The organism is Acinetobacter sp. T_3_1, assembly GCF_025377055.1.
Taxonomy (GTDB): Bacteria; Pseudomonadota; Gammaproteobacteria; order Pseudomonadales; family Moraxellaceae; genus Acinetobacter; species Acinetobacter kookii.
In genome coordinates this window covers 438957-496627 of sequence record NZ_JACHVD010000001.1, presented here as the reverse complement: position 1 = coordinate 496627, position 57671 = coordinate 438957, and the positions used below count along the sequence as shown (strand labels likewise).

At 44.3% G+C, this 57671-nt stretch carries 54 protein-coding genes (2 of these 54 cut by a window edge); 22 read left to right on the top strand and 32 right to left on the bottom strand.

Annotated features, from left to right (window positions below; all coding sequences use genetic code 11):
* A protein-coding gene (locus tag H4I94_RS02210; RefSeq protein WP_261181248.1) for a hypothetical protein crosses the window boundary here: on the bottom strand, positions 1-710 show its 5' portion. Its footprint begins 301 nt before the window's first position; 710 of the gene's 1011 nt are visible here — the first part of the coding sequence; its start codon is at positions 708-710; its stop codon lies off the left edge, out of view.
* 227 nt (positions 711-937) lie between these two features.
* On the bottom strand, positions 938-1183 hold the full coding sequence (locus H4I94_RS02205) for a SlyX family protein (RefSeq protein ID WP_092819062.1): 246 nt from the start codon (positions 1181-1183) through the stop codon (positions 938-940).
* 33 nt (positions 1184-1216) lie between these two features.
* On the opposite strand from H4I94_RS02205, the gene H4I94_RS02200 reads away from it, so the two are divergent.
* The 3 genes from H4I94_RS02200 (at position 1217) to H4I94_RS02190 (ending at position 5494) form a co-directional block, all read left to right on the top strand.
* A complete protein-coding gene (locus tag H4I94_RS02200; protein ID WP_261181247.1) occupies positions 1217-3127 on the top strand; it encodes an ATP-binding cassette domain-containing protein in 1911 nt (636 codons plus the stop codon).
* Positions 3128-3233: 106 nt separating this feature from the next.
* Positions 3234-4169, top strand: coding sequence for a lauroyl acyltransferase (locus H4I94_RS02195; protein WP_261181246.1), 936 nt, complete (start codon positions 3234-3236; stop codon positions 4167-4169).
* A gap of 224 nt (positions 4170-4393) precedes the next feature.
* Complete coding sequence (locus H4I94_RS02190) at positions 4394-5494, top strand: glycosyltransferase family 4 protein (protein WP_261181245.1); 1101 nt, start codon at positions 4394-4396, stop codon at positions 5492-5494.
* Positions 5495-5637: 143 nt separating this feature from the next.
* Here H4I94_RS02190 and H4I94_RS02185 read toward each other — a convergent pair whose 3' ends face one another.
* Positions 5638-6030 carry a hypothetical protein gene (locus H4I94_RS02185; RefSeq protein ID WP_261181244.1) on the bottom strand — a complete coding sequence of 131 codons (393 nt, stop codon included), beginning with the start codon at positions 6028-6030 and terminating at the stop codon, positions 5638-5640.
* Positions 6031-6250: 220 nt separating this feature from the next.
* A complete protein-coding gene (locus H4I94_RS02180; protein ID WP_261181243.1) occupies positions 6251-7381 on the bottom strand; it encodes an endonuclease/exonuclease/phosphatase family protein in 1131 nt (376 codons plus the stop codon).
* Between the two features lie 190 nt (positions 7382-7571).
* Between H4I94_RS02180 and asd the strand changes: the two genes are divergently transcribed.
* The 5 genes from asd (at position 7572) to truA (ending at position 13597) form a co-directional block, all read left to right on the top strand.
* A complete protein-coding gene (gene asd, locus H4I94_RS02175) occupies positions 7572-8690 on the top strand; it encodes an aspartate-semialdehyde dehydrogenase (RefSeq protein ID WP_261181241.1) in 1119 nt (372 codons plus the stop codon).
* Positions 8691-8829: 139 nt separating this feature from the next.
* A complete protein-coding gene (locus H4I94_RS02170) occupies positions 8830-10275 on the top strand; it encodes a hypothetical protein (protein WP_261181240.1) in 1446 nt (481 codons plus the stop codon).
* A 71-nt stretch (positions 10276-10346) separates the two neighbouring features.
* Entirely contained in the window at positions 10347-11771 is a 1425-nt protein-coding gene (locus H4I94_RS02165; protein WP_261181239.1) for a hypothetical protein, read from the top strand.
* A gap of 47 nt (positions 11772-11818) precedes the next feature.
* On the top strand, positions 11819-12787 hold the full coding sequence (locus H4I94_RS02160) for an asparaginase (protein WP_131272864.1): 969 nt from the start codon (positions 11819-11821) through the stop codon (positions 12785-12787).
* A 12-nt stretch (positions 12788-12799) separates the two neighbouring features.
* On the top strand, positions 12800-13597 hold the full coding sequence (gene truA / locus H4I94_RS02155; RefSeq protein ID WP_261181238.1) for a tRNA pseudouridine(38-40) synthase TruA: 798 nt from the start codon (positions 12800-12802) through the stop codon (positions 13595-13597).
* Between the two features lie 153 nt (positions 13598-13750).
* Here truA and H4I94_RS02150 read toward each other — a convergent pair whose 3' ends face one another.
* Complete coding sequence (locus H4I94_RS02150) at positions 13751-14758, bottom strand: AraC family transcriptional regulator (protein WP_086195313.1); 1008 nt, start codon at positions 14756-14758, stop codon at positions 13751-13753.
* A gap of 231 nt (positions 14759-14989) precedes the next feature.
* On the opposite strand from H4I94_RS02150, the gene infA reads away from it, so the two are divergent.
* Both infA and H4I94_RS02140 read left to right on the top strand, forming a co-directional pair.
* Positions 14990-15211 carry a translation initiation factor IF-1 gene (gene infA / locus H4I94_RS02145; RefSeq protein ID WP_001284370.1) on the top strand — a complete coding sequence of 74 codons (222 nt, stop codon included), beginning with the start codon at positions 14990-14992 and terminating at the stop codon, positions 15209-15211.
* A 138-nt stretch (positions 15212-15349) separates the two neighbouring features.
* Entirely contained in the window at positions 15350-15763 is a 414-nt protein-coding gene (locus H4I94_RS02140; protein ID WP_261181236.1) for a hypothetical protein, read from the top strand.
* A gap of 62 nt (positions 15764-15825) precedes the next feature.
* On the opposite strand, the gene leuB is transcribed toward H4I94_RS02140, so the two are convergent.
* The 5 genes from leuB to H4I94_RS02115 all read right to left on the bottom strand — a co-directional run bounded on the left by leuB (position 15826) and on the right by H4I94_RS02115 (position 20257).
* Positions 15826-16905: a 3-isopropylmalate dehydrogenase gene (gene leuB / locus H4I94_RS02135; protein WP_261181235.1), complete on the bottom strand. Its 1080-nt coding sequence runs from the start codon at positions 16903-16905 to the stop codon at positions 15826-15828.
* Positions 16906-16949: 44 nt separating this feature from the next.
* A complete protein-coding gene (locus tag H4I94_RS02130) occupies positions 16950-17513 on the bottom strand; it encodes a hypothetical protein (protein ID WP_131272867.1) in 564 nt (187 codons plus the stop codon).
* 105 nt (positions 17514-17618) lie between these two features.
* Positions 17619-18269: a 3-isopropylmalate dehydratase small subunit gene (gene leuD, locus H4I94_RS02125; RefSeq protein WP_092819075.1), complete on the bottom strand. Its 651-nt coding sequence runs from the start codon at positions 18267-18269 to the stop codon at positions 17619-17621.
* A gap of 114 nt (positions 18270-18383) precedes the next feature.
* Positions 18384-19817: a 3-isopropylmalate dehydratase large subunit gene (leuC, locus tag H4I94_RS02120; RefSeq protein WP_261181234.1), complete on the bottom strand. Its 1434-nt coding sequence runs from the start codon at positions 19815-19817 to the stop codon at positions 18384-18386.
* A gap of 248 nt (positions 19818-20065) precedes the next feature.
* Positions 20066-20257 (bottom strand): hypothetical protein, encoded by a 192-nt coding sequence (locus H4I94_RS02115; protein WP_261181233.1) that lies wholly within the window; start codon positions 20255-20257, stop codon positions 20066-20068.
* 201 nt (positions 20258-20458) lie between these two features.
* On the opposite strand from H4I94_RS02115, the gene H4I94_RS02110 reads away from it, so the two are divergent.
* From H4I94_RS02110 to ovoA, 3 genes are all read left to right on the top strand, one after another.
* On the top strand, positions 20459-20701 hold the full coding sequence (locus H4I94_RS02110) for a DUF2061 domain-containing protein (RefSeq protein ID WP_261181232.1): 243 nt from the start codon (positions 20459-20461) through the stop codon (positions 20699-20701).
* Between the two features lie 202 nt (positions 20702-20903).
* Positions 20904-21776 (top strand): LysR family transcriptional regulator, encoded by an 873-nt coding sequence (locus H4I94_RS02105; RefSeq protein ID WP_261181231.1) that lies wholly within the window; start codon positions 20904-20906, stop codon positions 21774-21776.
* 147 nt (positions 21777-21923) lie between these two features.
* On the top strand, positions 21924-24140 hold the full coding sequence (gene ovoA / locus H4I94_RS02100; RefSeq protein WP_261181230.1) for a 5-histidylcysteine sulfoxide synthase: 2217 nt from the start codon (positions 21924-21926) through the stop codon (positions 24138-24140).
* Positions 24141-24194: 54 nt separating this feature from the next.
* Here ovoA and H4I94_RS02095 read toward each other — a convergent pair whose 3' ends face one another.
* The gene (locus H4I94_RS02095; protein WP_092819081.1) at positions 24195-24440 is read right to left on the bottom strand and encodes a DUF2789 family protein; all 246 of its coding nucleotides are present in this window, start codon (positions 24438-24440) and stop codon (positions 24195-24197) included.
* Between the two features lie 271 nt (positions 24441-24711).
* Positions 24712-25362 (bottom strand): HAD family hydrolase, encoded by a 651-nt coding sequence (locus H4I94_RS02090; RefSeq protein ID WP_261181229.1) that lies wholly within the window; start codon positions 25360-25362, stop codon positions 24712-24714.
* 182 nt (positions 25363-25544) lie between these two features.
* Here H4I94_RS02090 and H4I94_RS02085 point away from each other — a divergent pair, with 182 nt between their 5' ends.
* Both H4I94_RS02085 and ptsP read left to right on the top strand, forming a co-directional pair.
* On the top strand, positions 25545-26021 hold the full coding sequence (locus H4I94_RS02085) for an RNA pyrophosphohydrolase (RefSeq protein WP_086195300.1): 477 nt from the start codon (positions 25545-25547) through the stop codon (positions 26019-26021).
* 88 nt (positions 26022-26109) lie between these two features.
* Complete coding sequence (ptsP, locus tag H4I94_RS02080; protein WP_131272871.1) at positions 26110-28407, top strand: phosphoenolpyruvate--protein phosphotransferase; 2298 nt, start codon at positions 26110-26112, stop codon at positions 28405-28407.
* Between the two features lie 7 nt (positions 28408-28414).
* On the opposite strand, the gene H4I94_RS02075 is transcribed toward ptsP, so the two are convergent.
* The 3 genes from H4I94_RS02075 to H4I94_RS02065 form a co-directional block, all read right to left on the bottom strand.
* The gene (locus tag H4I94_RS02075) at positions 28415-28606 is read right to left on the bottom strand and encodes a hypothetical protein (protein WP_261181228.1); all 192 of its coding nucleotides are present in this window, start codon (positions 28604-28606) and stop codon (positions 28415-28417) included.
* Between the two features lie 162 nt (positions 28607-28768).
* Positions 28769-29149 (bottom strand): YkvA family protein, encoded by a 381-nt coding sequence (locus H4I94_RS02070; RefSeq protein WP_261181227.1) that lies wholly within the window; start codon positions 29147-29149, stop codon positions 28769-28771.
* A 308-nt stretch (positions 29150-29457) separates the two neighbouring features.
* On the bottom strand, positions 29458-31125 hold the full coding sequence (locus H4I94_RS02065) for an acyl-CoA dehydrogenase family protein (RefSeq protein ID WP_261181226.1): 1668 nt from the start codon (positions 31123-31125) through the stop codon (positions 29458-29460).
* A 94-nt stretch (positions 31126-31219) separates the two neighbouring features.
* On the opposite strand from H4I94_RS02065, the gene H4I94_RS02060 reads away from it, so the two are divergent.
* Positions 31220-31822, top strand: a complete 603-nt coding sequence (locus tag H4I94_RS02060; protein WP_131272875.1) for a TetR/AcrR family transcriptional regulator — start codon at positions 31220-31222, stop codon at positions 31820-31822.
* 110 nt (positions 31823-31932) lie between these two features.
* Positions 31933-33510: a hypothetical protein gene (locus tag H4I94_RS02055; protein ID WP_261181225.1), complete on the top strand. Its 1578-nt coding sequence runs from the start codon at positions 31933-31935 to the stop codon at positions 33508-33510.
* Positions 33511-33647: 137 nt separating this feature from the next.
* Here H4I94_RS02055 and katG read toward each other — a convergent pair whose 3' ends face one another.
* Entirely contained in the window at positions 33648-35840 is a 2193-nt protein-coding gene (katG, locus tag H4I94_RS02050) for a catalase/peroxidase HPI (RefSeq protein ID WP_261181224.1), read from the bottom strand.
* A gap of 369 nt (positions 35841-36209) precedes the next feature.
* Here katG and H4I94_RS02045 point away from each other — a divergent pair, with 369 nt between their 5' ends.
* A complete protein-coding gene (locus tag H4I94_RS02045) occupies positions 36210-36611 on the top strand; it encodes a DoxX-like family protein (protein WP_261181223.1) in 402 nt (133 codons plus the stop codon).
* 6 nt (positions 36612-36617) lie between these two features.
* On the opposite strand, the gene H4I94_RS02040 is transcribed toward H4I94_RS02045, so the two are convergent.
* From H4I94_RS02040 to hcaE, 9 genes are all read right to left on the bottom strand, one after another.
* Positions 36618-37673 (bottom strand): MBL fold metallo-hydrolase, encoded by a 1056-nt coding sequence (locus H4I94_RS02040; protein ID WP_261181222.1) that lies wholly within the window; start codon positions 37671-37673, stop codon positions 36618-36620.
* A 75-nt stretch (positions 37674-37748) separates the two neighbouring features.
* Positions 37749-38687 carry a cation diffusion facilitator family transporter gene (locus H4I94_RS02035; protein ID WP_261181221.1) on the bottom strand — a complete coding sequence of 313 codons (939 nt, stop codon included), beginning with the start codon at positions 38685-38687 and terminating at the stop codon, positions 37749-37751.
* A 773-nt stretch (positions 38688-39460) separates the two neighbouring features.
* Complete coding sequence (locus H4I94_RS02030; RefSeq protein ID WP_261181220.1) at positions 39461-40372, bottom strand: DMT family transporter; 912 nt, start codon at positions 40370-40372, stop codon at positions 39461-39463.
* 325 nt (positions 40373-40697) lie between these two features.
* The gene (gene hcaD, locus H4I94_RS02025) at positions 40698-41930 is read right to left on the bottom strand and encodes a 3-phenylpropionate/cinnamic acid dioxygenase ferredoxin--NAD(+) reductase subunit (RefSeq protein WP_131272882.1); all 1233 of its coding nucleotides are present in this window, start codon (positions 41928-41930) and stop codon (positions 40698-40700) included.
* An 11-nt stretch (positions 41931-41941) separates the two neighbouring features.
* Positions 41942-42904: a 3-carboxyethylcatechol 2,3-dioxygenase gene (locus H4I94_RS02020; RefSeq protein WP_261181219.1), complete on the bottom strand. Its 963-nt coding sequence runs from the start codon at positions 42902-42904 to the stop codon at positions 41942-41944.
* 70 nt (positions 42905-42974) lie between these two features.
* Entirely contained in the window at positions 42975-43790 is an 816-nt protein-coding gene (gene hcaB / locus H4I94_RS02015) for a 3-phenylpropionate-dihydrodiol/cinnamic acid-dihydrodiol dehydrogenase (protein WP_076752999.1), read from the bottom strand.
* A gap of 2 nt (positions 43791-43792) precedes the next feature.
* Positions 43793-44119, bottom strand: a complete 327-nt coding sequence (hcaC, locus tag H4I94_RS02010) for a 3-phenylpropionate/cinnamic acid dioxygenase ferredoxin subunit (RefSeq protein WP_076752998.1) — start codon at positions 44117-44119, stop codon at positions 43793-43795.
* Entirely contained in the window at positions 44119-44637 is a 519-nt protein-coding gene (hcaF, locus tag H4I94_RS02005) for a 3-phenylpropionate/cinnamic acid dioxygenase subunit beta (protein ID WP_076752997.1), read from the bottom strand. The genes hcaC and hcaF overlap by 1 nt, the downstream gene beginning before the upstream one ends.
* Positions 44634-46001 carry a 3-phenylpropionate/cinnamic acid dioxygenase subunit alpha gene (gene hcaE / locus H4I94_RS02000; protein ID WP_261181218.1) on the bottom strand — a complete coding sequence of 456 codons (1368 nt, stop codon included), beginning with the start codon at positions 45999-46001 and terminating at the stop codon, positions 44634-44636. The genes hcaF and hcaE overlap by 4 nt, the downstream gene beginning before the upstream one ends.
* A 282-nt stretch (positions 46002-46283) precedes the next feature.
* On the opposite strand from hcaE, the gene hcaR reads away from it, so the two are divergent.
* A complete protein-coding gene (gene hcaR / locus H4I94_RS01995; protein ID WP_131272885.1) occupies positions 46284-47183 on the top strand; it encodes a DNA-binding transcriptional regulator HcaR in 900 nt (299 codons plus the stop codon).
* A gap of 286 nt (positions 47184-47469) precedes the next feature.
* On the top strand, positions 47470-48141 hold the full coding sequence (locus H4I94_RS01990) for a DUF1345 domain-containing protein (RefSeq protein WP_409976731.1): 672 nt from the start codon (positions 47470-47472) through the stop codon (positions 48139-48141).
* 57 nt (positions 48142-48198) lie between these two features.
* Here H4I94_RS01990 and H4I94_RS01985 read toward each other — a convergent pair whose 3' ends face one another.
* The 5 genes from H4I94_RS01985 to H4I94_RS01965 form a co-directional block, all read right to left on the bottom strand.
* A complete protein-coding gene (locus H4I94_RS01985; RefSeq protein ID WP_092819100.1) occupies positions 48199-49056 on the bottom strand; it encodes an alpha/beta fold hydrolase in 858 nt (285 codons plus the stop codon).
* Between the two features lie 295 nt (positions 49057-49351).
* Positions 49352-50641, bottom strand: coding sequence for an OprD family porin (locus tag H4I94_RS01980; protein ID WP_261181217.1), 1290 nt, complete (start codon positions 50639-50641; stop codon positions 49352-49354).
* A gap of 430 nt (positions 50642-51071) precedes the next feature.
* On the bottom strand, positions 51072-52091 hold the full coding sequence (gene dmpG, locus H4I94_RS01975; RefSeq protein WP_092819102.1) for a 4-hydroxy-2-oxovalerate aldolase: 1020 nt from the start codon (positions 52089-52091) through the stop codon (positions 51072-51074).
* Between the two features lie 11 nt (positions 52092-52102).
* Positions 52103-52999 (bottom strand): acetaldehyde dehydrogenase (acetylating), encoded by an 897-nt coding sequence (locus H4I94_RS01970; protein WP_261181216.1) that lies wholly within the window; start codon positions 52997-52999, stop codon positions 52103-52105.
* 38 nt (positions 53000-53037) lie between these two features.
* On the bottom strand, positions 53038-53835 hold the full coding sequence (locus H4I94_RS01965) for a fumarylacetoacetate hydrolase family protein (RefSeq protein WP_261181215.1): 798 nt from the start codon (positions 53833-53835) through the stop codon (positions 53038-53040).
* Positions 53836-54266: 431 nt separating this feature from the next.
* Here H4I94_RS01965 and H4I94_RS01960 point away from each other — a divergent pair, with 431 nt between their 5' ends.
* A complete protein-coding gene (locus tag H4I94_RS01960) occupies positions 54267-54662 on the top strand; it encodes a hypothetical protein (protein WP_261181214.1) in 396 nt (131 codons plus the stop codon).
* Between the two features lie 48 nt (positions 54663-54710).
* On the opposite strand, the gene H4I94_RS01955 is transcribed toward H4I94_RS01960, so the two are convergent.
* Together H4I94_RS01955 and H4I94_RS01950 are read right to left on the bottom strand one after the other, a co-directional pair.
* A complete protein-coding gene (locus tag H4I94_RS01955; protein WP_261181213.1) occupies positions 54711-55379 on the bottom strand; it encodes an HAD-IA family hydrolase in 669 nt (222 codons plus the stop codon).
* A gap of 277 nt (positions 55380-55656) precedes the next feature.
* Positions 55657-56595, bottom strand: a complete 939-nt coding sequence (locus tag H4I94_RS01950; protein WP_261181212.1) for an RluA family pseudouridine synthase — start codon at positions 56593-56595, stop codon at positions 55657-55659.
* A 760-nt stretch (positions 56596-57355) separates the two neighbouring features.
* On the opposite strand from H4I94_RS01950, the gene H4I94_RS01945 reads away from it, so the two are divergent.
* Positions 57356-57671 carry the 5' end (the start) of an Rne/Rng family ribonuclease gene (locus H4I94_RS01945; protein ID WP_261181211.1) on the top strand. 3035 nt of this gene lie beyond the right edge of the window, so 316 of the gene's 3351 nt are visible here — the first part of the coding sequence; it begins with the start codon at positions 57356-57358; its stop codon lies beyond the right edge, outside the window.

Here is a 57671-nt window from a genome sequence, read left to right as displayed (position 1 = left end):
GTAGATAACTCCGCAAAAGCAGCGGAAATATTTTGAGCTTTTTCTACCGATATTTTCTGCTCAAAGTCCAGTTGCATCCATTGCTTAATGACTTTTTTACGGAAACTGATTTGCTGGTCAAAACGTTTTACAATTTTCAGATTAATCAATAAGCCAGTGAGATGCTGAAGCTGATCATTTTCGACTTGCAAAATATTTGCCAGCGAGTTCTTCAGTTTCTCCAGCGTATTCGGTTTGCCCTTCATTTTCCCCAAAGCATCACAATACTTTTTGACTAACAGCAAATCAGGTTTTTGCAGAATGGTCTCGACACTGGGAATTTTGTATTTTGAATTTAAAGCCGGTTCTTCAGCCTGAACCTGAATCAGGCTACAGTTCAGGTTGGAAGACTGCAGCATTTCTAGCAGCGTTTCACTGCTTGGCATGGCAGATATGAGTTCAATAGAGGTATCGGCATCTAGCAGCGCAAGCAGTTGTCCAACCACAACTGCGTATTCAAACTCTTTATGCTCGACTTCTGCCGTTTCCAGAATGACCACTTGCCCGCTGCTGACCCAACTTGAAAATTCTGTTAAATCTTCCAGAGAATATTCAAATTTTCCCTGGCAATTAAACAGGTAAATTGCCGCGTAATGCGGAATGATGTTACGTAACAATTGCGCAGTCGGCATATTATTTTCAAGATCAAGAAGAACGACTTTATGACTCATATCTTCGAATAGACAGTTCGGCTAGGCAGATGCGGTGCATTAGAACGGGAACCATGGCAAAGGTCAAATATTTTATGCTTGAGGTTTTCTATTCTGCGCCATAACTTAACCGGAATGCCCTGCGTTTAGAAGGTTATTCAATGGCGCAGAAAAGGATAAGTTAAGTTCTTTTTCAAATAAAAAAGCCCTGATCAATACCAAGGCTTTAATACACGGACGGGTCCGGCTCAATAATGCGGTGGGCGGTTGGTCATCGGGTCAAATGCAGCAATGCCTTCCGATAAATCGGCCGATTCCACACGCTGATAAAGCAGCTGCATTTGCTTCTTTAAATCCATAATTTCAATATGTTGGCGTGTCACCTGTTCATTGAGTTGTTCAACTAAATCATCTAAAAATGTAATTCGGACTTGCAAATCTTCCAAGTGTGCGGAAAATGACGCCTGATCATTAAGATTTTTTTGTTTAGTCATTTTAAGTCCTCATTGGGGATTTCAGGAAACAGTATGGCCTATATTACTTTAAGGGATGTCCAACTTGCGTTTGGCGGACCGTCCCTGCTCGACGGCGCGAACTTTAATCTGGAACGCGGTGAACGGGTCTGTTTGATTGGCCGTAATGGTGAAGGTAAGTCTACCTTACTTAAACTCATCGAAGGAAGTTTACTGCCTGATAGCGGTGAAGTTTCGTTGCAAAATGGCATTACCATCTCCATGCTGGCTCAGGATGTCCCGATGGATTCCGGCAAAGTCGCTGATATTGTTGCCGAGGGTGCAGGTGAAGCTGCCGAAGTATTAAAAGCATATCATGAAGCCAGTGATGCCTGTGTACTGGGAGATATGGAAGCCTGCGACCGTATGGGTCATTTGCAACATAAAATGGATCAGCTGGATGGCTGGGCTTTAGAGACCAAAGTCAATTCCATTTTAAGCAAGATGGGGCTAGATCCTGAGGCAGATCTGGCTGATTTGTCCGGTGGTCGTAAACGTCGTGTACTGCTCGCCCGTGCTTTGTTGATGCAACCCGATGTGTTGCTGCTGGATGAACCGACCAACCATCTGGACGTTGAAAGTATTGAATGGTTGGAAAAATTCCTGCTCGATCAAAATAACCTGACTCTGTTATTTATTTCGCATGACCGTTCATTTGTCGACAACATTGCCACCCGTATTGTAGAGCTGGATCGCGGCATTTTACGCAGCTATGAAGGTAACTATTCACGTTATCTCGACTTAAAAGCGCAGCAAATGGAAGCCGAAGAAAAGCAGAATGCGCTGTTTGATAAAAAACTGGCCGAAGAAGAAGCCTGGATTCGCCAAGGCATTAAAGCACGCCGTACCCGTAACGAAGGCCGTGTCCGTGCCTTAAAAGCCTTACGTGAAGAATCCAAGGCACGTCGCTTCCAGCAAGGCAAAGTCAGCATGGCGACTCAGGAAGCCAACCGTTCAGGCAAAATGGTGTTCGAAATTGAGCATCTACGTGTGGCATTTGACAATCAGGAACCCATTATCAAGGATTTCTCAGCGCTGGTCTTACGTGGCGACCGCATTGGTTTAGTCGGTGATAACGGTGTCGGCAAAACCACCCTGATTAAAGCCATTTTAGGTGAAATTGAACATGGCGGTTCGGTGAAAACCGGTACCCAGCTTGAGGTTGCCTACTTTGACCAGCTGCGTAATGCACTGGATCTGGAAAAATCCGTGGCGGCAAACGTCTCTGAAGGTTCGGACTTTGTTGATGTCAACGGTGGGCGTCGTCATATCTATAGCTATTTACAGGACTTCCTGTTCTCGCCTGAACGTGCGCGTACCCCGGTCAAAGCTCTTTCCGGTGGTGAACGTAACCGTATTCTGCTTGCCAAACTGTTGCTCAAACCATCCAACCTGATTGTGATGGACGAACCCACCAACGACCTGGATATGGTAACGCTTGAACTGCTGGAAGAAATGCTCGGCGATTATAAAGGTACCCTGTTGCTGATTTCGCATGACCGTGCCTTTATGGACAACGTGGTTACGTCGACCTGGGTATTTGACGGTAAAGGCAATATCGATGAATACATCGGCGGCTATCAGGATTACTTGCAACAACGTCCTGATCAGACCGTGGTGGATCAGAAAAGTGATGTCAAAAAAGCCGTGGCCAAAGCAGAAGCCAAAGCCGCTGAACCTGCTCCAGCAAAGAAAGTGAAACTCAGCTATAAAGATCAGCGTGCTTTAGAGCAACTGCCTGCTGAAATGGAAGCGCTGGAAAAAGAGCAAGCTGAAATTAACGCTCAACTTGCCGATGGTTCCCTGTTTGTGAGCGATGCAGACAAAGCCATGAAACTTTCCAACCGCCTGACTGAAATTGATGACCTGTTACTGGAAAAATTAGAGCGTTGGGAAGAATTGGAAAATCTTGTTAACGGCAATTGATCTGGTTCATCATGCGGGCACCTGTAATTGACTTTACAGGTGCTTTTTTATTTAAAAAATAACTTCATGTTACACTTGCAAAAAACTTTTGTTCAAAATGGTCACTATGAGTAAAAAGCCAGATTACACTCCCGGAGAATTCCAATGGTCTTTCCTGCTGCCTCAATATTGGGGCATCTGGATTGGGATTGTATTTCTGATGATTTTGGCGATTTTACCCTGGGCATTTCAGTACCGTCTGGCCACTTTTCTGGGCAATCTGGCGTTCAACAAGCTGAAATCTCGGCGTAAAACCACAGTCCGTAATCTGGAAGTCTGTTTTCCTGAATGGACGCCTGAACAGGTACAGGAACATGCGCGTCAGGTTTTTATCGACCAGATGATTGGGATCTTTGAAACCTTGAATGCCTGGTATTGCCCGCACTGGTTTAAAGGCCGCGTCACGATTGAAGGTCTGGAACATATTCAAAATGCCCAAGCCGCAGGAAAAGGGGTTTTATTGCTCGGAACGCATTCCACCTTGCTGGATGCCGGTGGCTACCTGTGTGCCCAGTATTTCGAACCGGATGTGGTCTATCGTCCGCAGAACAATCCCCTGCTCGACATGCTGATTTACCGCTGTCGTGCCACCATTTATGCCCATCAGATTGACCATGACGACATGCGTGGCCTGATCCGCAATCTGAAAGAGGGACACGCGATCTGGTATAGCCCGGATCAGGATTTTGGTTTAAAACAAGGCGTGATGGCACCGTTTTTCGGTATGCCTGCCGCTACAGTAACAGCACATCGTCGCTTACTGAAAATCTCCAAAGCCGTACCCATTCCTTTATATTTTTATCGCACTGGTGATTTAAAAGATCCGCGTTATCACGTGCTGATTGAACCTGTAGTGGATAATCTGCCAAGTGAAGATGAAGTCGATGATGCCACCCGGGTCAACCAGATTATTGAACGTCAGCTGCGTATCGCCCCGACCCAATATATGTGGTTCCATCGTCGCTTTAAAACCCGTCCGGAAGGCTTTGAGGAAATCTATTAATAAGATAAATATTAATTAAGATAACCAAGAAACCTCGCACAGAATCCACTATCGTGTGAAGGCGACAAGGATGTCGCCCGTTGGACTGCGATATCATGGATGTATCGTCAGTCCAACAAATGGTTTTGTTACTTTTGCCGAAACAAAAGTAAGAAATAAACTCTAAATACTGGACAAATAAACGGTCAAACTCCGCTTTGCGACAACCCTAAAGGCAAAAAACCATGAAAGTGATGCAACTTCTTCCTGAACTGAATAGCGGTGGCGTAGAACGCGGTACTTTAGAAATCGCCCGCGCCCTGGTTGCAGAGGGTCATGAATCTTTGGTGGTGTCGAATGGTGGGCGGCTGGTGGCCCAGCTTGAAGCCGAAGGCTCAAAGCATCTGACCTTGGCCATTCATAAAAAAGCCCTGTCGAGCTTATGGCAAATTCGTCCACTGCGTCAGCTGATCGAGCAGCACCAGCCCGACATCGTGCATGTGCGTTCCCGCGTGCCTGCATGGCTGACCCATTTTGCCTTAAAAGGCATTCCAGCCGCGCGTCAGCCACATTTAATCAGTACCGTGCATGGCTTCTATTCGATTAACCGTTATAGCCAAATTATGACCCGGGCTGAAAAAGTCATTGCCGTATCTGACAGTGTGGTCAAATACATCACTGACAATTACAAAAACTGCCCAGCGCAGGATATTGTGCGGATTTACCGTGGCATAGACCCTGTTGCTTTCCCGCATGGTTATCAGCCGTCAGTACAATGGCTGCATCAAACCTTTAAAGATTTTCCCGAGCTGGAAAACAAGTTTCTGCTTTGCCTTCCAGGACGGATTACCCGTTTAAAAGGCCATGAAACCCTGATTGAATTGGTCGAAAAATTACAGCAGCACTACCCGAATTTGCATGCAGTGGTGGTGGGCGGCGCTGACCCGAAAAAAGCCGCTTATTTGAAAGAAATGCAGGACACCATTCAAAGCAAGGGCTTGAGTGACAAAATCACTTTTGTGGGGCATCGCTCAGATATTCGTGAATGGCTGGCATTTAGCGATGTGGTACTCTCCCTTTCCAATCAGGCAGAAACTTTCGGTCGTACCGCTTTAGAAGCACTATCGGTAGGCACTCCAGTGATTGGCTGGAACCGTGGTGGCGTGGCAGAAATTTTATCGCAGGTCTATCCACAAGGTTTAATTGCCGTGGATGATCACGCTGCACTGTTCAATGCGGTCAAGCAGCATCTGGATGAACCGCAACAAGTGAAGCCGGTCACAATGTTTAGCCTGAAAGAGATGTGTGATCAAACGCTTCACTTATATAAGCAAGTCTTGAAATAGACTGCATTGATGGGGCATTTTTCAAGGGCGACACGCGGTGAGCAATACCGAAACTAAAAACACATTTTAGTCAATATTGGATATAGGAGGATGGCAGGCATTGATATTGCAAAAGTCATCATAGAATTAACCCCTCGATACGCTTAACCCTTCCACACCCGAAATCTAGCCATGAGCCAAATGAGCAGCGGCCAGAAAATGGTGTTGATGATATCGTGCAGACTGGCACCAATGCGCCACAGCCCATGATTGATTAAATCATCACGGGCATCAAACAGCTCTGCAGCAATTGCAACAATGAGTACAGTCCAAATCGCCCACTTCGACTTCAACTGACGATGGTGGAAAAACGCCACGATAAAGAATAGCGTCAGCCCGGCATAAATATGTAAAGCATCACGTGATAGTTCCGTAAAATTTACGATATAAATTTTAAGTTCTTGAAATTTTGATAAATACATGACTGAAATTTTATTTTTAGGATGTTCTATAAAACCATAAACCCGAGTTCTGCGTCCTGCAAAACTCGGGTACATGAGGTTGTGCTTCCAAGTGTTATTTTTATTTTGTTATTGCTGTCCATTGCTGCATCATATCCATGATGACTTTCTCTCAGCCACCTGTTTCGTCTTCCATAATGGGATATTCCTTTCCCGGCTCCTTGGCTGATGAGTTTAGATTAAATGAGTTTCGAAAAAAGAACCATTCGCAATTGACCTAAAACAATGTAAGCCATTTCGTACACTTTTCTATTATTTAATCAACTTGCTTGATCCCATTTTTATAGGCCTGGGCAATTTCATCAGTGACTATTTTTTCCTCTTTTTCAGCCTTTTCAATGCCTTCTTGTATTGTCTCTTGTGCTTCCTGTTCATCGGCATCGGTTTGCTCCAACTCCTCTTGCACCTGTTCAAAAATCCGTCCTGTCTGTAAAACCACATATACCGGAAAATGGTCTGAACCGATATAGGGCAACCTTTTCATGCGCACCAAGGCAAAATCGGTACTGTGAAAAATATGATCCAGTGACCAACGCAATAAGGGATAATCGGCATGGAAGGTGTTCACAAAGTGCCGCCCCACCCGTGGATCGAGCAGGCCACTTATCCGCTGAAACAGTCGGGTTGTTCTCGACCAGGCCACGTCATTCAAATCTCCCATCACAATGCAGCTTTCATCCAGATCCTTGATCTGGTCACCCACAATTAATAGTTCCGCATCCCGTAAGGTTGAATCTTTCGCTTCAGTGGGGCTGGGCGGTTTGGGATGCAGGCAATAAAGCTGTACCGGCTGGCCTGAACGTAAAATGACTGTGGTATGAATGGAAGGGATCTCATCACTTAAGATGAACTTGACTTCGGTATCTTTCAGCTCTAAACGGCTATACAGATGCATACCGTATAAATTATCCAGAGGTACAGGCACCCGGTAGGGATAATCTTTTTCAATCACGGAAAGCGCTTTTTGCCAGACCCGGTCTGATTCCAAAGTTAATACCAAATCAGGTTGGTATTTTTGAATCTGCTCAAGCAGCAACTGGTATTTATTGTTTGTCGTCAGGACATTGGAAATAATCAGGGAAATTTGTCTGTCCGGATTCAGCTGATGTTTGCGAACATGCTTGACCTGCTTTTTCCAGATAAAGGTATAAGGCAGCACCATTTTGAGCTGGTACGCCAGTGCCGCCATCAGACCGATAAAAATAATTTTCCGTGTTAAATTCCAAGGCTGATCCCAGACCAGCAGTAGAATAAAAGCAATCACTCCTAGAAACAGAATTTGCAAACGTGGAAAATCAGCACCTCGAATCCACCATTCATTCCGTGGAATCAGTGACCAGAATGTCAGCCATATCACCAGAACTGCAATTATTTCCACCCAAATCATCAGCTTTACTCTTTTTATCTTGGTAATTTGATCTGCAGTTGAAAAACTTTATCAATTTTGTATGTAACATAAACAAGATATTTCGCTCAATAATATTGATGTTTTCATTATGTAGTACTTGCAGTCACGTCCCTTTTTGATACACTCGAATCCCTTTTGATTTTTTTTTAACGCACCGAGGCGAAGTGGCATGAAAGTAGGTCTGGTCGGTTGGCGCGGGATGGTGGGTTCCGTCCTTATGCAACGTATGGTTGAAGAGAATGATTTCGCTCATTTTGAGCCATTCTATTTTTCTACCAGTAATGCAGGTGGTGAAGCGCCTGCGTTTGGCGGTAAGACTGCCCCAGCACTTATGGATGCATCAGACTTTAACAGTCTGAAGCAAATGGATGTCATTATTACCTGCCAGGGTGGTGATTACACCACTGAAGTTTTCCCGAAACTGAAAGCTGAAGGCTGGAATGGTTACTGGATTGATGCGGCATCTACCTTACGTATGGCGGATGAAGCCATCATCGTGCTTGACCCAGTCAACATGAACGTAATTAAAGATGGTTTGGTGAACGGGACTAAAACTTTCGTTGGCGGTAACTGCACCGTTTCCTTGATGCTGATGGGCTTAGGCGGTCTGTTCCAGAATAATCTGGTGGAATGGGCAACCTCAATGACTTATCAGGCCGCTTCGGGTGCGGGCGCGCAAAACATGCGTGAACTCATCAACGGTATGGGCTATCTGTATAATAACACCAAAGATTTGTTAGACGACCCACGCTCTCCAATTTTGGATATCGATTCTAAAATTGCGGCATTACAACGCGGTGAAGGTTTCCCATCAGCAAACTTTGGCGTGCCTTTAGCAGGTTCCTTGATTCCGTATATCGACAAACAGCTTGAAAGCGGTCAGTCGAAAGAAGAATGGAAAGGCCAGGTTGAAACCAACAAAATCCTGGGTAACTCGCAGATTGTTCCTATTGATGGCCATTGTGTACGTATTGGTGCGATGCGCTGCCATTCTCAAGCACTGACATTGAAACTGAAAAAAGATGTACCGCTTGATGAAATCGAAGATATCATCGCAAGTGCAAACGACTGGTCTAAAGTTGTGCCGAACACCCGTGAAGCATCGATGACTGATCTGACTCCGGTAGCAGTCACAGGTACCCTGTCTGTTCCAGTGGGCCGTTTACGCAAGCTGAACATGGGTAAAGAATACCTGGGTGCATTCACTGTAGGTGACCAATTGCTCTGGGGTGCTGCAGAACCTTTACGCCGTATGTTACGTATCCTGATCGATTACAAAAATGCTTAATAGCTAAATGAAAGAAAAGCCGGTCACAATTGATCGGCTTTTTTTATGTATCCTTTATGTTAAATGTTTTACAATTCTTCAACACCTCGTTAATCTATAACTTTCGCAGTGCGATAAAAAAACCGAGCTAAAGATTAAGATGACCGTATATAACAAATTAAAGATAGCCATTTTAGCCATTATTGCTTCGCAGAATATTCATGCGATTACTATTGATCCTATTCAAGTTCAATCTGCAGCAGGTGAATTACTGTATGCAGAAATGAATTTCCGCAATGCTGATCCGCAGGCACAAATTCAGGCCAGCCTGGCCGATGCGGAAGATATCGCAACTTTAGGTGTTGCCTATCATGCTCCCGGACATCTCAATTTCTTTACCCGTCGCGATAGCTCGGGCAATGGTGTCATTACCATTACCTCGTCACGCCCATTAACGGATGCTGAACTGAACATTATTATAAAAATTCAGGAAGGCAATGCGACACGTTTACAGCATATCAGGACCCCGCTGAAACGCAGCCAGGCAAATGTTCAGGCCCGACTGTCAGGCAATGAAAAACCGTTAACCCCAATCACCATTGTCAGTGAAAAGGATATTGCATTACAACTGCCTGAAAGTACGCAATATCGGATTGAAAAACCACAAACGGCACTTCAGCAATCATTTGAAGCGCCATTAATGCTCCATAAAGCTGCTCCACCGAGTTTAAACAGTTCTGCTGCACCTGTGGTTATTTCTGTAATGGCAGTGCCATCTGTACAGCCGGTTCAAACTCCGCAAAATGCTCCGACTGAAAGCAAGAGTACCATTCCGGCAAAAATTTCAACAAAAAATGAAGCAAAAATTTCAAATAATTCAAATGCCTTAACCCCTAGTATCTCGACAGATCCTTTAGCCAGAAAATATGCAGCATCTGCACATCAACAAATGGCTAAACCCAAAGTAGCAGTAGAACCTGTAGCAGCTACAGCGCCGAAAAGCAAAACGGAAACAGCACCTGCACCATCGCCTCAGCCTGCCGTGACAGCACAGGCCAGCAAGCATGTGGTGCAGTCAAATGAGTCACTCTGGGCAATTGCATCACGTGTGGCCACTGAGCAAAATCGTCCGATTGGCGAAGTCATGAAACAAATCAAGGCCAATAATGAGCATGCGTTTATTCAAGGTGATGTGAACCGTTTGCGTCGCGGCGCCGCTTTGAATTTAAATACTGGGACCATCCCAAAAGAAGAGCCAAAAGCAAAAGTTGCCCATTTAGCCAAAGCACCTTCCAAACCGTCCAGTCAGTCGGCTAAGGCCAAATATCGCTTGAATCAGGCAGAAATGAGCCTGGTTGCAGAGAAAGAACAAGATTCAGCCAGCGGTTCTGCCAAAAAGAACACAGAAAAAAAGCAAACTTCAAATGAGTTATCATTAAAAGTTATGACATCGCGTGAAAAAACCGTTAAATTACAGAGAAACGTAACACAGTTAGAATTGGCATTGCGTAACAAGGATCACAGAATTCAACTATTAAATACTCGTCTAGCCCAATTGCAACAACAATTGAAAGCACAACAAGTACAGAAAAAGCCAACGCACTAAGGTGTTATACAATTTGATTTTTTAGGATTGGGTTTCATGGATAAAAACTCAATCCTGCAAGGGGTAACAACATGCTGCTTTATGTGATTCCGTTAGTAATATTAATTATTGTTTTGGTCGTTTTCAAAAAACGTCAAGACAGCCAAGAATCAGGTAAAACAACAACAGCTAAGGGCAAAACTCAAAAAGTAAGCTCAACTAAAAAAACAGTGACAAAAACAAAAGAAGTTGCTGATACTGTTGTTGCAAAGAAAAAAACCACCCCTTTAGCTGCCAATGTCCGCAGTAAAATTGAAGCCCTGATTCGTGAAAACAATTTTTTCTCTGCCGAAGCACAGATTAACCAGGCTTTAAATAAAGACAATTCACAGCACGAGTTGTATTTGCTGTTGCTGGACATTCACATCCTGCAAAAAGATGAATTTGCCATCAGCCAGCTGATTAATCACCTGCGCTCATTAGAACTGGATGATTTTCTGGAACAGGCGCTTGCTAAAAAAGCAGCCTATGATCAAGAAAGTGTCGCTCCTACCCCAAATCATGAAAGTGTAAACGCTAAAGATACGATTGAGTTTAAGCCATCATCAACTGTTACTAAAGCAGCTGAACCAGCGGTTGCAGAAACAAAAACTACGGCTGCTTTTGATGCTTTAATGAGTGATGCTGTTGCACCTGCTGCAACAAATGATCTTGCCTTTGATCAGTTACAGCAAGACCAGCTTGCTCCGCAAACCGCAGCCGTTGAAGAAATCAAACCTCTTGATTTCAATTCTGCATCTGTAGATTCAGCACCAAAAGCAAAAATAGCAGCTACTCCGGTTGAAGAAATCAAACCCCTTGATTTTAATACCCTATCTTTAGATACAGCAACCAAAGTTGAAGCCACCCCTGCTCCTGCTGAAGAAATCAAGCCGCTAGATTTTAACAACCTCAATCTTGATCCTGCACCTGTCGCAGAAAGCCAGCCAGAAGCTGCCCCGGCTCAAGAAATCCAGCCTTTGGATTTCTCATTTAGTTTAGACACTGCAACAACCGAACAACTGGCAACTGAGAAAGCTGCCAGTATTGAACCTGCTGTAGAAGAAAAACCTGAATTTAATTTTGATTTTTCCATTGCAGAAGTGCCAGCAGCTGAAACAAAAGTTGCAGCTGAAGAGACCACACCAAGTCTGGATCTGGACTTTAATTTAGAGCCTGCAAGCACGATTAAAGAGCCAGCTGCGGAAGTAGTGCCAGCAAAAGCTGCAGGCGTAAACTTTGATATTAGCAATATCAGCTCATCTGCAGCCAAAACAGATAAAAATGATCCATTGGTTCAATCCTTCCCTGAGCTGACTGAAGTGGATGAAATCAACCTGAATCTGGAACTGGCACAGCAATACATTCAGCTCGGCGCATTGGAATCGGCACGCGAATTACTGTCAGAGCAAGAGGCTGGCTATACGCCTGAACAACGCCAGCAGGCAGATCATTTACGCAATCAAATAGCATCTTAAGCGATTTCGATCTACTATAAAGCAGTCATCCTTGGCTGCTTTTTTTTATGATGAAAAAAATAGCATTAATCTATATGGGCGGTACATTTGGCTGTATTGGTGATCCACTCAGCCCGATGCCGGCCGGGCAATTTATTCCGAAACTGCAACATGTTCTCCCTCTCGATCAGCAGATCGAATGTTTTGTTGCACCGGCCATTCAGGACAGTAGTGCCTGTACAGCCCCAGACTGGCTGAAACTGGTTCAATCTATTCAACAGCTTCAGCTACAGCATTTTGAACATTTTGTGATTATTCATGGAACGGATACCCTCAGTTATGCCAGCGCCGTCCTGTCACGCTTTTTGGGCCAATCTGCACATGTGGTCATGACCGGTAGCCAGTATCCCCTGTTAAATACGGCGGGAGACAATACCCGCGAATTTACCGATGCGATTGACAATTTGAACTTTGCATTGGACTGTGTAGTTAAATATCCGGTAGGGGTTTATTTGGCTTTTCATCATCATTTGGTTCATGCCCAGACCGCATTAAAAATTCATACCACAGAACTGGATGCCTTTAGCGGAATCAATGCAGCCGAACCTATTGCCCATAGCCCCAGCTATATCGTCCATGAGGATGATATCAGCAAGGCTGCGACCTTTAACTGTTTAAGCCTGATGATGCAGCCCCTGGATTTGGTCCAGCAGATTGCCAATCTGCAAACCATTTGTCAGGCCCCACCAAACTTCCTGATTCTGCAAGGCTTTGGTACAGGAAATCTGGCAGTGAATGATCAACTGATTACTTGCATTCAAAAACTGCAACAAGCTGGCTGTGCGGTGATTTTAACCACTCAAGTGCCTTTTGGGGGAATTGACCAGCGTTATGCCATTAGCCAATGGACACTGCAAGCTAATATCATCCTGAGTGATTGTCTGGGACATGCAGATCTTTATGCAAAAGCACTAAAAATGTATTTACAATACGACGCTGTAGACCAATGGCAGGCTCATTGGCATGATCACGTGTAATTTGAGGTAAATATGCAACGTTTTGCGGTCGGTATTGAGTTTTGTGGCGTTCGATATAGAGGCTGGCAAACTCAGCAGCCTGGCGTTCCAAGCGTGCAGGAAACCATTGAAAAAGTGCTGAGCAAAATTGCCGATGAACCGATCATTTTGCACGGTGCGGGTCGTACCGATGCCGGAGTGCATGCCACCAATATGGTGGCCCATTTCGATACCCATGCCATCCGCCCGATTCGTGGCTGGCTGATGGGGGCAAACAGCCAGCTACCTAAAGATATCGCCTTTCAGTGGATCAAGCAGATGGACAATGATTTCCATGCCCGCTTTAAGGCTCAGGCACGCCGTTATCGTTATGTGGTCTACAACAATCCGCAGCGCCCCGCGCTTCTGCATAAACAGGTCACGCATGCCTACTATCCGCTAGATGTAGAAAAGATGATTGCAGCGGCGAAAAAGTTTGAAGGCACGCATAACTTTGAAAGTTTCCGTGCCGCAGCCTGTCAATCCAACCAGCCGGTTCGTCATGTCAAGCATTGTCGCCTGATTCAACATGGTTGCTATCTGGTGCTGGATATTCAGGCAGATGGTTTCTTGCACCATATGGTACGTAACATCATGGGCTGTTTACTGGAAATTGGTCAGGGCATGTATGATGTTGATCATATTGATAGCATTTTTGCCGCTGAAGACCGCAAAGCAGCAGGAATCACCGCACCACCGGATGGCTTGTATTTTATCCACGCTGATTATCCAGAACAGTTTGATCTGCCGAAAATGCCATTAGGCCCGCATTGGCTGAATATGCCGGAATAAAAAATATCTTCTAAATTTGAAATGTTCATTTAAAAATAAATACCTCCCCTAAACCCTCCTAACAGGAGGGGAAAATTCCTCGCGTTATAAACGCGTTTAGAAGAATCCCCCTTTGACAAAGGGGGATTTAGGGGAATTTTTTAATCAAAGAACTTAACGCTGCTTGCGCTTACGATACTCCACCGGTGTTTCATTGGTCCAGCGCTTAAAGGCACGATAAAAAGTGCTCGGCTCGGAAAATCCAGTGAGATAAACAATCCGTTCTACACTTTCCGCTGTATTGGCCAATAATTTCTTTGCCAAACGACAGCGATAATCAGACAGAATTTGTTGAAAACTGGTATTGGCTTCACTCAGCTGGGTACGTAAACGGCGCGGCGTAATATTTAAATGCGTGGCTACGGTTTCCAAAGTGGTTTCACCACTTTCTAAAGTCGAACCAATCGCGCGGCGCACTTCACCAACCAGATCATAACGCGCCAGCTCCTGCAGCTTTTCAATGGCCAGTTGCTCATGTAACTGCAACAGCTCCGGTTCTGCTTGCCATAACTGGTAATCTAAAATTGCAGGATCGAAATATAAACGGGTTTCTTTTTGCCCTAAGCTGACTGGACATTCATAGACCCGGAAATATTCATCATCAGGTGCACCCTGACTGAAATTAAAATCGATATAGATCGGCTGAAAACGACCTTCGGTAATAAACTTGAAGAAACGCAATACGCCGGATAGCGCACATTCGGAAAAATGCCGATTAACGATATTTTCGCCCCAAGGTTGCTCACCATTGGTCAAATAGCAACGGTCATCTTCAATCACCAGCTTGGCATGAAAAGCATCACTGATCAGGCGCTGATAAGCCAGAGCACGCTTCAGCCCTTCACCGAAGTTTTCACTGGAAATAAACAGGTGTTCAATCACTTGCCCACGGTATAAAGGCAGGTGTTCACCCAAATGCAAACCAATATCGGGATCTTTACTGACCTCTTCCGCAGCGACCCAAAACGCATATTGAGCACTAAGCGGGGTACGGTCATTGGTTTCGACCTGATTTAAGGCCACACCAGCTTTCATTAAAATTTCTTCAGTTGGCAAACCTGCACGACGAATGGCTTGATAGCCCAATCGTAAAACAACTGATGCATCAGTTAGCTGACCCACGCAAAGACCTTCCTTGTATGTTCTTCATTTATACTTAAAAAGATTGATTTTAGATTAACTGCGATTGACCAAACTGACAACATGGCAATGCGCTTTTTTACAGAAAATCTGTATACGGAGGGTTCGCTTATTTAACTGACAGATGAACGAGCAAAGCCGCATTGCGCCTTGTTTTATGCAAAAAAATTGACTATAATTTGCGCCTTTCCAATTTATTCATTCAGGTAGGCTATGGCCAATAAAGAGGAACTCATCGAGTTCGAAGGCGTTGTCACCGAGACGCTTCCTAATACTATGTTCCGTGTACGTTTAGAAAACGGTCACGAAGTGATTGCCCACATCTCTGGTAAAATGCGTAAACACTATATTCGTATTTTGACCGGCGACAGTGTGAAAGTAGAAATGACGCCTTACGATTTAACGAAGGGTCGTATTACTTATCGTGCACGCTAAGTTTTAGCGTAAGCAAAAGCCACTTAAACAGTGGCTTTTTTTTATTGCAATGACCATTTACCGACCGTGTATCAAATCACAACGTTCATTCAAATTTCTCTGTTTAAAATAAAGTTTTATTTCAATGGAGAAAAGGCAATGTCATTTCTTCACACCTTCGGTCTTTTTGCAATTCTGGGCTTAATGATGAGCTTGTTGTATGGCTGCTCAACATCACCGACAACCAGTGCACAACAACGTGATGCCTATTTACAGCAATTTATCGGGCAGACCAGTCAAAGCATTCAGGCCAGGCTGGATTTAAACAGCATCGGTTACCAGCAGGTGTTAGCGCCTATTGCAAATGATCAGACGCTCACTTATACCGTCATTCGTCCTGTCAGCACTCCGCTACCGATGGCGCAAAATCCTGCCGATATTGATGCCGGCAATATTCCTGTACCCGTGACGCCCCGATCACAAAGCTATGATGTCAACTTGCAATGTAAAATTATCTATCGCTTAGAACACAACATTGCCACATCGGTTCATTACACTGGCCATACCTGTTAAAACCCTCTGAAAAGGCCATAAAAAAACGCAGCTCATGGCTGCGTTTTTTCTGTCAGGCGAACTTAATTCAATGCAGTAACCACGGCCTGGCCCATTTCAACCGTACCTACCTGAGTATTGCCTTCTGACATGATGTCGCCAGTACGTAAACCTTGATCCAGTACATTGCCTACCGCATCTTCAATGGCTTGCGCTGCAGCTTCTTCACGGAAGGTATAACGCAGCATCATCGCCACAGAAAGAATGGTCGCTAACGGGTTGGCAATGTTTTGGCCTGCGATGTCAGGTGCTGAACCATGACATGGCTCATACATACCTTTACCGTTTTCATCCAGTGATGCAGATGGCAACATGCCGATCGAACCGGTCAGCATCGCTGCTTCATCAGACAGGATGTCACCGAACAGGTTGCCGGTTACAATCACGTCAAACTGCTTAGGCGCACGTACCAGCTGCATTGCAGCATTGTCGACATACATGTGCGACAGGTTAATTTCTGGATATTGTTCAGCATGTAACTGGGTTACGGTTTGCTTCCACAATTCAGTCACTTCAAGGACGTTGGCTTTATCGACTGAGCAGACTTTAGCACCACGAAGTTTCGCCATTTCAAATGCCACTTTCGCAATACGTTTGATTTCTGACTCTGCATATACATCAGTGTTGAAACCCTGTTTTTCACCATTTTCCAGTTCACGGATACCACGTGGCTGACCGAAGTAGATACCCCCGGTGAGTTCACGAACAATCAGGATATCTAGGCCTGATACGATTTCAGGTTTCAAGCTTGAAGCACCGGCAAGTTGCGGATAAAGAATTGCTGGACGCAAGTTTGCGAATAAATTGAGTTCGCTACGTAATTTTAATAAGCCGCGCTCTGGACGGATTGAACGTTCAATCGTATCCCATTTTGGACCACCGACCGCCCCCAATAAAATGGCATCGGCTTTTTTCGCCTGTTCAGAAGTTACTGCTGGGTACGGTTCGCCATGCGCATCAATCGCTGCACCACCCAATAAACCCTGTTCCCAAGTCAAACCCAGATTAAATTTTTCATTCACGCGTGCAAGCACCTGTTCAGCTGCTTTTACGATTTCAGGACCAATACCATCACCTGGTAAAATCAAAATATGTTTTGACATGAGTGTTTCCATTTATGAAGTCGATGCATTCCATCGACGGGATTTTAAATTTTCTTTTCCACAAACTCACCCAGACCGGTCAAGGCATTGTAGGGTCTGCAGAAACGTCGGATTGTCTTGTGTTCTTGCAGGAGATCTACACACAAGGGTTCAGGTGCAGATACATTCAGCAAGCTGCCCTGCTGTTTGTTGCGTTCACGGTACATTTTAAAAATGTAACGCTGCTTCGGCTTAAACTGGTGAAAAACATGAAGGATTTCGGCACGATCCCTGGAAATCGGATAAAAGCGGATCACCACTTCATGTTGCCCCGGAGGGATTGAAAGATATAACGCATTCGGCTGACTTAAGGAGTTTGCCTGTAAACGTAAAATACCCGATTCAACCGCAGCACTATTTACACGGCGCTGGGCTGCATCAATAATTTGAATTTTATTTAAACGTTCAAATTCACAGTTTGCAGTACCCGCACAGTAAATCAAGGCATTCGTTTTACTACTTTCAGTTTCTTTTACATGTTTAATCCGTACTGTATCAATGCTTTGGCATGCACTTAAAAATGCGGCCACAAGACCCAGTACAGCAAGCTGACCATAAACTTTTGTCATTGTTCGAGCCCAACCCTCACCAATTAAAGCCAACTAAATATTTTTATGGATCCGATATTAGCAAGAGTTAGGCCTGGATACTACTAGCGCTGAAAATTCAAGTAATTAACCATGAATTTCCTGAAATACCCAAGGACGTGACTGTTTGGTCTTTTCTTCATAGGCACGAATATCATCCGCAGCCTGTAAAGTTAAGCCAATATCATCCAGACCATTCAACAGGCAGTGTTTGCGGAACGGATCGACTTCAAATTTAAAGCTCTCACCCGATGGCGTACGTACTTCCTGCGCTTCCAGGTCGATGGTTAACTGGTAGCCTTCAGTTGCCGCACATTCTTTAAATAACTGATCGACGATTTCTTCAGACAAGATCACCGGCAACATGCCATTTTTAAAGCTGTTATTAAAGAAAATGTCGGCATAGCTTGGTGCAATCACGGTACGGAAACCGTATTCGTTCAACGCCCATGGCGCATGCTCACGGCTTGAACCGCAACCAAAGTTGGCACGTGAAATTAAAACTGTCGCACCTTGATAACGCGGCTGGTTCAAGACGAAATCTGGATTCTTAGGACGTTTTGAGTTGTCCTGACCTGGATAGCCTTCATCCAGATAACGCAATTCATCAAATAAGTTTTCACCAAAACCGGTACGTTTGATCGATTTCAAAAACTGTTTTGGAATAATTAAATCTGTATCGACATTGGCACGGTCTAATGGTGCAACGATACCTTGTTCAACGGTATATTTTTTCATGTTTATTTCCCAATAAATCCGTAACCTCTCCCTAACCCTCTCCTACAATGAGAGGGAACTCCTTCTCTTGCGCCATGATATGGCTCAGGAAGAAGGTTGGGATGAGGGCTTAAACTAGAACGTACGTACGTCAACAAAATGACCGGCAATCGCTGCAGCAGCTGCCATCGCAGGACTCACCAAGTGCGTACGACCGCCATTGCCCTGACGACCTTCGAAGTTACGGTTAGAAGTTGAGGCACAGTGCTCGCCCGGTTGCAATTTGTCAGCATTCATGGCCAAGCACATTGAACAGCCCGGTTCACGCCATTCAAAACCTGCATCCAAGAATACTTTATCCAAGCCTTCAGCTTCAGCCTGCTGTTTCACCAAACCAGAACCCGGAACCACCATGGCCTGTTTAATTGAAGCAGCCACTTTACGGCCTTTAATCACTTCAGCAGCAGCACGAATATCTTCAATACGCGAGTTGGTGCAAGAACCGATAAATACGCGGTCTAACTGAATGTCTGCCAATGCCTGACCGGCATTTAAACCCATATATTGATAAGCACGGGTCCAGTCATTGCGTTGCACGTCATCTTTGGCCTGTTCCAAGGTTGGAACTGCTTGGGACACCGGAATCACCATTTCAGGAGAAGTCCCCCAAGAAACTTGCGGTTCAATCTCTTCACCCTGCAACACCACCACAGTATCGAAATGCGCGCCTTCATCAGAGTGCAAGGTATTCCAGTAGGCAACAGCGGCATCCCACTGCTCACCTTTCGGTGCATAGTTGCGGCCTTTCACGTATTCAATGGTTTTGTCATCCACAGCGACCATACCGACACGGGCACCGGCTTCAATCGCCATGTTGCACACGGTCATACGACCTTCAATCGACATGTCACGGAACACCTGACCGCCAAATTCAATCGCGTGACCAGTACCGCCTGCAGTGCCAATTTTACCGATAATCGCCAATACCACATCTTTTGGTGTAACGCCCTGGCCCAATTTGCCATCAACACGCACCAACATGTTCTTCATTTTCTTTTGAACCAGGCACTGGGTTGCCAATACATGTTCAACTTCTGAAGTCCCGATACCGTGCGCCAAACAGCCAAATGCACCGTGAGTTGCCGTATGCGAGTCACCACACACCACTGTCATGCCCGGCAAAGTCAAACCTTGCTCAGGTCCAACCACGTGCGCGATCCCTTGGCGAATATCGTTAATATCAAATTCAACAATATTGAAGATTTTACAGTTGTCATCCAGGGTCTGTACCTGGATACGCGAAGTGTCATCTTCAATACCAGCAATACCCTGCTCACGCTCGGTTTTTGAGGTGGGTACGTTATGGTCTGGCGTGGCCACATTGGCACTTAAACGCCAAGGTTTACGACCTGCCAGCTGCAAACCTTCAAAAGCTTGGGGCGAAGTTACTTCATGTAATAAATGACGGTCGATATAAAGTAAGGCTGAGCCATCATCGCGTTGTTTTACTAAATGGTCATCCCACAATTTATCGTATAAAGTCTTTGCTTTTGGGGTATTGCCTGCCATGTCGACGCGCTCCATAGAACTGGGTAATGCTTTCATTAACTTCGATTATAACCACGTATTTACATAAATCTAATTTATCATTTTTATTAGTTTAAAAACTTTTTGGAATTAATTTTGACCGTATTTAAACCCTGCATTTTGGCAAAATTTCATCCCTTCAGTTTTTAAACCAGACGGCAATCTCCTTATGCTCATGCTCAACAAATTAAAGGTTTTAAAGCTGCCTGCAGGGAGTACCCATGCTGAATTTAACCCGACGGTTTTTGTTTCGCTTCTACCAGCTGTTCAATTGCCCGGATGAGTTCTGCTTTCGCTGCACCGCATTGGGCAGCCGCCTGATTTTCATCATCTTCGTCATCGGCAATTTCATAGACCTGACTGCGTTTTTCTACCGCTTCTTCAAAAATATCAAGAAGGTATTTGATGTGTTTAATATCCATGATGTTCACCCTTCCAGAAAAGTATCTCTAGACATATCTCTCTAGGCGATACCGTTCCCCTGTTGTTGTATTGATTGTTCAGTTGAACCAGCCAAATAATTTATAAAACCGATTAAAAACATAAAAATGTTCGTTTTTACAAATTAAATAAGACTGATTATCATTTAGCCATATCTCGAGGCAAAGATTGAGGAACACCCCATGGCTCATATCCAAAAATTTGTGAATAACAACCAGCGTATGTTCAAGAAAACCTTTAGCTATTACATTATGCACATCACCATTGCCATGTTGGTCGGTTATTTCGTCACAGGAAGTATCTGGATGGCAGTGACCTTGAGCTTGCTTGAGCCGACCATTCAGGCAATCGCGTTCTTCTTCCATGAAAAAATCTGGGAAGCCAAACCGGCGAAAATGCAGAACAGGAACAACGCGGCCATCTAAATATTTCCGGGTTATAAAAATATCATGGGTTCCTGTTTTCCGCTTTACAAGCATCACTTCATTTGCATGAGGTGATGTTTTATTTTTACCTGTTAAGTTCACATCTGCATACATTTTTTCTGGTCTTTTTTAAGATGAAACGCCCCTTTGGTATAAAAATATTTTATAATTACTTAATTTTCATATAACCAGATATCTCCTTATGAATCTTGCTGCCTTTGAAGCGTTCATTAAAGTTATGGAAACCGGTTCTATTTCTATGGCTGCCGATTTATTGTTTATTACCCAGCCTGCTGTGACCAAACGCATTCATAGCCTGGAAGAATATTTTGGCGTGAAACTGTTTGAGTCTGCCGGTCGTGGCGTTCAGGCGACGCATGCTGCACATTCTTTATTGCCGAAAGTGAAAAACTGGCTCAATGAACTGGGCGATATTCACCATACCCTCAGTCACGAACAGGAACAGGTGCAAGGCAAACTGAAAATTGGCACCAGTCATCATATTGGTTTGCATCATCTACCCCAGCACCTGCGCAATTATGTGCAAAAATTTCCTGACGTCACTTTAGATGTGCATTTTGTTGACTCGGAACAGGCGCATGAACAGGTACTGGCGGGTGACCTGGAGCTGGCCTTTTTAACCCTGCCGCCGAAAGGGGATGAACGCCTGAGTTATGTGACCATCTGGAATGATCCGCTGGTCTTTGTGGTGGCACCTTTTCATCCGCTGGCGCAAAAAAAGCATCTGAGTCTGGAAGATTTAATTCAATATCCAAGCCTATTGCCCGCCTCGCAAACCTATACTACGCAAATCACCTTGGCAGAATTTGAAAAGCAAGGCGTTAAACCGAAAATCACCATGAGCAACAATCCGCTGGAATCCATCCGCATGCTGGTTTCAATTGGTTTGGGATGGTCGGTATTACCGAAAACCCTGCTGAATCAGGACCTGCAAATGCTGGATATCAATGTGCAAATGCAACGTCAACTGGGCATGGTCTGGCATCCGGGGCGCACCCAGTCACGTGCCGTACAGGAATTGGTGGCCATGATGCAAAACACGTATCTCGGCTAAAACCGGCTTGAGCGCTGCATCTGCCTGGATGCAGCATTTTGTTACCTTAATCCTCAGCATAGCGGCACAGCTTTCGGGTACTTTTAAATAAAACACATAAAGCCCGATGGCTTAAATGTGCAAAAGAATTCGAAGGAGTATGGGGCTATGCTGAGGGATTCATCACCAACCCTATCTATAACCAATTCACCTGAAACAACCCAGGCTAAAACACACCCAGTCAAAGCCGATGTCGATGCTCCAAATCTATGGCAAAGCGCTAAAATTTCTTTGCTGCCTACGCCCGATTTGAACTTTGCTGATGAAGCCACGGCACGGCATGGCTTGCGTGATTATTTTCTGAATACTTTTGACAGCTATGAACGGCTGTTTGACTGCCTGAAAAATAATGAAGCCTATTACCTTCGACCCATTTCTTTACGCCATCCGCTGATTTTTTATTTTGGTCATACGGCGACCTTTTTTATTAATAAACTGCTTTTGAGCAAACTGATTCACGCACGTTTGAACCCAGAGCTGGAAAGCATTTTTGCTGTCGGGGTCGATGAAATGAGCTGGGACGACCTGAATGAGCAGCATTATGACTGGCCGAGTGTAGAAGAAGTCCGGGCTTATCGTGGCCAGGTACGGACACTGGTCCTGAATCTGATTGAGCATGCCCCCCTGACGTTACCTTTGAACTGGAACCATCCGTGGTGGTCGATCCTCATGGGCATTGAACATGAACGGATTCATCTTGAAACCTCCTCGGTCCTGATTCGCCAGCAGCAGCTGGACTATGTATACAACCATCCGCAGTGGCGTGCCGAGCTTTTGACTGGAGTTGCGCCGGGAAATGCCCTGATTGCTGTTCCTACAGGACAGGTCAACCTGAACAAGACTTTCGACAGCAACTTTTATGGCTGGGACAATGAATATGGCCGGCATCAGGCGGATGTGGCTGCTTTTGAGGCTTCACAATATCTGGTTTCCAATCAGGAATTCTTGAGTTTTGTGGAAGATGGCGGTTATGCCTCTGACCGTTACTGGACAGCAGAAGGACAGGCCTGGCTGAAATTTTCTCAAGCCCAGCATCCCAGCTTTTGGCGAAAAACATCTTCAGGCTGGTCACTGCGTTTGATGCTGGAAGAAATTTCCATGCCTTGGGACTGGCCGGTAGAAGTGAATTATCTTGAAGCCAAAGCTTTCTGTCACTGGAAAGCCGAGAAAACCGGCCAAAGCATTCGCTTGCCCACAGAAGATGAGTGGTACCGGCTGTATGATGTGGCCGGGTTGCATCCTGATCTGCCCAGTCCTGAACAGGCCAATCTCGAACTGAAATATGGAACCAGTCCCTGCCCGGTCAATCATTTTCAGCAGGGTGATTTTTTTGATATTCAGGGCAATGTCTGGCAATGGACTGAAACTCCAATTTACCCTTTTGACGGTTTTCAGGTACATCCTATCTATGATGATTTCAGCACCCCAACCTTTGACGGGCAACATAATTTAATCAAAGGCGGTTCCTGGATTTCTGCCGGCAATGAGGCTTTACACAGCTCACGTTATGCTTTCCGCCGGCATTTTTTCCAGCATGCCGGGTTCCGCTATGTCGCTGCTTCTCAAGAACTTCAGCAGTTTCAATCGCAGTATGAAACGGACCAGATGATCTCGCAATATCTGGAATTTCAGTACGGCGCAGCCTATTTTAATGTGCCCAATTTTGCCCAAAGCCTGATTAACCTTGCACAGCCCTATTTTAAGAATATTGCTACCGAGAAGGCATTGGATATCGGTTGTGCCACGGGTCGGGCCAGCTTTGAACTGGCAGCTTATTTTGATCAGGTCACAGGACTGGACTTTTCCGCACGCTTTATTCAGCAGGCGGTACAGCTGGCGCAAGGAGAAACGCTACGCTACACCCTGCCGATTGAAGGGGAACTGGTGGAATATAAAGCCTGCAACTTAAAAGAGTTGGGCTTAGATCATCTTGCGCATAAAGTCGATTTTTTCCAGGCCGATGCCTGCAATTTAAAACCTCTTTTTAGCAATTATGATTTTATTCTAGCTGCAAATTTAATTGACCGCCTGCATCATCCCAAAGATTTCTTAGCCGAAATCCATCAACGTTTAAACATGGGCGGAATTTTAATGCTGGCCTCCCCCTATACCTGGCTAGAAGAACATACTGCACGTGCTGAATGGCTCGGGGGCTTTAAGAAAAATGCGGAAAACTTTAGTACGCTGCAAGGCATTACGGAACTGTTGCAAGCGCATTTTGAAATGCTGGATGAACCTCAGGATGTGGCATTTGTGATTCGTGAAACCGCGCGTAAGTATCAACACACCCTGTCCCAAGTCACCTTCTGGAAACGGGTCAGGTAAATTCTTTACAAAAATAAAGCCAATCTGAGAATTGGCTTTATTTCGCTTTGCTCTTTATCGGATCACTGAATCTTCATGCAACGATTCATTCAACTGGTCAACAATAATCGCCCATGAACCATCGGACTTGATTTTTTCTGCCAAAAACTGGCGCTGCGCTTCGGTCCAATATTCGGCTTCGGTAATCTGGGTCTGGGCATTGAGTTGATGCGTAGCAATAAACAGGGCAATCGCCTCTTCACTGGAATCTAATCCTAACTGCTCAAAAAGATTGGTCATTCTTGGACGTGTTTGGCTCATTTTAATCTCCTGTTCTTGTTCAATTTCAAACAATAAATTTTGTTTTTTACCCTTGTGCTTTCATTCTAATATACGGCAAAGGCATACTCATGGTAAGGCTTATTTTATCGTCCCTTAGTCGATATAACCCCTTCAATCCGGTTCAGCAGTTTGGTAGCAACCCTCTTCCAACATGCAAGGATTTGGGTGCAATCCATTTTTTATTTTTCACGTTTAAAGTGGAGAGAACCGCCCTATTCCGTAGGCTCCCCCCTCCGTCAAAACAAATTGCCTAAATTGACCAATCCTGAATTTCCCAGTTTTGTGCTTTGGCCAAAGTCTCTAAACGCTCATCCGGGTTGACCACAATGGCATGGTCGGCATATTCCAGCAAGAAACGGTCATTGAATGAATCTGAATACGCCCATGACTCCTCGATATTGCGCCCTTCCAGCCATTGTTCCAGACGGATCAATTTCCCTTTTTGATAACAGGCAGTGTTGATGACTTTACCGGTATATTTGCCATCCACCACTTCTGCATTGGTGGCAATAATTTCAGTAATACCAAACTCGTGAAAAATCGGTGCGGTAATAAAATCCGAAGTTGCGGTAATTCCCACCAGCTCGTGTCCGGCATCCTTGTGACGTTGAATGGCAGCAAAACCTTCGGGACGCATTTGCGGACGAATGATTTTTTTCATGAACAATTCATGTAATTCGGTCAAATAATCATTGTCATGCTGGGTTAAAAATTCAAAGACGAATTCGTTATAGGCAATCGGGTCAAGTTGCCCTGCTTTATAGTCCTCATAAAATTTGTCATTCATTTGACGATGTCGGATTGGATCGACTAAACCTTCGTTTACTAAAAACTCACCCCATGAATAATCTGAATCGGTATTTAATAGGGTGTGGTCGAGGTCAAATAAAGCCAATTTCATGAAAATACTCGTAAAAACTGAAATTTAAGAAAAAAATTGTAAATCTATCTCCGCTAGTCGATAGAAATTCGTTAAGATCATAGCAATTTTTAACATTTAATCTGTGCTTTTTTTCGAGATGGATATAGAAATAACAATCCCCGAACAAAAAGCCATACATTACAGAAAATTTAGGTAGCCAAATGATCGACTCAGAAGGTTTCCGACCGAATGTCGGGATCATTTTGGCAAACGACATTGGACAAGTTTTATGGGCAAAACGCATTGGACACAATGCTTGGCAATTTCCGCAAGGAGGGATCCAGTTTGGAGAATCCCCCGAACAGGCACTTTATCGTGAGCTGAGAGAAGAAGTTGGCTTATTGCCCGAACATGTTCAAATTGTAGCGCAAACAAAAGGTTGGCTGCGTTATCGTTTGCCGCAAAGATATATACGCCCGGATTCGGACCCGGTGTGTATTGGTCAAAAACAGAAGTGGTTTTTACTCCGGCTGACAGCGCCAGCAAAGCATATTCAGCTGGACCTGTCAGACCCACCCGAGTTTGACCAGTGGCAATGGGTAAGTTATTGGTACCCATTGGGTCAGGTCGTGAATTTTAAACGCGATGTATACCGGAGGGCGATGGTGGAACTGTGTCAGCAGTTACCCTCGCTCTAGCTCGAAAAAATTGCATGAAAATGCAGATTTTTTAGTAGCATGTTGTTATAAATAAAAACAGTTTTAAACTTATTTTGGAGCAGATTTTATGTCGAATATGCAACTGGACACCTTAAGACGCATTGTGCAAGAAATCAATGCGTCCACCAGTTTGCATGAGTCACTCGACATCATGGTCAATCAGGTTGCTGAAGCCATGCACGTGGATGTCTGCTCCATTTATCTGCTGGATGAACGAAACCAGCGTTATCTGCTTATGGCTTCTAAAGGGTTAAATCCTGAAGCTGTGGGACATGTCTCCTTACATACCAGCGAAGGTCTGGTGGGACTGGTGGGACAACGCGAAGAAATCGTAAACCTGGATAATGCACCAAAGCACGAACGCTTTATGTACCTGCCGGAAACCGGCGAGGAAATTTATAATTCCTTCCTGGGTGTTCCAGTCATGTACCGCCGCAAGGTGATGGGCGTATTGGTGGTGCAAAATAAGGAACCGCAAGATTTTAGCGAAGCAGCGGAATCATTCCTGGTCACCCTGTGTGCCCAGCTGTCCGGTGTGATTGCCCATGCCCATGCCGTGGGCAATATTGATGTATTCCGCAAGCCAAGCAATTTACCTGCTTATAAAACCTTTCAGGGCGTTTCCGGTTCAGGCGGGATTGCTTTAGGGCGTGCCGTAATTCTCTATCCGCCTGCCGATCTGGCTGCTGTGCCTGATCGCGAAGCAGATGACATCAGTGAAGAACTGGCTCTTCTGGATGCCGCATTAAATGCCGTGCGTCAGGAAATTCAGGCACTGGATGAAAAAATGCAGGATGCCTTAATGGCTGAGGAACGGGCTTTATTCAGCGTGTTTTTGCGCATGCTGGATGAAAACTCCCTGCCTGCTGAAATTAAGGCTGAAATCCGCGATGGGAACTGGGCACAGGGTGCTGTACGTATTGTCATTGATAATCACATTGCCCTGTTTGCACAAATGGAAGATGACTATTTACGCGAACGTGTGTCCGACCTGAAAGATCTAGGGCGTCGTATTCTGGCCTTTTTGCAGGAAGCCGATGCCAGCCATCGGGAACTGACCGATGAAAGCATTCTGATCGGGGAAGACATTTCAACCGCGGCACTGGTTGAATTACCGGTGGATAAAATTGCCGCAATTGTCACTACCGAAGGTGCCATGAATTCACATATGGTGATTGTGGCACGTGCCCTGGGCATTCCAACTGTGGTCGGTGTGACTGAACTGCCAATCAATACCCTGGATGATGTCGAGATGATTGTCGATGCCCATCAGGGACGTGTGTTTATCAATCCACCGCGCCGTTTGCGTACCCGCTATAAAGAAATCCAGAAAGAAGAAGAACAGCTGGCGAAAGACTTAAAGCAATACGAAACCAAAGATGCCATCACCCCAGATGGCGTTGCAGTCAAACTGTTTGTCAATACGGGTTTAATGATTGATGTCGTTCGCGGCGTACAGCGTGGTGCCAAAGGCGTCGGTTTATACCGCTCTGAAATTCCGTTTATGCTGCGTGACCGCTTCCCTGGCGAAGAAGAACAGCGTGCCATTTACCGCCAGCAACTCAGCCACTTTGCCAATAAACCTGTGGTGATGCGTACCCTCGACATTGGTGCAGATAAAGATTTACCGTATTTCTCGATTGAAGAAGAAAACTCGGCGCTGGGCTGGCGCGGTATCCGTTTTACCCTGGATCATCCAGAAATTTTTTCTGCCCAGATTCGTGCCATGCTCAAAGCCAGTATTGGATTGAATAACCTGCACATTTTACTGCCCATGATCACCAGTGTCAGTGAAGTGGAAGAAGCCCTCTATCTGCTGGACCGTGACTGGACCGCAGTGCAGGAGGAAGAACAGGTCAAAATTACCAAGCCCAAAATTGGCATTATGGTTGAAGTTCCGAGTGTGCTGTTACAGATTGAAGAGTTTTCCGAACTGGTAGATTTTTTCTCGGTCGGTTCAAATGACTTGACCCAGTATTTACTGGCGGTTGACCGCAATAACCCTCGGGTTGCCAATGTCTACTCGCACTTCCATCCGGCTATTTTACGCGCTTTAACCCGCTTGGTTCAGGAATGTCATAAATATGATAAACCGGTGAGCATTTGTGGAGAAATGGCTGGCGACCCATTGGCAGCGGTACTATTGATGGCGATGGGCTTTAACACCCTGTCGATGAGTTCAAGCAATATTTTGCGGGTGCGTAAAGCCATTTGTCATGTCCCAATGACCGATGCCCAGGAACAGCTGGAACGTGTATTAAAAATGAGTAACCCACTGATGGTGAAAAGCTGGATGGAATATTACTTCAAGACCCATGGTCTGGGGGATATGGTGAAATCTGCAACCCGTATTTTGGGTGCTTAAAATGGAGTTATAGCACAGCAAATACCGTGCAAGAAAAAGGGAGATAATCATTTGAGTATCTCCCTTTTTTGTGCTTGTCATAGCCACGTTTTGCATTTTTCTTGCGGTCTACAAAGACCTGGCTTTTGTTGACCTCATGCATGTGTTTTGCCACAAAGTTGTGAATCACCACTTCTGGCACTGCTTTTTTCTTTGCCATTTTACTCACCTGTTTTCATGCACCATCCAGATTGGACAGCAAGCTGATATTACGCTTTTTTGTACAGAATTCAAGCGGTTTTTTGCAGGGAAATATATTTATATAAAAATCAATTATTTCAAACACTTAATCTTATATTTTCAGTCTTTATCTACCCAGTTATTACAATTTCTGCATATTCAAAAAATGCATGGCCAAATAGGCCAAAAAAAGCAGCCAGATTAAAATAATCACCCCTGCCGCCCAACGGTTGACAGGCCGTTCTGCCAATAGCGAGGCACGAATTCTGCAATCGTCTAGAATTTCTTGTGGCGTCAGCTTGATCACCAATAACAGCCCCAAGGGCACAATAATAATATCATCCAGATAGCCCAGCACCGGAATAAAATCGGGAATCAGGTCAATCGGCGATAGTGCATATGCTGCAATAATCAGCGCCAGTAGTTTGATCCAGACAGGTGTGCGCTGGTCTTTAGCCACCAGCCAAACCACCAGAACATCTTTTTTGATGGTTTTGGCCCATTGTTTAATTTTTTGATACATACAGGTAATGAAAATCAAAATTTCATAATGACATCTTAGATAGGTTTTCTTAAATGAATATAAATTTTGCAGTTCCAGGGTTATTTTTATGTAAGTGGCAGCTAAAGTAAAATTAGGGAAAAATCAAAAGAAATCTGCCGAATTTATCAGTGAATCCTGAACTCGAAACGGAAATTCCCTCTCCTTTAAAAGATCAAACACCCTCAAATATTTTGAGTATACAAAAGAGAGATTCTTTGATTCATATTTTCATCCCTCCTTCTCCCTGAGCCATATATGGCGCGAGAGAAGGAGCTTTCGTCGCGAAATTATTTTTCTTTAGCCAACGCCCTTTCCAGTACCCGTTCCACATCAACCTGCTGCGCTGCAAGCATACCCACCACTCGGCCATGAAAATCACTATAACGGGTTTGAATAAAAGCATCGCTCACATAGTCCGGTGCATAACGTTTCAATAAAACCGCTTGCGCCAAAATGACCAGACGGCTGACCAGACTACGCCCCATAAACTGCAAATCATCAGCAGGTTGCTGTAACAATTTAAACAGGCTTTGTAATTCATTTTTCAACGTTTCATCTTCTAATGCAGTTGATGCCAGATCTTTAAACAATAGCTCAATCGATTCAGGTTCACGACCGATTGCGCGCAGCACATCCAGACACATGACATTGCCCGAACCTTCCCAAATGGTATTCACCGGGGCTTCTTTAAAAATACGCGCCATGATGCCGTTATCGACATAGCCATTGCCGCCAAACACCTCCATCATCTCGCCAGTCAATTCAACAGCACGCTTGCAGATCCAGAACTTGGAAGCCGGTGTCATGATGCGTTTCCATGCCAAAGACAGGGCATCTTCAGTTTCATAACAATGCGCCAAGTGGAAACTTAAGTGCATGGCTGCTTCGGTTTCCAGGGCTAAATCGGCCAGTACCGCTTGCATCAAAGGCTGTTCGGCTAAATGTTTGCCAAAGGCTTTGCGTTGGCGGGTATAGGCAATGCATTGCACCAAAGCCTGACGCAGCATGGCGGTACTGCCCAAAGAACAGGTCAGGCGGGTGTAATTGGCCATTTCAATAATGGTCGGAATGCCACGCCCTGCTTCACCCATCATGATGCCCCAAGCGTCTTTAAATTCGACTTCGGAACTGGAATTACTGCGGTTGCCGACTTTTTCTTTTAGTCGCTGCACATGAATATTATTTTTTGTGCCATCTTCCAGCCAGCGCGGCACAAAGAAACAGGCCAAGCCATCCTGTTCGGTTTTCGCGACGACCAGATGCGCATCACACATCGGCGCGGAGAAAAACCATTTATGCCCGGTCAGTAAATAGGCCTTGCCACGACCTGATTCAGCGACAGGAATCGCAATCGTTTCATTAGCCCGCACATCGGAACCGCCCTGCTTTTCGGTCATGCCCATGCCCAGCCAGATCGATTTTTTCTGGGCAATCGGCAGGTCACGTTCATCATATTCGGTGGATAATAATTTTTCGCCAATTTTGGCCCACAGTTCAGGTTCACGCTGCATTAAGGGAATGCTGCCAAGCGTCATCGATGTTGGACACAGACTGCCGCATTCGACCTGTCCGCTTAAGTAAAAACGCGCTGCCCACTCCACCCATTTGGAGGAAGATGCAGCATGGTTAAATGGATGTGCATGGCTGTCAAATTTGCGGTTTAGCTCCATCCATTTGTGCCAGGCAGGATGAAACTCAATGTAATCTTTACGGCGACCGCGTGTATCGAAGGCATGCAGAATGGGCGTGTGCTTATTGGCTAAATCGGCATATTGATAATATTCGGCGGAGCCGACCACTTTGCCCATATCACACAAGGTTGCTTGATCATGGCTGCCATAACGCTTCAATATTTCATGTAAAACCGTATCGGATGAAAATAAATTGTAATCTTGCAGTTCATCAAACTGGTTGCTGATTTGATGGGTCATCCATGTCTGATTCGATGTATTCATCGTCTATATTTCCTGCTTGTTGTTCTGGGCTTTTCATTCCAGTATAGAGAAAAATTCGCCACAGCATGTTCGGCTTTATTGAGTCTAATTTTTTATGAAAAATCCACAGATACAGGTACGGCGTAAGCCACGCCAGTCACGGGCCAAGCTGACTCAGGAAGCCTTGCAGGACAGTTTTGTTCGGCTTTTGCATGAGCGTGCTGCACATGACATTACCATTCGGGAGATTACCGATTTGGCCGGTGTGGGTTTGGGTACGTTTTATGAATATTTTTCCAAAAAGGAAGATTTGATTGCGCTGACCATTCACAGACATGTGAAAAACAATGCCGAGGACTTAAAAACTTATGCACAAAGCCTGATCAAGTTATCCACAGATATGGCTCTGGATGATTATTTAAAGCAGGTAATTCATTACCAGCTTGAGCAGATTCAGGCACAGCAGTTCTTATGGGCGCAGACTTTTTTGCTGGAACGGCAGATTTCCAATATTGAAAGTTATCGTAAAAGTTATGAGATGATGGTGCAGATGTGGCAAAGCATTCTTTCACCTTTTATGGAAGATACTGAACAACTGAAACGGATGAGTTTAAATGTACAACGGGTATGTTATGGCTTTGTGTCGCAGACGTTATTGATAGAGCCTGAGTTTGGAGCGTGGCGACAACTTGAAAATAGTATTTGGCAATCTATTTGATATAAATTACTTTAGATATGATTTTTATCATATTTTTATCAAAAAGATAGGTTTACTGATTAGGAAAAAAATTATTTAATACTGAAAATACTCATTAGAACATACTTGAGATGGCTAGACCTAAATTGATTAAAAATACTTACCGCTCTACTTATCGAGGGAAAATATCTATTGAGGATGCCCAAAAGCATCAACAATTTATTGATGATATGAAAAAAGATGCTTCATTTTACTATTTAGATCACATTGAGAGCTCAATGATTCCACATAGTATGCTTCATAAAATCATTCAAAAATTAAAAACGAAACAAAATGATAGTCTCTCTTTACCCGAAAAAAACTATCTAATTCGCCAAAACCTTAATGCTTTACATAATTTTATTGAAGGCAAAATATCTTTTAATCAATATAAGAAGGAGGCGAATAATCATGCACGAAAGGAGTATCTTAAAAACCAAGAAACAGACAAGATTCAGCAAGAACAATTTAAAAAAGAAGTGATTGAAAGACAAATACAGCAAGAAAAACTCACTCAAGAGAAGAAAGATAAAAAACGTATTGAAGCTGAAAAACGAAAAATCATCGAACTCGATGATTTAAAGAAAATACAGGAATTAAAAACTGACCTAGTAACGGAAAAGGCTTTACTTGTAAAAAATAAAACTCATCAAAATGATGTACACACTTTTGAAAATAAACTTTTAGCCTTATGCCAAGAGTACTTTTTAGATATGTCAAAGTCAGAACTAGCTATAACGAATCGTTCACAGGATATTTTAAAAAAATATAGAGAAAAACTGAACTTAAGCAAATTCGAAAAAGCTTATATTAATGAATATATTCTCAGATCGTTAAATAGTTTTCTGCCCGAATTTCAGAAAAAAATTATAAGTAAAGTTGAAGCAGAAAGACTAGCTGAAGAAAAGATTTTTCAAGAAACGTTAAAAAAAGAAGCTATTGAAAAACAAAAACGATTTGAATCAGATCCCATTTATATTGCAAAACAAAAATTAAAATCTTTACTTAAAAAATATGATATTGATGAATATTTGCTCAACAAATTACCAAAAGAACTTTCAGAAATTTTAAATAAACTAGATAACCAAATAAGGCTTTCTGAAGTCGAAGCAGTTTGGCTGAATACAGCAGACAAACAATTCTTTACTAGTAAAGTTCGCCATACATTCCATCGCTTAGAAGCAAATTATTATTTACAAGAATATAAAAAGAATACTAAGAACATTTGGAATGCTATCAATGCGAGTAGCCACTTAAGGAAATGTCAGGCAAGTTTTGAATCTGAAGAACTTTTAGAAAAAATTGAGTATAAGCAGCTTAAAGACAAAAATTTGTTATCGGCTTTCTTTACAACCTTTGGAGGAGTAAGACGTGACCTTCATAAATACAAAGTTGCTATTGAGCACGCTCTTAAGGCCCATCACATAACTCCCGAAAATTATCGCCCATGTACATTATTAGGCGCTATTTACATGGAAACACATCAATATACATTGGGGCATGAGTGGTATGAAAAAGCAAGTAAACGTGGAGCAACTGATCAATCCATTAATGCCGATCTAAAAAGTATTCTTTCTAAGATGGATAAAGTTAAACGTAATGAAATGATAGATCATTTGCTGAAATTAGATCCTCAGACATATTCATGGCTAAAGTCTCTTAAAAAATAGCCTTAGTTAGTAATCCTCAAACTGTACAAAACAATATTGAGAGGTCAGCTAGAACTGCAAAGAAAGTGTCCTAAATTTGGATTTCTTTACTCCATCAAAAAACCGCCGTAAGGCGGTTTTGTACATCTCAATGCAAATTATTTCTTCACATCAAAACGGTCTGCATTCATCACTTTGGTCCAGGCGGCAACAAAGTCCTTTACGAATTTTTCTTTGTTGTCGTCTTGCGCATACACTTCTGCATACGAACGCAGAATCGAGTTCGAACCAAACACCAGGTCCACACGTGTTGCCGTCCATTTCGCTGCGCCCGTTGTACGGTCCACAATCTCATAACGGTTTTTGCCGACCGGTTTCCAGTTATATGCCATGTCAGTCAGGTTCACAAAGAAGTCATTGCTTAACACGCCTTCACGGTCTGTGAACACGCCTTCTTTCGCACCCGCATAATTGGTTCCCAGTACACGCATACCACCGACCAGTACCGTCATTTCAGGTGCAGTTAAACCCAGTAACTGAGCACGGTCTAACAACAATTCTTCAGGTTGCGCAGTGTAGTCATCTTTCAACCAGTTGCGGAAACCGTCGTGTTTTGGCAACAAGTCTTCAAATGAATAGACATCGGTTTGCTCTTGAGTTGCATCCCCTCGTCCCGGCGTGAATGGCACTTTAATATCTACACCCGCAGCCTGCGCCGCTTTTTCCACCGCAGCCGTACCGCCCAGTACAATCAGATCGGCAATGCTGACTTTCTTCTCCAGACCGGACTGAATTTCTTCAAGTTTCGCCAACACTTTCGCCAAACGTTCAGGTTCGTTACCGACCCAGTCTTTTTGCGGAGCGAGACGGATACGCGCACCGTTTGCACCGCCACGGAAGTCCGAACCACGGAAAGTACGCGCGCTGTCCCATGCGGTGCTGATTAACTCAGCTGTGCTTAAACCGCTGTTTAACAGTTTCGCTTTAAGTTCTTCAATTTCAGCTTCAGACAACACATAGTTTACCGATGGAATCGGGTCTTGCCAGATCAGCTCTTCATTCGGCACATCGGCACCTAAATAACGCGATTTTGGTCCCATGTCACGGTGCGTCAGTTTGAACCAGGCACGGGCAAACACTTCCGAGAAGTACGCAGGGTCTTTGTAGAAACGCTCTGCAATTTTGCGGTATTCTGGATCGACTTTCAGTGCCATATCGGCATCGGTCATCATCGGGTTACGGCGCACATTCGGGTTGTGAGCATCAACAGGTTTGTCTTCCTCTTTGATGTTGATCGGTTCCCATTGTTTCGCGCCTGCCGGGCTGATGGTTTTTTCCCACTCATAGGTGAACAATAAATAGAAGAATTCATTGTCCCATTTGGTTGGATGGGTGGTCCATGCCCCTTCCAGGCCACTAACCATGGTATTGGCACCATTGCCCGTACCTTCAGGGTTATGCCAGCCCAAGCCCTGGAATTCAACATCCGCGCCTTCAACGTCTTTACCCAGCAATTCAGCCTTGCCATTACCGTGCGCTTTACCAATGGTGTGACCACCTGCCGTCAATGCCACCGTTTCTTCGTCATTCATGCCCATGCGGTCGAAGGTCACGCGCATATCCTGTGCAGTACGCAGCGGATCCTGTACACCATCCACACCTTCAGGGTTGACGTAAATCAGGCCCATCTGCACCGCAGCAAGCGCATTGTCCAATGACTTACGGTCCTGGTCATTTTCATAACGGTTTTTGGTGGCATCCAGCCATTTCTCTTCAGCACCCCAATTGATATCTTTTTCAGGATGCCAGATATCTTCACGGCCACCGCCAAAACCAAAGGTTTTCAGGCCGGCTTCTTCATACGCCACTGTACCGGCCAGGATGATCAGATCGCCCCAGGAAATTTTATTGCCGTATTTACGTTTAATCGGCCAAAGCAGACGGCGGCCTTTATCGGTGTTGACGTTATCTGGCCAGCTGTTGAGTGGCGCAAAACGCTGGTTACCGGTATTGGCACCACCGCGACCGTCCTGCTTACGGTAAGAACCGGCCAGGTGCCAGGCAGTACGCACGAACATGCCAATATAGCTGCCATAGTCCGATGGCCACCAGTCCTGGCTGCTGTTAATCAGTTCGCGTAAATCCTGTTTCACTGCTTCCAGGTCCAGTGAATTGAATGCCTTGGCATAATCAAAATCGGGATCTAGCGGATTGGTTTTTTTGTCGTGCTGAGAAAGAATGTCGAGATTGAGTGCGTTCGGCCACCAATCCCGGTTTGAGCGGGCAACGCGGTGATCCGTACCGGATTGGTGAAAAGGACATTTTCCTGCAGCTTGTGTGTCATTATTCATATCTAAGCTCCAAATCTAATCACAAAACCATCATTGTGATGAACCGTTAAAAATTTCTAATTCATCTTCAAAATAGCTGTTTTTTATGACAAAAGAAAGCAAGTTATATGAATGAAAACAATCGAAAAAGCCTATTCTAAAACGGGAATAAAAACAGGATTGATCAACCTTCATAACCAGAAGTGGAATTTTTAGAACTGCATTATCAATTTGCGATAAAGACCATCAGGATTTGAGATTTTGGACCATATTTCTGATTAAAAATAATGTGCTATATTGAGGCCATAACAAGCAAGAATCCTCCAGCATGTTGATCAGGCAGGATCGCTACTGCTGAGAACAGACTGCATTTTCTGGAACCTGCCATTCGTGAATCATAAGCCCGTCTTGGAAAAGCCTCTTCGACTGATTCAAATCACCCTTGCTGTTCTTTGGATTTATCAGGGTTTGATACCCAAAATCCTGTTTCAATCTCATGCAGAAATCGCCATCTGGCAGAGCCTGGGCTTAGAACTCCCTCTGGCAAAAATGGCAGTTAGCCTGTCGGGCGTGATTGAAATGATGTTTGGCTGTAGCTTTCTGCTTTGGCAAAGAGCCTTCATTTTGCATCAGCTGAATATTCTGGGTTTAGCCGGATTATTAGGGCTGATTGCCCTCACCGATCCTATGCAACTCAGCACGGCGTTTAACCCGGTCGTGATGAATATCGCCATGCTCGTTCTTTCAATGCTTGCCATTCAACTTTTAAATGTGAGCAAACAGCAAGCTTAGAAAAAATCAAACCACCAGACGCCGTCCTTCCCGTATACAGATAAACGGTGTCATCAGTTTGGAAGTATTTTTCATGGCAATCTTTAAATCAATTTCCGGTTGTTCCCGACGCTCATCAGTCAGTTGAAAGGTTCGGTAATGAATAGCCAGCGAACATTTGGAATGCAAATCCTGATGCGCCTGGAAAGCCTCCTGCGGGTTCATGTGTGTATAGCCCATCAGCTCACGCGGTTCATACGCCCCTATCGGCAACAGCGCGACACGCGGTGCTCCCAAACGGTTTTGAATCTCTTTAAAATGAGGTGAGTAGCCGGTATCTCCGGCAAAGAAACAGTGATCTTTGCCATGCAGCACTGAAAAACCGCCCCAGAGAGCCCGGTTTTGATCACGCAAGCCGCGACCTGAAAAATGCTGTGCCGGCGTATAAATAATTTTTAACTCATGCAATAAAGACGATTGCCACCAGTCCATTTCCAGCACATAAAAACTTTTCGGCAAATACCACGCATTGCCCAGCCCGGTATAAATCGGCATGGCAAATTTTTCATGCAGCCACTGCAAGCTGGCCAGGTCCATATGGTCATAATGGTTATGGCTGAGCAATACCGCATGAATGGTCGGCAATTCTTCCAGAGCAATGCCCGCCGGAATCACCCGCTTGGCACCTTTGCCCGGTGCAGGGCCGGCATATTCGCACCAGACCGGATCGGTTAATAAATTATAAGGTCCGATCTGCAACAGTACCGTTGCATGGCCCACAAACCACACTTGCCAGTCATCCATACTGGCGTTGGGACGGTTCTGGGGAATGGCTCGTTTGCTGGCATGGAATTCGGCATGTTCTTTGTTGATATCGACATTCCAGGTCGATGACTTGCGGGTGAGCAGCCATTTGATCAGCTCGGCCCGTCCACGTCCTGCTGGACTGGGCAAGGCATTGAAGAATCGATCACCGTTATGATGATTCGAATACATAAACTTGAATGAAGGCTGACGCCAGGTATGTGACCAGCATGATTTGGTCGGGAGTTGAAAGTGTAATTGCTCAGGCTTCTGCTTCATGTCCATTCAATTTCTTAGTGTGACCTCAACCTTCAGAATCCGATATTCTGAATGCTGCGCCATATATATCACGTTTTATTCCAAACGTCCTTGCATACGTTCCAACCACACCTGTTTAGTTTGCGGTTTGATAAACAATGCCACAATTTCCGGATGAATCTGTTTGATTTTCGCTTCAATTCTGTTGACACAGGCTTCGATGTCATCCGAACTCAAATTGTCTTCAAATTCCAGACTTAAGGAAGCAAGCACCTGATGCGCGCCCATCTGTTCGGTCAGCACACCATTGGCCGACTGTACCGCCTCATCTCCCTGCGCAATCAACAAGATGTCATTACGCAATTTTGGATCGGCCGTTTCACCCATCAATAATCCCTTGGTTTCACGGGCCAATAAAATGGCAGAAATTGCCAATACTATCCCAATCAGGATCGAAGCCACGCCATCCAGTTCTGGAATATTCAAGGCATGGGCCAGATAGATCCCGATCAGGGCAATCAGCAGACCACATAACGCGGCAGTATCTTCAAACAGTACGGTAAAGGTGGTGGGGTCTTTGCTGTGTCGAAAAGCCTCGAAATAACCTTGCTTGCCTTTCACCTTACGGAATGCTTTTAAGGCCACCAGCCAGGAGGTGCCTTCACATAAAATGGCGATGATTAAAACAATATAATTGATGGTTGGATTCAGCATTTCTTCAGGATGCAGCACATGCTGTATGCCCTGATAAATCGACACAACCGCGCCCAGTGCAAACACCATCAGCGCCACAATAAAGGCCCAAAAATACAGCTCACGGCCATAACCAAAAGGATGCCTGTAGTTTGCCGGCTGCTGGGATTTTTTCATACCATACAGCAGCAGAATTTCATTCAGGGTGTCCACCACCGAGTGCACGGCTTCACTGAGCATAGCCGAACTGTTGGTGATATAGGCCGCCACAAACTTGACCAGTGCAATCGCCAGATTACCTGCCAGTGCTGCATAGACCACTATCTTATTCGAATCAGACATTCAAATTTGTCCCGGGTGTTTTTGTTAAGCGTTATTGTTATCAAATAGATCTATTTGATTTTTATAGCTCTTTGCATAGTACTGAATGTGGTTGTGGTGGTGGTTTATTGTTTTGTTGTTTTTAGCGCGACTGCTGATTATTTCACCAGTGCGTATATAAATGTTCCATGTGAAACGCTGTGGTGAAATATGATGCATTTGTACGATTTGCACAGATTGCAAGCTCCTAAAAAGGAAGCCTAAACTNCGACTGCTGATTATTTCACCAGTGCGTATATAAATGTTCCATGTGAAACGCTGTGGTGAAATATGATGCATTTGTACGATTTGCACAGATTGCAAGCTCCTAAAAAGGAAGCCTAAACTCAGTACTGTCCCATAGTTCTGTTAAGGGCTTTTATTTTGCTGAAAACGGTTAATTTCGAATTAGAATCATATAAATGAATTTTCATGAAGTCTGTTTGTAGACATTTGTTTGTTAATCCAGTATTCGTTATTTTCTTTAATTCTTTACTGATGAGAAAGCTTAAAATTTCATAGATAAGTTAAAGTCTTTCACAGCCACAATTTTTCAATAAAATCGAAATGTATTTGTGTAGGCGATATCTTACTTTTGACAGGCCAAAAGTAAGCAAAAGCCTTTGTTACCCACACATAACATCCATGTTATGGTGGGTAACATGTGGCATCCCTGCCACATTCGTCAATCCAAAGTTTACTTAAATTAAATTATGGGACAGCAGTGGCCTAAACTTCCTTTTTATCCTGTTGTATTAACGCAGTTTAGAAAAATACTGCTGGCGCCATTCTTTCCAGAAATACATCACAATCCCAAACATCACCACCACAATGCCGAAAAAGGCATTCGGACTGATATGTTCATTATTCAAGGTGGCACCCAAAACCAGGGCAATCACCGGCGTCATGACATTACTTAATGACACGGTCGAGGCATTCAAACGCTTGATCAGCCAGAAATAACACAGCATGGCCACAATGGAAGACATGATCATGGTAAAGATAAAACCAATCATCGCCCGTCCGCCAGGCATAGCCGTTGGAAAATGCTGCCAGATAAACGGAATGATCAGCAGCGAACCCAATGCAGATACAATGAGTGAACCGGTCGCCTGGGACATCGGTTTGAGTGGAGCATTAATCTGTTTGACCCAGAAAATCGAGCTGATATAAGACACCATGCTAATCAGCATCAGCACCACACCAAGCGGATTGATTTTACTGTCGGCAGAATCGGCAAAGACAAAGGTCAGGCCGGAAACCGCAATCGCCATACCCAGCCATTGCAGCCAGATCAGCCTTTGGGTTTTTAAAATCACATGTCCGATCAGGCCCGCAATCAGCGGTGAAAAACCGAAGATCAGTGCCATTAGCCCTGAAGTCAGATAATTGGCTGCAAGATAGATAAACAGCTGCGCACCGATCAGGTTTAAGCTGCCCGCCACATAACTTTTTAAAGAAGTCGAATCAAAAGGTAGCGGGTCACGCATCAGCTTTAACAGGAACAGGGCAATGACCGACGCGCCAAAATAGCGGATGATCAGCACCCACATTGGATGAACTTCCTGCACGCTCCAGACAATTGCCAGTGGCGTAGTGGCCCAGATAAATACCAATAAAGCGTAAATACTTGCCGTCACCAGCATGAGAGATGAGTTTGAATTCATAAATTGCTCAATTTGATTGTGTAGTAATGGAGAAGACTGCCAACCGCCTATTTTCCATTATCCGCACCATGTCAAAGGCGACAGGGATGTCGCTCGCTGATCTGGGGTATATGGACATCTTGCGAAGTATACTGCTCAATATCAGTAAAAGATTTTTGTCACCTTGCGCCATGTATGGCTCATCCTTCAAAAGTAAGACATCCCCTACGCAAAGCCCATCCAAATCCATCCCACAAAGTGCGGGGGTGTTCATCAACGCCCAAAACAAACATAAAAAAACAGACCTATGCAAGCATAGGTCTGTCCAGAAATATCTCAATAAAACTTAAGCAACTTTGCGTAAATCAAGGCTTAAATCAAGATGTTTTTCTGCCTCAAAAGCGGTATTTTTGCTGATCATTTTTTTCAAATGACGCATTTCTTTCGCGGCATTGACCGTAATACCGGCAACGATTTGACCATCGGTCACACCGTACATGACGAATGAATTTTCTGCGCCTTTGGCTGCATCCATTTCACCGCGAATATGCCATTCAGCTGCAGCCATATCGCCCACAAACTGGAAGTTGATATTGAGCTGATCGGTCCAGAACCAGGCCGGATTTGCTTTCGGATGCTCTACACCCATCACGTGACGTGCGAAGATGCCTGCCTGAAGGTTGGCATTTTCCCAGGTTTCAACACGACGGTGTTGGCCATCTTCACGAAGCTGGGTCGCAACGTCACCTGCCGCATAAATGTCAGCATTTGAAGTCTGGCAGTTTTCATTGACCTGAATCGCAACATCCACGTCCAGACCGGCATCCACTGCAAGCTGTGCATTTGGCACAATTCCGATACCGTACACCACCGCGTCGGCACGAAGTTCTTCGCCACCTTCAAGAGTCACAACCACTTCTTCACCGTCTAACTTGCAGTCTGCAATCTTGGTTTCAAGACGTACATCCACACCATTTTGACGATGCTGCTCAAGCAGGAATTCGCTCAGGATACGTGGTGAACAACGGCCCATGACCATAGGACCCATTTCAATCACAGTCACCTGGCAGTCTTTGTAACGTGCCGATGATGCCAGCTCAAGACCGATCACACCACCACCGATCAGAATCAAACGACGGCCCGGTTGCAGCACAGGAACCAGCGCTTGAGAATCTTCAAGGTTACGCAGGGTATAAACGTGTTTGCCCAAAGCATCGAAGTTCGGTAAACGGCGCGCTGCACCACCGGTTGCAAGAAGCAACTTGTCATAAGCAACAAGGTCACCATTTTGAAGCTCAACCGTTTTCGCCTCGGCATTGATTTTCACCACGCCATTGCCACGAATGGTTTCCACACCCAAATCTGCCAGTTTTTGTTCTGACAGAATTTCGATTTTGGTTTCCTCTGGCTTTAAGATCACGTCTTTAGACAAAGGCGGACGCTCATAAGGCAGATGTGTTTCATCACCCACCAAAATGATTTTGCCTTCGTATTTGTTGGCACGGAGTTCTAAAATGGCGCTAGCACCAGCTTGACCAGCACCGACGATAACGATGGTTTCGATAGCATTTTGGCTCATGGGTTTAATCCTTATTTCAATTCTGCAGATACGATGCCGAAGCCCGCAATCCACTCACTAATATCTTCGTAGCAATGAGTTGTCATTTCATACTCACCGACTTCATGTAATGCAGCAAAAGCAGCCATCCAGGAACGGACTTCCTGACCACCACGGCCACCCTCGACACGAATTTCAGCTTCCGTCATCGCTTCAATGGCCGCAAAGTCTGCTTTCTTGAAAGTTTCAAGCAATGCACGATCCCACTCAGGGTTCAACGGCACTGCAACAGATTTATCACCTGCAGCCAATTTTTGACCCACTGCGATAATTTTTGCCTGACGGTTCTGGCGCGACTCTTCAGACGGGTTACGACCTGCAATCAGGAATTCTTCAACTTCAGGAGGAACCGAACCCATTTGCGGTGTTGGTGGATCATGTGACAGACCACCCGTACCCAGTACCAGTACACGTTCATTTTCCAGGTTCAATGACTTGATGAACTGACCTACCGCACGGCCCAAAGCCACTGTACGTTTAGTCGTTGGCATTGGTGTAGCCGCACCATTGATGAAAACCGGAATGGTTGGATAACGATCGAGCTGACAGCCACACAGGAAATGCAATGGCTGAGTCACGCCATGATCGGCTTGCATACGATATGAGTACGCAACATCCACACCTTCATCCAACACACGACGCACTAGATTAAGGGCTGTTTCTTCAGGCACATTAATGTGGTCATTGTCTTTACCGTAATCCCAGTCCCCTGCTGCTTTGGCACGAATACCCACGCAGAAGCTTGGCATCAGGTCATAGAAGAAGCCATTAAAATGGTCTGGACCAAAAGTAATGATTAACGTTGGATTATAGTCTTCAACTTCTTTGGCAAGTTTGGCAAAAGCTTCACGAACGGCTTGTTCTTTATGCTTTTCTTGCGGTGAAGCGAATTCCATTAATGGGCTGTGCGACGCACAAATAAGTTTAACGGCCATGAGAGACTCCAGAACGGAAGGTAGCCCAGAACAGGCTACCGAGTAAGTCCATTACATTTCAGACTGAATTTTATTCGTCAAAGAAACCTGCACGTGGTTGACGTAAACCACGAATACCCAGACCACATTCAGCGTTAATTAACACACCGGTCAAAGGACGGTTGTTTTGACGAGATGCCAAGAGCACGTATGAACCCGTCATGTCTTCCGGTTCAGGCAAGAAGTTAAGTGGCATACCACGTGCAATTTTCTCAGGATCACGGGCATCCAGCAGGCCAAGATTTTCCTGACCCAGTGATGCCGCACCTTTGATATTCACATTCATACCTGACGGTGCAACAGCGTTCACTCGTACTTTAGGCGCAAGTTCGTAAGCCAGTTCTTTCATAATGCCGACCCCTGCATGCTTAGATGCTGTATACACGGGGCCTCCGCCTGCCGAGTACAGTGCAGAGTTAGACAAAGTAAATATGATAGAACCTTCAGAAGCTATCAATGCATCCAGCGCAGCCTTGGCACCCAAGATGAGTGACTTGGTATTAATGCCCATGATTTCATCAAAGGCTTTTTCCAGTTGCTCACCCGATGTATTGACGATATCTGCATAATGATCCCAGATACCGGCATTGCCAACGAAACAGTCAAGCTTGCCGAAGCGCTCAACTGTTGCGTTTACAGCACGGACATTGTCTTCATAGCTGGCCACATCACCTGCGATCGCAAGCACGCGGTCACCGAAATGTTCTTTCAAAGCGTCAACTTTTGACTGTGAACGTTGAAGAACCGCAACTTGTGCACCTTCTTCCAGGAAACGTTCAACCAGTGCCCAGCCTAAGCCTGAACCACCACCAGTGATGAGTGCAACTTCGCCTTGCAGCCAACCCATGATTACTCTCCTGCCATTTCTACAAATAACTGACCATCTTCAACAATCACCGGGAAAGTCTGGATTGGATCAGTTGCTGGTAAACATAATGCTTGACCAGTTTTCAAACAGAAACGTGCTGAATGAAGCGGGCACTCTACAGTACCGTCATCTTCAAGATAACCTTCTGACATAGAAGCGTTACCATGTGAACAACGGTCGTTCATTGCGAAGAACTCACCGCCATTGTTGAAGACTGCAAGCGCTTCGATACCGTTTACGCCGCAATCTACTTTCAACGCTTCGCCTTCGTCTAATTCGTCAACTTGGCAAACAAAAATCTTATTCATTAGAAGAACACACTCAGGTTATGTGAGTTATAAGTCACCTGATCAAGGGTAATCTTACGGTTGAAGATCTGGAAACCTTGAGCAGTATCGACTTTGCGGATCTTGTCGTGACGCTTGCCACAGTAGATGGTGACATCTTTCTCTTTCTGTGTACGGTACAACAAGTACGTTACGTAAACGTCGTATTCACCTTCAACTTCCGTTGCCTCAACGATGATGTTAGACACCATGTGAGTGGTACGTGAAGGAGGTTCTTCAGCCCATGCCATACCTGTCTCAAGACGGGCAACACGGCGTTCCAGCAGGTCTTTGGTATCGTTAAATACCCAAGTTGTTGGTGGCTCGATCGAACGACGACGGTCACGAGTTTGAGCGTTCGGTGTGGTACGCAAGGTATAAGAAATATCTTCTGCCAATACGTCTAACCAATCGCGGAATTTCCAGTCGTCAAGCAGCTTTGCTTCACGATAGAGGAACTGACTAATTTGATGTTGAAGTTCTAAACTGATCTGACTCATTTCATAAGCTCCTTCTCGTATTCGTCAGCTGCTTTTTCCACGTCTTCCCATTTTTCATGGATCAATAAATCTGCCCAACGGCGGTACATGCCACGTGCTGCAGTTTCAGAGAAAATGTAGTTGGTAATACCCGGAATACCATCTTCACGAACTTTCTCGTTGCCTTTACCCATTTCCATGATCAAGGCATTCTTACGAGCTTTATAACCACGTAATACTTTTTGGATTTCGATCCAGTTCTCAGAGTCATCTTGCTCCAGGAAACCGGCAGGACCGAAGGCACGCGTTGCAGAACGTTCAAATGCTTCTTTCACTTCCTGAGACGCTTCAGCATCGGCAATACAGAATGCCCAAACTTCAGTTTTGTTTGGACCACGTGGGTGCCATACGCGAAGTGTTGCAGTACCGTTCAACCAAGACAATGTTGGGAACATGGTGTTGTGACCCGCAAGACGTAAAGCACGAACTTCGCCTAAACGCTCTTTCACTTCTTCGTAAGTTTCACGGAAATAGTTGGCAACTTCACCGTCAACCCAAACGTTCGCATCTGGTTTTTCTGTGAAGAAGAAACCTGAACCGTGACCACGTGAACCGTACTGGATCGCGTCTTTCGCAGTTTCCCATACAGGACGGGCTGTTTGCGCAGCACCTAATTTTTTAGATGATTCGTCATCAGGTTTTGCACCCAATACTTGAATCGCAGAGGCATGAGAGAACAATGCGTGATATTGGTCAGATGCGAACTGTTCAGCTGCAAATTTCCAGTTACACTCGATTTCCCACTTGTGTACACCACCGATAATTTCAGTACCACCCGGACGACGGTCTAATACGCCATCGAGATACCAGGCGATATCACCCATGTATTCTTCCAGATCTGGAGTGGTTTCATCCCAGCATCCGAAGACTAAGCCTTTGTAAGACTTCACACGGTTCACTTCAACCAGACCCCATTGCTCTTTGCATGCGCCATGCGGGAAAGCACGCTCTTCAAGCGGGATGTCTTTTAAAGAACCGTCAATACCGTAAGACCAGCCGTGGTATGGGCAAGTGAACGCACGGGTATTACCACAGTCTGCGAAGCTCACACGCATAGAACGGTGACGGCACTGGTTTAAAAATGCTTTGATTGAGCCGTCTTTTTGACGTGTCACAATAATTGGATCTTCACCCATGTAGGTATTGAAGAAGTCACCAGCCTTAGGAATTTGGCTTTCATGGCAAAGGAATAACCAGGTACGACCGAACACACGTTCAAGTTCTAATTCATATAGATCTGGGTCTGTATAGATTGACGGTGAGATACGTCCATTTTGTGCATCGACTAAAGCGTCGATTTCGCGCACATCAATTTTTCCACTCATGAAAAGCTCTCCTGTGACCAGTAACGGCACAAAGTAAATAGACTCAACTTTTCAGCGATAATGGATTTTTAGCCAGTTTTGGGGAAATATTTTTTTTGTTTTAATTAAGATATTTTATGAATTATTTAAAATTTAGCTTTATATATTTAAACACTAATAAAAAATGCAAGATCATTTATTTTCTAAATGGCAGAATAATCTTCACCTAATAGTTGTTTATAGATTATACTGCGACAAAAATATAGTAAGACATTTTTTGGATTACTCTTTTGGACGAGTTATATGGAATTACGACACCTACGCTATTTTATCACCGTTGCAGAAGAACTTAACTTCAGTAAGGCTGCACTAAAGCTTTATACTGCTCAGCCTTCTTTAAGCCAGCAAATTAAAGACCTGGAAGAAGATGTTGGGGTAAAACTGCTTTATCGCACCAAACGCAAGGTTGAACTGACTGAAGAAGGTGCCGTATTTCTCGAGCAAGCCCGCTTAACCCTGGCACAGGCAGATAAAGCCATTGCCATGGCACGCCAGGTTTCCCAAGCCAAACAGCAAATGCTACGTATTGGCTTTGTTCCGGTGGCGGAAATGAAAATTTTCCCTTATGTGCTGCCGAACTTGCGCGTGCAAAACCCTGATTTAAAAATTGATTTGCTCAGCTTAAACAATAATGAACAAATGAAGTTGCTGAAAAAAGGTGAACTGGATATCACCTTTACCCGACACAACTTTAACAGTGATGAAATTGAAAGTTTATTCGTGCTACGTGAACCGCTGATCTTTATTTTACCGAAAGACCACCCTTTGGCTAAGTATGAACGCATTCCTGTTAAAGAATTGAATGGTATAGATTTTATTATTCCTGCTGCCGAGCAGTCCTTAACCTTGCATAATGCCATTATGGATTTTGCCCATGCCAATGGGATTGAATTCAATATTGTGCAAAAAGCCGATAACATCCTGTTTAACATCAACTCTGTAGGGATAGGTTTGGGCTGCACCATTCTGCCGGGCTATGTTGCGCCACTGACCATGGAAAATACCGTGATTCGCCCCTTGGATGTGGAACTGCCTTACCTCGACCTGTATGTGAGTTACCATAAAAACAGCAGCTCTGTCGCAGTGAAGAAATTTATTGAATTGCTGACCCATGTGTTTTATCTAAACATTAACCGTAATTAAAAAACTTTTACACTTTTGCACTGAATTAAAGCCACCATTATTTATTAGCAAAATAATGGTGGCTTTTTTTATTACAATTTGTGTATTTTTAACCCACCCTAGACTTAAGTCTTACGCTTTTTTCTTATCGGCAATGCTGAATTGATAGGGAATAACGTACAACTTGTTTCCTTCATTCCTCATAAATGACATTTCATCATCGCAAATTACAACTTAAGTCTAATAAATTCCCCACGACTTTTTTAAAATGTTAAAAAACAACAATAACAAGAAAGGGTAGATCATTATGCATCCTCTACGCCGTATAAAAACCGGGATCCAGCACCACCTTTATTTCTTTCTGACCTTCCCCTTTATTGCGGTGCTGTATGCTGCTTTTCAGTTGATGACCTCATGGAGCTGGTCAACCTGCCTGTTAATGAGCTGGAATATTGTCATTTATGCTTATTTATTTTTCACCCTGAAAAAACTCTGGCACATTGACCATGCACATATCCTGCAACGTGCCAAGGAACAGGATGCCAGTAAATGGCTGATTCTTTTTCTGGTCCTGCTGACCTTAATCATCTGCTTCATCGCGCTGATTATTGAAGTGAATAATTTGCCGAGCAACACGCTCATTCAAACCGCTCATATCGTTTTATCCATGGTGACCATTACCTCCGCCTGGTTCCTGATGCATACCATTTTTGCGATTCATTATGCGCATGACTTTTATCTGGCACTCGACAGGAATAATGAAGGCGGGCTAGATTTTCCCAAAACCCCTAAGCCCACTTATCCCGACTTTTTATATTTTAGTTACATCGTCGGGACTTCCGCACAAACGGCGGATGTTTCCATTACCCACTCTTCAATGCGGGTGCTAAACACCCTGCACCTGCTGCTGGCCTATGGATTTAATACCACAATTCTGGCCATCACCATCAATGTGGCAGCGAACTTTATTAGTCCTTGAGCAGCAACAAAAAAAGGATGACCGAAGTCATCCTTTTTTTGTTGCCAGATGGCGGAATTAAACGCCGCGAGCAGTCAAATAGTTTTTAATTACTGTATTGAACTCTTCAGCTTTTTCCACTTGTGACCAATGGCCACACTGGCTGAAAATGTGTGCATCAGCATTTGGTACAATGTTCAGGATATCCCAGCTACGAGAAACTGGAATCACCACGTCTTGAGTACCATGAATCAACAATACAGGCACAGTGATGTCTTTCATTTTTTCGAAGTCTAACGGGAATTCGAAACGGTCACGGTCACGTGCGCCCACGACGTCCATCAAACGGTTCGATGCATAGTCATTTGCAGCAGAAGCAAAACGTACTTTTACCAGCTCGTCTGTGATCAGGTCTTTGTTTACCACGAACATCGACAATGTTTTCTTGATGCCTTCTTCAGTCAATACCGGGTTGGCATGTGCTTTCAGCGCAGCAGTCTGTTTTGCACCGCCTGTACCCATAGATACGATACCAAGTACACGTTCAGGGTAGTCTAAAGCCAACTGGAATGCCAACCAGCCACCGAGCGAGTTACCGACCAACCAGGTTTTTTCAATGCCCAGTGCATCTAAAGTACGCACCGCATGGTCTACCCAGGCACGGATACCGTAAGCTGTACCTGGCGCTACTACAGTTTGACCATAACCAATAGTGTCGATAGCGATACAACGCGCCTGTTCACCAATTGATGGCAGGTTTAGCCACCAGTTTGCCGCAGCAGATACACCGGTACCTGAACCGTGCAAGAACAGGATAGGCGTACCTTCACCCACTTCGTGATAGTGAGTCAACTCACCTTCTGCAGTTTCAATCCATTTGTCTTCTAAGCCAAAGAATGGATCTGTTGTATATTCAGGGATTTGAACAGTGCTCATACATACTCCTCGTACAGTCTTTAGCTTGCGTTTCCATCTTGATTCAGAATTTAACGTCAAGTTGACTCGGTGAAATTTACTTTTTTACCGCCTTATATTACCTGTTCAAAGCGGTCAAACTGATACAAATTTACGATCAAATACTATAAAAAAACGATAATTTAACTATTTGTTTTTAAAAACTTTATTAAAGAACAAACCCTTATTTTTATTAAGGCATTTAATAAAAAATAGCTTTCTACACAGCATAAAAAAAGCGACTGATTTAAAGCCGCTTTTTTATGACACCACTTAATTAGAACTTATAAGTATAAGTTGTTGCTACACGGTGTTCTTGAAGGTCGTTACCGAAGTTATAGTTGGTATCGATGAACATGTAGTTGAAGCCTAAGCCTTTTAACTTACCTTCAGGTACAACATAGTTTACGATCACGTTATTTTCGTTTTCTTTGCCTTCCTTCTTACCTGCACCTAGATCAATATTGTCACCACGGAAGTGACGTACTGTCGCAGTTAGACCAGGGACACCTGCTTCAGCAAAATTATAGGTATAACCTAAACTCCATGAACGCTCATCTTTACGAATGAAACTTGCAACAGACCAGTTATCTAGGAATGGTTGTGCTACCCAACCGCCCAATGTAGGGAACAGTGCGACATCACCAAAGTCGCCAAACATTTGTTGATAACCCAACTGAACAGTGTGCATACCGTGATTTACTTTAACACCTGCAGAAACGGCTTGGCTGTCAATCTTGCCATATAGTTTATCGCCAGATTCACTATTGTCAAAATAGCGAACGTGGGTATCTAGTTTGGTTTTTTCAGCCAAAGTCGTTTTGTAGTTCGCAGCAACATAATGCTGTTGATAGATGTTGGTGACATCTGCATACCAGTAGCTACCACCCAATTTTGGTGTAAATTGATGATCTACGCCAACAATGTACATGCCATCATCAGTAGACTTATTCGCCGCTTTTGCTTTAGCAAAATCATTTTGTGGGAACAAGGTCAAATCTTGATATTGATTGTCATAACGTGCATTGATGCCATCAATATAAGCCAAGGTCAGCTTCGTATTTTTAAGCTCTTTAGATTCCAACCAAGCACCGCTATAAGTGGTTAATAATTGGCGCGATGGATCAAAGAACACCACAGGTGACATTGGCTGTAAGTCACCTACTTTTAATTCAGTTTCAGAAACTTTAACTTTTAAAGTTGCACCTAACTTAGCATTATCACGTTCAGTTTTCTTCTCATTTTCATTGTATGGCATATGAATGTCATTCACATTACCACGTGATTTTAGACCAATCGCATATTGTGCCAATAGATCAGCACCGACTTGAATGCCTGCACCAATATCGTGATAACCCGACTTGGCATCTAAAGTGACTGCTTGAGTCCAGTTGCCATAACCTGGGTTATAAACTCCAGCTGTATCATGGTTATATTCACGGTCTAAATAAAAGTTTTTAAATTTAAATTGGACATTACTGTCGTCAACAAAATCTGCATTCGATGCAGTTGTTCCTAAAGTTGCTGTCGCAGCAAGCATTGCTATCCATAAGTTTTGACGACGCATGGCTAAATTCCTTAGTGATCAAATTAAGCTATGGCGCCATCATGCTAAACAATCACAAGAAACGAAATCCGACCAGAGTATTAAGATTTATTGCCTTTATGGCTATTTCCGCTGGTTTTTATTTTAAAGATTAAGCCCACGTTAAGAACTTTAAACAATAAGTCATTTTATCTTCCTTTCATTTCATTATTGTTAAACCTTTGTTTCAGGGTTTATTTTCAAAGAATTCAGGCTTTTTGACCGCAAAAAAAAACTGATTAATCGCTTTTAAGTTTAACCCAGTCGAAAAACCACTTAAGCAATTGATTATATTAATATATTACAGCTATTTCATGATATTTTTTATCTATAAAGACAAGTTTAAAATCAAGGTCCAGCCATAAAAAAAGCGCCCTTCCGGACGCTCTTTTTCGCTTTGACTTAAAATAAATTAAGCATTGGCTTCTTTGGCTTTAGACATGGTCAATGCCAAGTCTTCAATCATGTCTTCCTGACCGCCGACTGTACCACGACGACCAAGTTCCATCAGGATTTCACGTGCAGACACGCCATATTTCGCTTCAGCACGTTTAGCAAATAACAGGAATGATGAGTAAACACCTGCATAACCTAAAGTTGCTGCATCACGGTCGGCACGAATCTGATGGGTCATCATTGGAATGATCAGATCTTCCGCAACGTCTTGCACCTTAAACAGGTCTACACCGGTTTCCATCTGCATACGGTTGGCAACCGCAACAAACAGTTCAAGCGGTGTATTACCCGCACCCGCGCCCAGACCGGCAGAGGCTAAATCGACACGTTTTGCACCCGCTTCAACCGCTGCAACCGAGTTTGCTACACCCATGCCCAGGTTATGGTGACCATGGAAACCGATTTCGATGTCTGAACCCAGGTTGGCACGTAAAATACCCACGCGATCCGTTACGTCTTTAGGCAACATATAGCCTGCAGAGTCAGTCACATAGATACAGTTTGCACCGTAAGACACCATTTTTTGTGCTTCTTCAAGCAGTTTTTCTGGAGAAGCCATGTGCGCCATCATCAAGAAGCCCACAGTGTCCATACCGAGTTTACGCGCAGCAGTAATGTGCTGTTCAGAAACGTCAGCTTCAGTTGAATGCGTTGCAACACGAATGGTTGCAACACCAACATCATGCGCCATTTTCAAATGGTCAACAGTACCAATACCTGGCAGTAAAAGTGCAGACACTTTAGCCTGTTTCAGGTTTGGAATCACCGCCTTCAAATATTCTTCATCGGTTGCCGCAGCAAAACCGTAGTTCACAGAGTTACCGCCTAAGCCGTCACCGTGAGTCACTTCAATTAAAGGTACACCTGCATCATCCAGAGCCGTTGCAATCGCAACCATTTGCTCAGGTGTAGTTTGATGGCGCATTGGGTGCATGCCATCACGTAAAGTCATATCATTAATAATAATCTTAGACATGAAGATGCTCCTTATGCTTCAACTGCGCTTAAAACACGTTCTGCAAACATTTCTGCGGTACGCGCAGCTGCTGCAGTCATAATGTCGAGGTTACCGGCATATTTAGGCAGGTAATCACCCAGGCCTTCAACTTCCAGGAAGATGGATACACGGTTGCCATCAAATACAGGACCGTTCACCAGTTTGTAACCTGGTACATATTTTTGAACTTCCTTGATCATCGCATGCACAGATTCTGTGATTGCAGCCTGATCTGGCTCACCTTCAACCAGGCAGTGAACCGTATCACGCATCATCAGTGGTGGCTCTGCCGGGTTAATGATGATGATCGCTTTACCCGCTTTAGCACCACCAACTTTTTCAATCGCACCGGCAGTAGTACGGGTGAATTCGTCAATGTTTTTACGTGTACCCGGACCTACAGATTTAGTCGATACAGTCGCGATGATTTCACCATATTCAACCGGTTGCACACGCGAAATTGCAGCCACCATAGGAATAGTCGCCTGACCGCCACAAGTCACCATGTTCACGTTTGGCACTTCGCCTGCGTCCAACAAAGCTTCCAGGTTTACTGGTGGTACGCAGAACGGACCGATCGCAGCAGGTGTCAAGTCAATCATCAACACACCAAGTTCATTCAACTTGCGGCTGTTTTCAGCGTGAACGTAGGCAGAAGTGGCATCGAATGCAATCTTGATGTCATCTTCCAGAACGTGAGGAAGTAAACCGTCTACACCATCGCTTGTGGTTTTTAAACCCATTTTCGCAGCACGTGCCAAACCCTCAGAAGTAGGGTCAATACCCACCATCCATACTGGCTCTAAAAATTCGCTGCGTTGTAATTTATACAGCAAGTCAGTACCAATGTTCCCCGGACCGATCAATGCACATTTAATCTTTTTCATGAACAATTTCTCTTAAAAAACGCTCTTAAAATCTGGACTTATTCAGCAGCGAATGCAGCAGTTACAGAACCAAAACCTTCAATTTCAACCACGAATTCATCACCCGGGTTGGCAACAACCATAGGACCTAATGCACCCGTCAGGATGATGTCGCCTGCAAGTAAAGGACGGCCACGACGTACCATTTCATCTGCCAGCCAAACCGCTGCGTTTAATGGGTTAGCCAGACATGCTTTACCCACACCTTGAGACACGATTTCTTCGCCGCGTTTCATGGTCATTTTGCAGTTAACGAGGTCTAAATTTTCCAGTTTCACAGGACGTGAACCAAGAACATAAGCCGCAGAAGATGCGTTGTCTGCCACAGTATCAATCAATGAAATTTTCCAGTTTTCGATACGGCTATCCACAACTTCTACAGCTGGCAGTGCATATTCAGTTGCACTGATAATGTCTGCATAAGTGTGTTTTTCTTGGGTTAAATCTTTGTTGATGATTAACGCGATTTCTGCTTCAACTTTAGGTTGAATCAACAGGCCGGCTGGAATCGCTTCGCCATCGCCATAAGCCATGTCAGCAAACAACATACCGAAGTCCGGCTGGTCTACACCCAGCTGTGCTTGCACAACTTTAGAGGTTAAACCGATTTTACGACCGGTTAAGCGGCGGCCTTCAGCCTCTGCACGTTTGGTATTTACTTCCTGAACTGCGTATGCGATATCCACATCAGCACTTTCACCGCCAAGTTGCGGGCGAATCGGTGCAATCGCAGTTTTTGATAATTCAGCGTCACGTAATGCTTGCGCAACTGATTCAACAACAGCAGAATTCGACATCAATGTTTCCTTAAACTGCAAAAATTGGACTTATACCGTTATCGATGGAAATGCGATGAACAACGAGAAAAAAATCTGTAAACTGATCAAAGCCATCAGCAAATGGGTGCTGCCCATCTTGGCAAACGCGTATATGTATAAACGGTTTTAGAATCGGAAAATTGCGCTTTTTATGCCAATACTTATTTTATTTATGACAATAGCTAATTCCTATAAATTGACTTGGTTTTATTTTAAAAAAACAGCCATATGAACTAAATATAAAAACTGCTTTCTCATCCAGGCTTCAGCTCAGATTGCCAGATTTCTAAAAGAGCCTTCCATCTACGACTAAAAGACTAGATCAAATGCTTGTTTTAAGCACAGTTAACATACTCGATTGCCAATAGATATGTTATTTATATTTTTAAAATCAACATGCTATATATTTTATGAAACATAAAATTATTTTAGGTACCGTCTTGCTCTGCGGTCTTTCCAGCACAACTTTTGCACAGAATTATCAAAATTCGCTTAAAGGTAAATATCTTGTTTTAGCGGACGCTGAATGTGCAGGTTTAAAGTTTAATGCTCAAGCAACTGCAGCAGCATGGCAAAATGAAATGGAATGCAGCCAGGGCTACTATAATAAAGATGCATGGCGTATTACCTGGATTACCCCAGAAATTTTTGTCATGACTGAAGTGATTCGTCCCAATGAAATTTCACCGCCCCGTAATTATATTTATAAAATCATGAGTATCCAGAATAAAACGGTCACTGTTACTGATTACTGGACTGGTTGGGGAAATCACAAACCGGATATACAAAAATTTAGAATCAAATAAAGATAAAAAGGATGATGAAGCTCATCCTTTTTATGTAATTTACTAGTGTCAAACCGCCTGTTTTAAATTCACCTGGTTTAATAAAAGCTGATGCAAATCTGCGACATCCTCTGCAATGGCCAGCGGATGATAGCGGGCAAGGACTTCAGGCGTATGCACGCCATAACTTACCCCTATACGCGACATGGCAATATTTTGTGCCATTTCCAGATCATAGGAAGTATCACCAACCATGATCGCATGTTCAGCCTGGACACCCGTTTGGGTCAAAATTTCTTCCAGCATTAAAGGATGGGGTTTAGATCGGGTTTCACTGGCCGCACGTGTCGCCGCAAACAGCTCCATGCTTTGTGTCTGCTTCAAGACACGATCCAGACCTTTACGGCTTTTGCCTGTGGCGACTGCCAGTTTTACCCCCGCTTGAGCCAATGCTTCCAGCATGTCGGCAACACCAGCGAACCATTGATCACCCGTTGAGTTGGCAACATAGTGCTCTGAATAAGACTGTAAAATATCGGCATGCAATTCAGGCACAGTCGGAAATAAACGCTGTGCGACTTCCGGTAAACCTAACCCGATAATACTTTTGGCATCTTCATCGGTTAAGGGTTGCTGGAATTGTTGTGCTGCGAACTGCAAACTCGCCACGATTTGACCGACCGAATCAAATAAAGTGCCATCCCAATCGAAAATGACCAGTTTTACAGGTGTGTTCATAAATGCTTTCCTAGTATTTGATTCAGTATTTAATTGTTCACCTCTCCCTAGCCCTCTCCTACAAGGAGAGGGAAACCCTTTTGCTTAGTCATTCATTTATTACTAAATCAAAATACTGACTACACGAAGTCTGAGTTAATGACAGAATATTTTACGTGATGTCCCCTCTCCTTTTTAAAGGAGAGGGTTAGGGAGAGGTCATCCTTCTTACCTTCTTTTTTCTAAAGAAAGGAAATTCTGTAGTGGTTTAATAAAGGAGGGTTAAGATGGATTTTTATCAATCCTTCTTCTGTGCTCTAAGCTGCGCCACCAGACTCTGCATATCTTCCGGCAATGGCGCTTCAATCACAGGATAGCCCGGAATTTCCAGACGCATGGCATGCAGACACAGACGACGTGGATTTGGACCTTTATATTCCGTTTGATGACCGTATTTATCATCACCAATTAAAGGATGACCAATACTTAAGCCATGCACACGAATCTGATGGGTACGGCCAGACAGCGGTGAAGCATAGACCAATGTGCCATGCATAAAACGTTCAGCCACATTCCACTGGGTTTTACTGTCCTTGCCTTCTTTAGACACACGAACCCGGCGTTCGCCATTGGCCAGTTCATAACGATGCAAAGGCGCATCAATCAGCTGTTGATCCAGACTCACCTGTCCCTTAACAATCGCGGCATAGGTTTTTTTGATTTTATGTTCACGCAGCATATCCTGCAGTGTTTTTAAAGTGCTGCGCTTTTTACTGATCATCACCAGACCAGAGGTGTCGCGGTCAATACGGTGAATCAGTTCCAGATATTTTTTGCCGGTAGCCGCACGCAAGCCTTCAATCAGCCCATAAGCCACACCGCTACCGCCATGCACCGCAATTCCTGAAGGCTTGTTCACCACCATCAGCCCTTCATCTTCATACACCACACGGCTGAGCAGGCTTTGTGCCACCTTGTCCGAGACCGGTGCCGCCGTTTCATCTTTCGCTTCAAAACGAATCGGTGCAACGCGAATCTGGTCGCCAATATTCAGTTTGGTTTCCGCCTTAACGCGCTTTTTATTGACCCGAACCTGTCCTTCACGGATTAAACGATAAATCCGACTTTTTGGTACACCTTTCAGTCTGGAAAATAAAAAATTGTCGATGCGTTGACCCAATTGATGTTCGTCCACTTCAAACCAGGTGACACTTTGCCATTCTTGCGTAGAATTCATACAGTTACGATGACCCAAAAAATACTAAAATTGATTAAAAACTGATCACTTAGGCTATGCTTTACACAAGAAAGATAAGCTTAGCCCATAGGCAGATGATGCAAGGTTTGATATAGTCAGCGCACGGATACCGCCGTTAGTGTGAAAAAATTTAATTACTTCAATCTTTTTTGAAGCTCAATATTAAATTTCACCATTCACATTAAATACGGAAAGGTCCCTAAAGAATATGCCGACGCCGAAGGCTTATTATATCGGCAAAAAAGCAAACTGTTGCGTTTAATTGTACTTCGTACATAAATCAGTTTGCCCTAAAAAATATGTCGCCAACCTAGTTGGTTTTTAAACGTAAACTGATACACATCAGATTAGTCGCACCCTGAAGTCGCATTCAGGCTACAACGTTGATGCATTGGATCTGCACATAAAGCACCGATACGATGATAATTCCGTATCAAGACGCCCGATCATGAATTAATGAAGGGACGATCTTCAAGCTACGTGACAGTGAAAGTTACTCACATCCAATGCACCGTTTGTCCGCCAGTGAATCGTCCAGGTGACTTTAATCGTTTATAAGATTGAAGCCGTATTGCCATCTTCAATACGTGAATCAAAAACCGAAGCCCAAAAAAAGGCCGGTAAAAAAGCTCAGACCACAATTGCGTCATTTTGAGATCTGGGTGTTGATCCGTAATGTATGATGTTCGCTACGTGTATAGCGATGTTTTGCTGTGTATCACTATTAGGTGTTACACCCATGAAACGTATGTTGATTAATGCAACACATGCCGAAGAGATTCGCGTTGCACTTGTCACTGGTCAGCGTCTTTACGATTTCGATCTAGAAAATCGTACCCGTGAACAAAAAAAATCCAATATCTATAAAGGTCATGTGACTCGCGTTGAACCTTCTTTAGAAGCTGTTTTTGTAGAGTATGGTGCAGGCCGTCAAGGCTTCCTGTCCATGCGTGAAATCGCAAACTCGTATTACAAGGCAGATCCTCGCCAAACTTCAAATATCCGTGAATTGATCACTGAAGGTACCGAACTTTTAGTACAGGTGGAAAAAGAAG

Excerpts from the sequence above, each read along its gene's own strand:
- H4I94_RS02205 (WP_092819062.1), bottom strand. The coding sequence starts at position 1,183 with ATGACTAAACAAAAAAATCTTAATGATCAGGCGTCATTTTCCGCACAC.
- H4I94_RS02200 (WP_261181247.1), top strand. The coding sequence starts at position 1,217 with ATGGCCTATATTACTTTAAGGGATGTCCAACTTGCGTTTGGCGGACCG.
- H4I94_RS02195 (WP_261181246.1), top strand. The coding sequence starts at position 3,234 with ATGAGTAAAAAGCCAGATTACACTCCCGGAGAATTCCAATGGTCTTTC.
- H4I94_RS02190 (WP_261181245.1), top strand. The coding sequence starts at position 4,394 with ATGAAAGTGATGCAACTTCTTCCTGAACTGAATAGCGGTGGCGTAGAA.
- H4I94_RS02185 (WP_261181244.1), bottom strand. The coding sequence starts at position 6,030 with ATGTACCCGAGTTTTGCAGGACGCAGAACTCGGGTTTATGGTTTTATA.
- H4I94_RS02180 (WP_261181243.1), bottom strand. The coding sequence starts at position 7,381 with ATGATTTGGGTGGAAATAATTGCAGTTCTGGTGATATGGCTGACATTC.
- asd (WP_261181241.1), top strand. The coding sequence starts at position 7,572 with ATGAAAGTAGGTCTGGTCGGTTGGCGCGGGATGGTGGGTTCCGTCCTT.
- H4I94_RS02170 (WP_261181240.1), top strand. The coding sequence starts at position 8,830 with ATGACCGTATATAACAAATTAAAGATAGCCATTTTAGCCATTATTGCT.
- H4I94_RS02165 (WP_261181239.1), top strand. The coding sequence starts at position 10,347 with ATGCTGCTTTATGTGATTCCGTTAGTAATATTAATTATTGTTTTGGTC.
- H4I94_RS02160 (WP_131272864.1), top strand. The coding sequence starts at position 11,819 with ATGATGAAAAAAATAGCATTAATCTATATGGGCGGTACATTTGGCTGT.
- truA (WP_261181238.1), top strand. The coding sequence starts at position 12,800 with ATGCAACGTTTTGCGGTCGGTATTGAGTTTTGTGGCGTTCGATATAGA.
- infA (WP_001284370.1), top strand. The coding sequence starts at position 14,990 with ATGGCCAATAAAGAGGAACTCATCGAGTTCGAAGGCGTTGTCACCGAG.
- H4I94_RS02140 (WP_261181236.1), top strand. The coding sequence starts at position 15,350 with ATGTCATTTCTTCACACCTTCGGTCTTTTTGCAATTCTGGGCTTAATG.
- leuB (WP_261181235.1), bottom strand. The coding sequence starts at position 16,905 with ATGTCAAAACATATTTTGATTTTACCAGGTGATGGTATTGGTCCTGAA.
- H4I94_RS02130 (WP_131272867.1), bottom strand. The coding sequence starts at position 17,513 with ATGACAAAAGTTTATGGTCAGCTTGCTGTACTGGGTCTTGTGGCCGCA.
- leuD (WP_092819075.1), bottom strand. The coding sequence starts at position 18,269 with ATGAAAAAATATACCGTTGAACAAGGTATCGTTGCACCATTAGACCGT.
- leuC (WP_261181234.1), bottom strand. The coding sequence starts at position 19,817 with ATGGCAGGCAATACCCCAAAAGCAAAGACTTTATACGATAAATTGTGG.
- H4I94_RS02115 (WP_261181233.1), bottom strand. The coding sequence starts at position 20,257 with ATGGATATTAAACACATCAAATACCTTCTTGATATTTTTGAAGAAGCG.
- H4I94_RS02110 (WP_261181232.1), top strand. The coding sequence starts at position 20,459 with ATGGCTCATATCCAAAAATTTGTGAATAACAACCAGCGTATGTTCAAG.
- H4I94_RS02105 (WP_261181231.1), top strand. The coding sequence starts at position 20,904 with ATGAATCTTGCTGCCTTTGAAGCGTTCATTAAAGTTATGGAAACCGGT.
- ovoA (WP_261181230.1), top strand. The coding sequence starts at position 21,924 with ATGCTGAGGGATTCATCACCAACCCTATCTATAACCAATTCACCTGAA.
- H4I94_RS02095 (WP_092819081.1), bottom strand. The coding sequence starts at position 24,440 with ATGAGCCAAACACGTCCAAGAATGACCAATCTTTTTGAGCAGTTAGGA.
- H4I94_RS02090 (WP_261181229.1), bottom strand. The coding sequence starts at position 25,362 with ATGAAATTGGCTTTATTTGACCTCGACCACACCCTATTAAATACCGAT.
- H4I94_RS02085 (WP_086195300.1), top strand. The coding sequence starts at position 25,545 with ATGATCGACTCAGAAGGTTTCCGACCGAATGTCGGGATCATTTTGGCA.
- ptsP (WP_131272871.1), top strand. The coding sequence starts at position 26,110 with ATGTCGAATATGCAACTGGACACCTTAAGACGCATTGTGCAAGAAATC.
- H4I94_RS02075 (WP_261181228.1), bottom strand. The coding sequence starts at position 28,606 with ATGGCAAAGAAAAAAGCAGTGCCAGAAGTGGTGATTCACAACTTTGTG.
- H4I94_RS02070 (WP_261181227.1), bottom strand. The coding sequence starts at position 29,149 with ATGTATCAAAAAATTAAACAATGGGCCAAAACCATCAAAAAAGATGTT.
- H4I94_RS02065 (WP_261181226.1), bottom strand. The coding sequence starts at position 31,125 with ATGAATACATCGAATCAGACATGGATGACCCATCAAATCAGCAACCAG.
- H4I94_RS02060 (WP_131272875.1), top strand. The coding sequence starts at position 31,220 with ATGAAAAATCCACAGATACAGGTACGGCGTAAGCCACGCCAGTCACGG.
- H4I94_RS02055 (WP_261181225.1), top strand. The coding sequence starts at position 31,933 with ATGGCTAGACCTAAATTGATTAAAAATACTTACCGCTCTACTTATCGA.
- katG (WP_261181224.1), bottom strand. The coding sequence starts at position 35,840 with ATGAATAATGACACACAAGCTGCAGGAAAATGTCCTTTTCACCAATCC.
- H4I94_RS02040 (WP_261181222.1), bottom strand. The coding sequence starts at position 37,673 with ATGAAGCAGAAGCCTGAGCAATTACACTTTCAACTCCCGACCAAATCA.
- H4I94_RS02035 (WP_261181221.1), bottom strand. The coding sequence starts at position 38,687 with ATGTCTGATTCGAATAAGATAGTGGTCTATGCAGCACTGGCAGGTAAT.
- H4I94_RS02030 (WP_261181220.1), bottom strand. The coding sequence starts at position 40,372 with ATGAATTCAAACTCATCTCTCATGCTGGTGACGGCAAGTATTTACGCT.
- hcaD (WP_131272882.1), bottom strand. The coding sequence starts at position 41,930 with ATGAGCCAAAATGCTATCGAAACCATCGTTATCGTCGGTGCTGGTCAA.
- H4I94_RS02020 (WP_261181219.1), bottom strand. The coding sequence starts at position 42,904 with ATGGCCGTTAAACTTATTTGTGCGTCGCACAGCCCATTAATGGAATTC.
- hcaB (WP_076752999.1), bottom strand. The coding sequence starts at position 43,790 with ATGGGTTGGCTGCAAGGCGAAGTTGCACTCATCACTGGTGGTGGTTCA.
- hcaC (WP_076752998.1), bottom strand. The coding sequence starts at position 44,119 with ATGAATAAGATTTTTGTTTGCCAAGTTGACGAATTAGACGAAGGCGAA.
- hcaF (WP_076752997.1), bottom strand. The coding sequence starts at position 44,637 with ATGAGTCAGATCAGTTTAGAACTTCAACATCAAATTAGTCAGTTCCTC.
- hcaE (WP_261181218.1), bottom strand. The coding sequence starts at position 46,001 with ATGAGTGGAAAAATTGATGTGCGCGAAATCGACGCTTTAGTCGATGCA.
- hcaR (WP_131272885.1), top strand. The coding sequence starts at position 46,284 with ATGGAATTACGACACCTACGCTATTTTATCACCGTTGCAGAAGAACTT.
- H4I94_RS01990 (WP_409976731.1), top strand. The coding sequence starts at position 47,470 with ATGCATCCTCTACGCCGTATAAAAACCGGGATCCAGCACCACCTTTAT.
- H4I94_RS01985 (WP_092819100.1), bottom strand. The coding sequence starts at position 49,056 with ATGAGCACTGTTCAAATCCCTGAATATACAACAGATCCATTCTTTGGC.
- H4I94_RS01980 (WP_261181217.1), bottom strand. The coding sequence starts at position 50,641 with ATGCGTCGTCAAAACTTATGGATAGCAATGCTTGCTGCGACAGCAACT.
- dmpG (WP_092819102.1), bottom strand. The coding sequence starts at position 52,091 with ATGTCTAAGATTATTATTAATGATATGACTTTACGTGATGGCATGCAC.
- H4I94_RS01970 (WP_261181216.1), bottom strand. The coding sequence starts at position 52,999 with ATGAAAAAGATTAAATGTGCATTGATCGGTCCGGGGAACATTGGTACT.
- H4I94_RS01965 (WP_261181215.1), bottom strand. The coding sequence starts at position 53,835 with ATGTCGAATTCTGCTGTTGTTGAATCAGTTGCGCAAGCATTACGTGAC.
- H4I94_RS01960 (WP_261181214.1), top strand. The coding sequence starts at position 54,267 with ATGAAACATAAAATTATTTTAGGTACCGTCTTGCTCTGCGGTCTTTCC.
- H4I94_RS01955 (WP_261181213.1), bottom strand. The coding sequence starts at position 55,379 with ATGAACACACCTGTAAAACTGGTCATTTTCGATTGGGATGGCACTTTA.
- H4I94_RS01950 (WP_261181212.1), bottom strand. The coding sequence starts at position 56,595 with ATGAATTCTACGCAAGAATGGCAAAGTGTCACCTGGTTTGAAGTGGAC.